Raw genomic sequence first — 56826 nt, forward strand, 5'->3', positions numbered from 1 at the left:
CAAGCAAGTTGGCCATGGCATGGCAAGAGGCAACCGAAGGGAGGAACCAGAAGGAGTGGTTCAGGTAAGGCAGGAGGCGCACGTCGGAGTACGGGAATGGCGGCTTCTTGGCGCCGAGCTTGAGGTTGTCGACCTGGGTGGCGGAGTATGCCCCGCGGATGATGTCGAGCCACTTCTGCACCTCGTCCTTGTGCTTGAACTGCGCAGTCGCGCCGACGCCACCGCCAGCGAAGAACTCGTTGAGGTCGAACTCGTCGAACTCACCCTGCGCAGCGATGGCCAGCAGCTCGTCCGGCATCTGGTAGGTGAGGAGTCGCATCTCTGGCAGCGCCCCGTAGGGGTTCCACGAACCGGGATGCTCCTTCACCCATTGCCGTTTCGCGCGTTGTTCGTCGGTGTAGGTCCAGTTGAATATCTGTTCCTCGATGAATTCTCCGGTCGCCAGTGCCCGGAACGGCGTTCCGGAAAGGTAGAGATAAGCCGTCGTGGTGATCGGCAGGAACTCCGTCTCGCTCTCGCCGAGCTCGTCCAGTTCTTCGTTGAATGCATCAAGCTCGGGGTTGTATTCGGTGGCAGCTTCTTTCGCGGCCTCTGATGCGTCCTCACCTTCGAACAGCTCCTGGGCGCTCTCCCGCCAGGCGCCGAAGTGATATTCGTCGAAAACGGCAAGATCCCACTTGGTTTCGTGCAGCCAGGTGTTCTTGGGCTTGATGTTGCCCGATTTGTCTTTGCCCAGCAGGTCCTGGAACGAGCCGAAGTAGACGAGCGGCCGTGACTTGTCCGCAGTAGTGGGGTCGGTGCCGGTTGCTTTGGAAAGGTACTGCCAGCCATCAAAGTCGACGTGCGATTCAAGGTCACTTTGCCAGGCGTCTTCCACTGCTGGCTTGAAGGTCACCACTAGGACCTTGCGGGCTCCGATCTTCTTAGCGAGCTGGTAGGTGGCGAAGGTCTTGCCGAAGCGCATTTTCGCGTTCCACAAGAACCGGGGAACGACCTCGCGGTCCTCATCCCAGATGGATCGAAAGTAGCCATCTGCTTTGTCGACGGCCGCCGCCTGTTCGGGACGCATTGCGAACGTCTCATGGTGGGTGCCGGTGTGCGCCTGTCCGGTTCGCAGCTCGGTGATTGCGGTTGCAACGTCGGGAACCGTGCACTGCACCCATTCGAGCTCGGTGTTGACGAAGCCCTTTACTTTGAGCCGGGCCCGTACCTGATGGTCGGTGAACACCGAGCCGTCGTCGCGTTCCGCTGATTCGTCCAGGTGGATGGTGTAGTTCTTGATCGCCGCGGTCTTAAGTTGCTGCCCAACACGGGTCTTGACGTCTTGGGTTGTCTGGCCGATCTTGAGTAGACCGGTATGGGCGTCGTCCTCTATCGAGTACGCATAGATTCGCAGGCGCGCCTCAGGTTTCTCGGGCAGGAGATCGTCGACGGACTTACTCATCCGACAACTCCATCGGCCGGATCATCGACTCGATGAACGAAATCTCATCGTCCGTCAGCCCGTATTTGGCGTAAAGCTCACTGTCGGTCCAATTACGGTCCCACGACTGCAGGGGAACCCATGAATATGTCGAGTGGGTGGCGTCCTGGGTGATCTTGCGTAGTGACACCAGGAAGCGGAAGAACCTCGTGGCATAGTACGACTTGACGCTCTGCACCTGGTCCTCAGAAGCCAGGTAGAAGAACAGGAAAGACTGGGTGCAAACGGACGGGGACGGAGCGATGAGCGGTGGACCGAGCACGAGGTCGACACCAGACCTTTCCCGCTCTCGACCAGAACCGACCTTCGGGACGAGTAACTTCCACGTGTCGATGAGGTGTTTGCTCTTGGTAACGGCATCCCGGTGAACAAATCCTTGGCCTCGCTTCATCGACCTGATGTAGTAAAGCGCCACGTCACCGGGCTGCCGTACCTCGTGAAAGCCATCGAAGTTGGAGGTCCACCCGAATTCCTTGTCACGAGCCAGGATCGTATTGACCGAGGGCTCGCCCCTCTCGAGGACCTTACGCACGATGGTTAGCGCCCGCGCGTCTCGAACGAGTACATCGAACTCGTTTAGCGACCGCGCCATCGGGCCTACAACTTCCCCTCCCCGAATTGTCGTGATATTGCAGTCGCCATCGTGCGAGGCGTCCCAAAGGAAATAGCATGCGCCGCCGTTGATCCCAACGGACGGAAATACTTCCGCTGCATTGGGGTAATCGACAAGCTCGCGGATGCGGGTGTCTGCAAGCATCGTTTTCCGAAACTCGCCTAGGCCGAGACCGCCGGCCATCCATCTAGAGGGAATGACCATGGTCAGGTACCGAGGCTCAAGCCGTTTCGCTTGCTCTACGAAGTGCTGGTAGATGGGAATGTCCCGAGTGCCGCCGTCCGACTGAAGCTGGTAGGGCGGGTTGCCGATGATGACGTCGAACTGCATGTCTGCTCCAAAGAGCTCGGCGATCCGAGCTTTGATGTCGTCGGTGTGGATGAAGGCGTAGGCGTGGGTCTCTAGGCCCTCACCGCGGTCGAGCGTCTTTTGGCTGGCGCCACAGTAAAAGCACTTCCCGTTGGTCCCCTTTTTTGTTGGATTTCCGTCTTTATCTGCGGTCTCGATAAACTCGGTGGCGCCGATCCAGGTGTGTTCCAACGGTTCAAACCAGATGTTGCCGGTTTCTGTCGTAAACGACTTTGCGATTGAGTATTTCCCATTCGCAGATTTCGAGCAGTAGACACTGCGACGCGCAATCAGGCTGGTTAACTGCGTAATCGCCATACCGTAAACTTGCTTCGTCAGGATGTGGTCAACACGCGCGTGGAGGTCTGGTATTGCTTTCTGCAGTCCGTCGGTGAGTCGGGATGTGATCTCTCGAAGAAATACGCCCGACTTGGTGAAAGGGTCAAGGAAGGTTACCGATTTGTCGGCCCAGACGTTCGCGCCGCCGTTCGCTTCTGCCCAGGCCTCCGCAACAAGGTCGAGCATTTGGTTGGCAACTTTTGGCGGGGTAAACACCTCGTCGTTCGAGAGGTTAGCGATGCAGGTCAGGACATCCGGATTGCGGTTCCGCAAACTGAATGCTGCTTGATCAGTCATCGACTTACTCTTGTCCTGCTATCTCGGCGACAGTTAGCGTGCCGTAGTCCCTCGTCGGTGTAAAGATCTCGTGCTTGCCAGGATCGCTGAATAGTGTGTCCTCCTCGCGAAAGGACGACATCCGCGTCATGGTGTCGAATCGGAAATCGCGCCGGTGGAAGCGCCCCCTCCCCAAATATGACCATTCGGCAAATGTGATCGGGCCCGGGTTACCGCCTCGCGTTGTCATGGATCGGGCATCACCGTGGACTATGTTCGCGGTCAGAACTGCGCTCGCCGCGGCGTAGAAGAGCTCCCCCTCGACGACGCCAAGGTCGTCGACGAAGATCTCAAGCAAGTTGTCGCGGCATTCGGCGACGTTGTCGTCAAGTAGTTCGATGCCGTAGATGCACATGAGGGCCAACAGAGCCTGGTGGCGCCATTCGAAGTCGCTCTGGCCGTACCGAGCGTGGACCGTCCTGAGCTTGCGCTTAAGCACCGGGACCAGGAAGTTGCCCGAGCCGCACCCCGGTTCGAGAAATCGAGCGTCGATTCTTTCCGACTCGGCCTTCACTAGATCAAGCATCGCGTCGACCGTTCGGGGGGGAGTGAACACCTCACCGTGGTCTGCCACGCGCTCCTTCGACCTCACCAAGTTCACAGCGTGAGCCTAATCAGTCGAGACACTGGGCGGGGGCGCCACGACGAAAGTCGGCGCACGTCAGTGGGAGTGGCACCTTTCGTCTGAGGCGGGTCTCCGCGTCTCAGATGCGCTCAGCGCGAGCTCGGGCGGCCTTGTGAATTGCGGCCAGGAACGGCGCGTCCTCTTTTTGGACCGAAGGAGCCAGCTGTTCGTAGGGACGGATCGACTCATGGTCGGGTTCGTTGCGGGACATCCATGCCGACCAGGCGTCGTGCACGTCAGCGGCCTGCGTGCCTTCACCCTTGGCGCGCATAAGGACGGCGTAGAGGACGAACAGGTCGCCAGAGTCCTCGGGTACGCCGGTGCTCGCGGGTAGGCAGCTCCGGATCAGCTCAGCGTCAGCATCGAGGTAACTCATGCCACCAGTCTGCCGACCAAGAGCGCGATGTACAGCAAACCGAAGACGACCGGCACAATGCGCTCGACACCGCCCAGTTCACGCAAGGCCTTGCCAAGCCGTGCGCGGCGGCTGGTGGCGACGTCAGCAGGCATCAGCTCCTTCCACTCATCGATGTATGGCTTTACCGGAAGGTGCTCGTCCTCGATCTTGTTAATCACCGCGAATTTGGCGGAGTTGAGCCTCCGGTAGGCGCGGAGAAGGAGCCACCAGCACACGGACACGGCGACACCAGCCACGCACACCGCGATAAACCGCAGGGTGGAATCCGGCTGCGTGGTAGACAACCCGACCACCGCGACCAGGGTGGTATTGACGGTGAGAAAGAAGGCATTGGCCAACGCCCGCCGGGCCGAGACACGGTCCGCCATCTCAACGGCCAGCTTGTAGATGTCCAGGACCCGCGGGTCGGGCAGTGCGTCAGCTGGTTCACTCATCGCGCGCCGTTCACAAGTTTCTTGAGGTTCTCCCAGGTCCAGTCGTACATCTTGTCCGTCGTCCTCGCCGTCGTCGGACGGGTTGAGCCTTGCTGGTATCCGGCGAGGAGGAAGTAGTCCACTGCCTCCCCCTGGGCGATGCCGAGCTCAACGCCAACACCCGTCGCAAGGTGGGTGTTCTTGCCGCACAGGACAATCACCAGCCCGCTCGCACGGATGCGGCGCCGTGCCTCTTCGCGCCACGTCGGAGAGGCCGTCTTGATGGACCAGTCATGCACCTCGAAAGGCGAGTCGGGATTCTTCGACTGGCCAATTAGCAGGTCCTTCAACCGTGCGTCGTTGTCGTAGTCGAAGCTGATGAAGGCTCGTTGCACCACGCTGTGCTCCCTTGGCTGGAAGTCCTCCCGGCATCGCGGCCGGCTCACGCAAAACATTGCCAGAGGCCACCGACATTGCCGCATACGCCCGCGGCCCGCTTAGAGCCGGCGGCGGGCCCTTGGACTCATCGGTCGGCCGGAGGTGTGAGAATCGGTGACGCTTTCAGTACGCGTTTAGGTACAGTTTTAGTTATCAGGAAAGTAGGTTTCCGATCGTGTATCCCAACCGCGAGATCTTCCCCAACCCGCCGCTAGCGCTCGTCGCAGCTGAGGTGCGTTTCACCGACGCGGCCCGTCTGCGACAACAACAGACAAAAGACGAAGTGACGATCGCACTTGAGCAGCGTTTCCCCTTCGCTGAACAGCTACAACAGGCCGAGGTGGATTTGGTGCAGGTTCCAGGCGGAGGGCAACCACAGATCCGTGAACGACGTGGCGTTGTTCTTAAGAATGTTGACAGCACAGAGACGATGACCATCCTGTCGGAGTCGCTGACCTACGAAACGACCAGCTACACCAACTTTGAGGATCTGCTGGACGCAGTAGTCGCTGCGTGTGTGGCACTCGACGCCGCAAAGGTGCATCCCGCGGTGCGGCGGATCGGTCTGCGTTACATCGATGAGGTGCGAGTCCCTGAGACTGTCACTGATGTGCGGCAATGGGGTGCTTGGATCGATGAGCGACTCATCGGCCACCTAGCCGTCGGCCCAGATGATGTACCCGTGGCGGGCACGCAGGCCATCAGCACCTATGACCTGGGAGAGGGGAAAGGCTTGAACTTCCGATTCGCCGCCCTGGACCAAGGTTCGGTCGTCGTTCCGCAGTATCTCCAACGGCGCGCGGTCCCGTCGGGGCCGTTGTTTGTGCTCGACTTCGATGGCTTCCGTGATTTCCCCAACGACGAGTTCACCGCCTTGAGCGCGGACGTCATCCGCGACACGCTGACCGCCGTCCATACACCCTGCGGTGCCGCGTTCCAGCGATCCATTACCAATAGAGCCCGTGAACTCTTCCGAAGGGGATTGGCGTGAGTGTGACCAAAGGTAGCGAAGCTACTGGGACCTCCGTTGGCGCGGTTTCTGAGTACCCCCTGCTGGCTTCGAGTGAGACACGCGCACTGTCGCTGCGCGCCGATTACCTGCGAACCGAGGTCGACATGCTCGGGGGCGAAATGCAGGAAGTACACGGAGAGATCCGTGAGCGTGACCTCGCTGACCGTGCTCTAGAGAAGAGCAAGAAGTCCGTTGCGGGACTGCTGGACGAACTCGCCGTCGGCCGCGGCATGGGGTGGTCAGACATCGCCGAGATTGTCGGTGTGAGCGTTTCAGCTGTTCGAAAGTGGCGAAAGGGTGGCGTGGCGAGCCCGCAGAGCCGGTCGAAGCTCGCTCGGATCGCCGCACTTCTCGATGTGCTTGAGCAAAAAGGACTTGTTCAGGATCCGGCGGCGTGGATGGAGATGGACTTCTCGTTGGAGCCGGGATACTTCATTCGGCCCTTGGATCTGTTCCTGGAGGGACACGTGACGGAGCTGATCGAACTCGCTGAGCAGCGGCAGACGATCACGCAAGTCCTCGACTGTGTGAGACCGAACTGGCGGCAGAGTCGCAGTGAATTTGAGGTCTATGTTGACGCCGATGGTGAGCGGGCCATTCGGCGTCGAAGCGACTAGGACCTGCCAGAGACATGGACCAGATCGATCCGGATGGGCTCTACGACGAACGTGCAGATGTCAGTAGGGCGCGCCCGCTGCTGCAAGGCGACGTTTTTGATGGCGTCGTTCTCCCTGGCTTCGGTGATGATCCGAGGAAGGTGCAGATCGTCGCCCATCCCTGCGCGATGAGGACGGGTGCTTCCTTGACAACTCGGATCACCGTCGCCCCAGTCGAGTCATACCAGTTGGTAAGGGGAAAGGCGTGGGATCGCCACCCGCGGGTGATGCCGCTTGCCGAACTCCTTCCGGGCAAGCACTTCGCTGCGATGTTTGTGGACATCACGGCCTGTCCGGCCGAACTCCTGACCAAGGAGCGACGGATCGCTACGTTGTCGGATCGAGGGATATTCGTACTCCAGCAGCGGCTGATCAAGCACTACACACGAGCTGAGACGGAACTAGAAGTCTTAAGAAGCCAGTCCGCACCCGTCCTCACAGAGGCTCAGCTTCTTTGGGACTGGCTTGAGACGGTGCTCTCCGACTCAGAGATCGACGAAGACGCCGTTCTCGACACTGAAGCCGAGGTATTCGAAGAGTGGATGCGCAGTGGGACCCCCTCACGCCAAGAACGCCTGCGTGCCGAGACCAACCATGCCGATGTACGTAGAGATGCCCAGCGCGCCTCGGTTGAGCGGGCGCGGGTGCGCCAGGCCGAAAAATAGGCAAGCAAATGGAGCATCTGCGCTACGACCTGGGAAGACTCGAGAAGGGTGCCACCGTCGTGGTGTCTCTCAAGAACCAGGCCAATGTGCAGTTGATGACCAGCAGCGAGTACAGCAGCTATAAGGCTGGTCGCAGGTACCGCTACTACGGTGGTCGGGTTACCCGGTCGCCGTTTCGCATCGTTGTTCCGTCTAGTGACCATTGGGTAGTGGCTGTTGACCTCGGAGGATACGCAGGCCGCATCGCGGCGGGCGTCGCGGTCGAGCCGCCGCCCCGAGGATTTCTGCCGACGGCCAAGTCTGCGGGAGAGCATGTGTTGTCACAGGTCCAGGTTCGCGATGCTCCGCAGGAGCCCGAAGGCGATGTGCTCGGCGGTCAGACATGGGATGTGTTCATCAGCCATGCCAGTGAAGACAAAGACGCAGTCGCCCGGCCGCTGCGCGAAGCGCTGACGCGGAGGGGCGTGACTGTCTGGCTCGATGAAGCCCAGATGAGAATCGGGCACAGTCTGCGTCGCAAGATCGACGAGGGGATCCGATCGAGCCGCTTCGGAGTTGTGGTTCTTTCCGAGGCATTCTTCCAGAAGGGCTGGACGAATCACGAACTCGACGGTCTTGTGACCCGTACGGTCGCCGGGGAGCAGTCGCTGCTGCCGATCTGGCACGATCTCACCGCTGAGCGAGTGCGTACTTACAGTCCCTCACTAGCCGACAAGTTTGCGCTGACCACTGATCGGAACAGCATCGACGACATTGCCCAGCAAATCGCTGACGTCGTCCACGAGCCGGATTGACGCAGCCTCGGTGCGTAGCGGACGGCGCGGGCGGCCTGTTCGCGGGCCCAACCCCAGCCGTGCCCTCGCGGTCGATGCCGGTCAGTGATCTGGCGCCAGCACGGCAAACGCCGAGTGCCCGATGAGCGCGCCGATCTCCTCGGCTGGTTGCCGCGGTGTTATTGGCGGGATGGTGGACACATCCCAAATCAATATTCAGTAACGCGCTCTGCGCCAGCGGCTTTCAGCAGCTCATCCCGTGCTTCCTGGAGCCTATCCAGAGCGCTCTTTAAGTCCAGAGCGGCGTCAGCCAATTGGGAGTGGGCTGCACGATCACCGTGTGAGGCAATGCACGCTGTCGCCGATGTGAGCGTCCTAACGTGGCGCAACACATCAACGGTGTATCGAGCGGTCTGCATCGCGGTCGCGCCCCCTCGACGCTGGAGGTGGTCGCTCATGAGATCTCGCCAATCATCGATGAGGTATCGATCGAAGTTGTACATCGCGGTGAGCACCCAGCGTTGCCAGGCCGGCGGACGTCCCGACGACGTCCGGAGAAGGGCCGGAGGAGTAACCATGGGCGCAACTTTAAGACGGGGAACCCGCGTTATGCGACGCCCAAGCGAAGGAATCTGTCGGGCGAAGAAACTGAGGTGGACGTCGTGGGAAGTGTTGAGATTGCCAGGCTTTCACTCACGGGCGGGCCGACAATGCCGCGGCAAGATTAGAAGCAAAGACCGGACCGTCATTCACGAGCGCGTAGCCGCCGGCCAGGCCACCTCGGTTGCAGAGCTTTCGTCTTCGCCGCACCCGGCGATGCGCCACGACGCCGGTTTCACGGTCGACGCGCGGAACCAGGCGCGTGGCCGTGCGCGGCACCACGGCAGTAGGGAAGCGGCTGGCCGAATCGCCGTACACTGCCTGACTTCGTGACCAGCGCCGCACAATCCTGCGAGCCGCCAGGTACGCATCCTGAGCGACTTCGACGACAGCAATGGCCTTCTTGAGTCCGTACACACCCCAGAACCGGCCGGGGCCGCGGCCGGGCCGCCGCCACAATTCGGGCACTATATGCTGGTACTCCTTGTCGCCGTTCAGGTTTGGTGATGAGTGCTTGGTGAAGTAGATGGCCAACCGCTTAGGATCGCAGGCCTTCAGCCCGTTCCGCACGTCGATAGCGGTGCCGGCGAGCCGATGCTTCGCCTTTTGTACAGGATCAGGGTGGTCGACGACCTGAGCCCACGTTTCCGACAGCCATTGAGCAAAGCTGCGCCCCGAGCGACCCGGCGAGGTCGGTGGCGCCATCCAGAGATGGATGTGCGGCGCGCCGCGACGCTGAAACTCCAGCTTCCAGATGTATCGGGCTGGCTCGCCATATTCGCGCTGAAAGCGTTTGCGCCACAACACCATGTGTCGCTTCACGCTCGCTCCATCGGGTGCGACCACTTCCCAGTCGCCGGGGTAGGTGAGGGTCACCATGGCGGGGACGCGGCCAGACTCCACCAGTGGGCTGTAGTCGAGTTCGGCGAAGGTGCGACACATCGACGATCGTGACTTTCGGGACCACTCTGTGATGGCAGCGCCAGTGCCAGGCTGCTCGCTTGCCGTAAGACTCCGTCGGATCGAAGACCCGACGGCCCGATCACCGTGCCCAGCATCGCCGTTGAGGTCTCTTCTGACATGGAACGCTGCGTCGTCAACGTCCCGTTGGTGATGAGCAACGCCCCGTTCGGCCGTCTTCTCGATGCGAACGGGATTGGTCCAACTCAGTCGCACCACGCCAGGACCAACCGTGATGCGAAAGCGTCCCGATTCAGGCTCGGCCCCGCGACGTGCAGGACCTGACGCCCATGGCGCCGCCGGCTCGAACAACGCAGCGGCCGCGGCGACCATCTCGGGACTCGGGAACCGAAGCCCCAACGCGTCGATCGCCCGCAGCTCCCCGGCTGCGCTCGCGTCGTCCACCGACTCGCGGACATTTTCGGCACATATAACAAGCCCGCCGGCCGCGGCCGGGTTGAGGCCGGGCGCCTCGGTGGACGTACGGTCGACCGCTGTCGCTCTCCCGCCCTGCGGCCTGGCGGCCTCGGGCGCTCGCGCCCTCCCGTCCACCGAGGCACCCGGAGAACCGGGCCTTGGTACCGGGCCATCAGGCGCAAAATTCGATCCCGCCGACGGGGTCGAGTCGGTGACCGATGATGCGATGCTGGGCATCGGGGTGCCTGCTCCCCGGAGCCGCTGAGACCGCCCACAACGCACAGGGCAGCGCGGAAGCTCCTGGTCAGGAGTGCAAGCACCGTGTCCGGTTTATGTCCGTTCGCCGGACAGACTGAATACGTCAGCGCAGCTCAACGCGGCGCATAAGACGCACAGAATCAAATAAACCGCAGGTCAGCGGCTATCCCGTCCGCCTGAAAAGCGGAAGGTCGGCGGTTCGATCCCGCCCCTGGCCACTGTGAGAACTCGCAGTTCTGCGGCGTTGTCGGCTGATCGAACACCCATCCGATCCGCCGCTAGACAGTCATCACATTCGGGTCGTGCGGTTCGACATAGGCGAGGTCGTGTTGGAGCGTGTCTGTTGCTCTCTGCAAGTCAGCGGTTCCCTGATTGATATAAGCCACGGCCTGCATGATGTCGTTGCCGTCGTATCTTTGCACTCCTGAGATGCAGTAGCGCAGCCCGACGTGGTAGCTGTTTGTGGCCTGTTGCAAAACGGTGCTGAGTGCCGGGTCGGGGCTCGGCAGATATCGCTGCAAGCTTGTGACTGCGCCGTCGGCGCTCCGGCAGGTCGCTTCCGTCCCGGCCAGATCGTCATTGGCGGCAGCAGTGGCGATTTCGTGCCGCGCGGCGACAAGCGCGTCAATCGAGGGCTGAGCTTGGGTGAGCCAAGCGCGCAGCTGTGCGCTCATGCGCTGGGGTGTGAGGGGCGGCTGCGAGGCGCTCGCCGGTGCGGCAGCGGTGTTCGGTAAGGCCAGGTGCGCCGTCGACAAGCTGTAATGGGCCCACCCGGACAGCACTCCGATGACCACTAATAAAACGGCGCCGGCCGCAACGGTGATGAGTTCGCAGCGTTGGAATCTCGCGGCCTTGTCCGGTGCGCCGGCGCCTTGCTTCGGGTACGTGTTCATCCGTACCGGACGACAGCTGGCGACGGCCATGAAGCGACTCCTTTGATTAACCGGGCGGGTAGTTCACCAGGTCATTGAGATGTTTTCATTTCGGCACGATCACCGACGAGGGTCGTAAGGCTCAGGCGCACAGACAATTCGGACCGTGACGAGGAGTCCAAAGACCCTTGAAACCGCGGCTGGGTTCAGTGACGAGATGGATTGCCTGCCTTGGCGCGGGCTTAACCATCGTCCCTGGTCGGCGAGGCCGGTCGGGCGAAACCCAGCTCAAGACCCCGTCGCAGCTCTTACCGCGGATCCCTGTCCCGGGGTGATCAGAGTGAAGGGTCCCGTAGTTTGCGGCTTTCACCAAGCTGGCTGGGTTGCTCAGGCGACTAGCGTTCGCGGCGATAGGAAACCACCCCTGAGGGAGGGGTATGCCGAGATGCCCCAGGCCATCGGCGATACGCGGCGGGCACCGAGCCGGAACATCGTGGCGCGGTTGCAGAGCTGGGCGACGATGTGCACGAATCGGCCAAAACGCACAGGATGCGGCAAGTGAGGCCTTGCGCAAGTTCCGTGGAACCGTCGATGAGGCCCTTCCGGAACCTGTCCAACCACTTCGCAAGTAACTCGGATACTCAATTCTTGATGGTCTCGCGCCGACGGCTACCCGAGTACCGGCAGCAATAGCCGCGACGACGAGCGCACCGTGTTCAGGCTCGAGGTGCCGACGCTGGCATGCCGGAAGTTCATGATCGCCGGCGTCGACGGGTCCTGGTCGTCACTGGTGACTGTCAGGCGAATGCGGTGGCCCGCCCGGAACCGGCGAGCATTGGGAACCAGCGGGATTCGGTATTCGACGTCCTCTCCCAGCGGTACCGCTTGCGGGTGGCGGCAGGGCAGCATCGGCGCGCCGGGGCGGCTGGCCGCTTCGTCGACCTCGCGCAGGCTGGCGCGCAACCAGCCAGCCGTCACGTCGGTCGTCTCCCCGTCGGGTGCCACGTCGTGCAGCGTCGCCATCCAGGCGGTGTCGATCGCCGTCGCCGAGGCCACCAGCCGCAGCTCGATATCGCCGACCACATCGACGTCCTGGTCCAGCGGCGCGCTGGTCCACACCAACAGCGACGGCGGGTCGATCTCGCTGGCTTTGATGCGGCCCAAGCCGGAGCCCAGCACCATGAATTCGCGACCGCCGGGCTCGCCCTCGTCGGCGCCCAACGTGCCGTCGGCGCGCAGGGCCAGCTCGCAATGCGGGGTCGTTGACGGCGGCCAGGAGTCGGCGGTTCGCCACTCGTCAGCGCCTGGCAGGAAGTAGCGGATCGGCGGCCCTTCGGTGATTCCAGTGTCGCGGCCCTTGAGCCAATGGTCGTACCAGGCCAGTGCCTCGGTGTGCATGCTCTCCCATGGCCAGGTCAGCCCGAACTCGCCAAGCATGCCGATCCGCACATGTGCGTTGTGCGACAGCCCGTTCCAGGTGGTGAACGTCGAGGGCAGGTGCAAAGGCACGTTCTGCCAATCACACCCCAGGTAGACCGGGATGTCGATTTTGTCGAGTAGCGGCAACAGGTTTCGCTCCTCCCACCACTCGTCGCGCGTCGGGTGCTTGACCGCCGCCTGATGCCACAGCTCGTCCCACGGGTGGGGATCGTGCGGCAGTCTGAGCAGCTGGCGCAGCATGGTGACTGCCGCCTCGCCGTTCATGGTCTCGAATTTCTTGTGCACGCCCGGACTGTTCAGTACGCGTCGCGCCAAACCGATCGGCTTGCTGCGCCACAGTTTGTCGCTGCGCTCGGAGGTCAGGCCCATCATCGCGAGAAACGGGGTGATGAATGACGAACTCAGTAGTCCGTGGTGGTTGGCGCCCTCGTACAGGTCGCTGGTCACGGCAAGGGGAAAGATCGCTTTGAGGTGAGGCGGCCGCTCGACGGCCGCCTCGAGCTGGGTCATCGCGAAGTAGCTGATGCCGATCATGCCGACGTTTCCGTCGCACCACGGCTGGGTCGCGACCCACTCGACGAGGTCGTGTACATCGCGGCGCTCCTGCGCGTCGAAGAAGTCGAAACAGCCCTCGGAGCCGCAGGTGCCGCGTAGGTTCGCGATCACGTGCACGTAGCCGCGCGGCACCCAGAAGTCCGTCCTGCCGGCCTCGATGAACCCCGCGGGTGCGCCCAGGTCCTGCATCTGCCGCGGATACGGCGAGGCGGCCAGCAACGCGGGGAAGCGGCCCTCGGCGTCGGGCCGGTGAACATCGGCCAAAAGCGTTGCGCCGTCGCGCATCCTGATTGCAGTGTTGATGTCGGTGCGTGACGCGTACTGCGCCTCGCTGAGGTTGCGGTATTGCCGGCCCGTCGTCTGGGGGCCATTGAGCGTGGTCACAGTTTCACGCTACGTTGAGATTAGTCTCAACGCAACATGAGACTTCCGGTATGGTGAGACGGTGGCGAAGCCACCGATCACCCCGGGTCCGCGCGACGAGCGCGGCGTGCTGGCGGCGCGCATCCTGGCCGCCGCCCGCGACGAATTCGCCGAGTGCGGCTGGGACGGCACGGCCATGCGCGCGGTCGCCCGGACCGCGGACGTCGACCCGGCCCTCATCTATCACTACTTCGGCTCCAAGGAGGGCCTGCTCGACGCGGCCACCACGCCGCCACAGAAGTGGCTCGACGCGGTGGCGGCGACCTGGGCGACACCCAAGGCCGACTTGGGCCGGCAATTGATCCGGACCGTGCTGGACTCCTGGGCCGATGAGGAGGTGGGTCCGGTCCTGCGGGCGATCGTGCTGACCGCCGCCCATGAAGACAAGACCCGAGCGAAACTGAGGCTGATTGTGGAGCGTGGCCTCATCGGCGGTTCCAGCCTAGGGGCCAACGAGGAGGAACGACTGCGGCGCAGCGGTCTGATCGCCACCCAGCTGATCGGCTTCGCGTTGTTGCGCTACGTCTGGAAGATCGAGCCGATCGCTTCGATGCCCGACGACGAGGTGGTGGCGGCGATGGCCCCGAACCTGCAGCGCTATGTCGAGGGCGACATTGGCTAGCAGATAACGCAAGTCGGCGCGGCCAACCGCGACAATGGCCGGATGCGTGTTTTGCGCCGGGTCCTTACGCCTGTGGCCGTCGCGGGTCTGGTCGCGGCCTGCGGGGCCGGGAGCGCCCAGGCCGGTCCCGATGTCCCGCCGGTGAGCGATGCGGCGCGTGCGGCCGGGTTCGTCGACGTCCGCAGCGTCGTCCCCGACGCCGTCATCGATCTGCGCTACGCGACGACCAACAACTTCACGCGCACGCAGCTGTACCCGTCCGACGCCCGCTGCCTCGTGCATCAATCGATGGCTTCGGGGCTGGCCGCGGCGGCGACCGCGCTGCGTCCGCAGGGGCACCTCCTGGTGTTCTGGGACTGCTACCGGCCGCACGATGTGCAGGTCAAGATGTTCAACGTCGTCCCGAACCCGGCGTGGGTCGCGCGCCCCGGCCGGTATGCGCGCAGCCACGAGTCGGGGCGCTCGGTGGACGTGACGTTCACAACGACGCAGCAGCCGTGCGCGTCCGGCCAGCATGCTGACGGCCTCTGCCTGGCCGACATGGGGACCGACTTCGACGACTTCTCCCCGCGCGCAACCGCTTTCGCAACCCAGGGCGTCAGCGCCGACGCGCAGGCCAATCGTGCGGCGCTACGGAACGCGATGAAGTACGGCGGCCTGGCCCCGTACTCCGGGGAGTGGTGGCATTTCGACGGCTCCGGCGCCGCGGTCGACCGGCCGATCCTCGACGTGCCGGTCGATTAATCTCATATAACGAGACAATAGTTTCAAGATATGAGCGAGTCGGTAGGCTTCGGGCATGACCGACGAACGCGGGCCCACCTACACCCACGGACACCACGAGTCGGTGCTCCGGAGTCACCGGCGACGCACCGCGGAGGATTCCGCGGCATACCTGTTGCCCCACCTGAAGTCCGGCACATCGCTCCTTGACATCGGTTGCGGACCCGGGACGATCACCGCCGACCTCGCCGCCCGCGTCGCACCGGGACCGGTAACCGCCGTCGACCGGTCGGCCGACGTGCTCGGCGTGGCCCGCGCGGAGGCCGAGCAGCGTGGCCTTGCGAACGTCTCGTTCGCCACCGCCGACGTGCATCGGCTCGACTTTCCCGACGGCGCATTCGATGTCGTGCACGCGCACCAGGTGCTCCAGCACGTCGCCGACCCGGTGGGCGCGCTGCGCGAGATGAGGCGGGTGTGCGCACCGGGCGGCGTGGTGGCGGCCCGGGACGCCGACTATGCCGGCTTCATCTGGTTCCCGCAGTTGCCGGCGCTGGATCTATGGCGCGACCTCTACCGGCGGGCCGCTCGCGCCAACCGCGGCGAACCCGATGCGGGACGGCGGTTGCTGTCCTGGGCCCAGCAGGCGGGTTTCACCGACGTCACCCCCACGGGCAGCGTGTGGTGCTACGCGACGCCGGAGGCCCGCCAATGGTGGGGCGGCATGTGGTCCGACCGAATCCTGCACTCGCGGATCGCGCGCGACCTGCTGGATTCGGGGCTGGCGACGGCCGCCCAACTCGAGGAGATCTCCGCGGCGTGGCGCGCCTGGGCGGCCGAGCCGGACGGCTGGATCGCCATCCCACACGGCGAAATCGTCTGCCGGGCCTAGGCGATCGGGGCCGATCGGGGCCGGCGCACTCGTGTTTTGCCTGGTCAGCCATATGGTATTGGCATTCTCTTTTTTTGCAAGTACGTTATTCAACGATGGATAACGAGGCCCAGACACCATCCGGCATTCCGCTTGCGCCGGTCTATGGCCCCGGGGATATCGCGGCGCCGCCGCCACCACCCGGGGAGTTCCCCTTCACCCGAGGTAACTTCGCGTCCGGCTACCGCGGCAAGCTGTGGACGTTTCGCCAGTATTCGGGCTTCGGCACCGCCGAGGAGTCCAACCGTCGTTACCGCTACCTGCTCGAGCAGGGCGGGACCGGGCTGTCGGTGGCGCTCGACCTACCGACTCAGTGCGGCTACGACTCCGATGACCCCGAGTTCGGCGAAGAGGTCGGCCGGGTCGGCGTCGCGGTCGACACCCTGGCCGACTTCGAGATCCTGTTCGACGGCATCCCGTTGGACAAGCTCAGCACGAGCATGACGATCAACGGGACGGCGGCGATCCTGCTGGCGTTCTACGTTGCCGCCGCCGAGAAGAAGGGGATACCGCGGGCGAAGCTGACCGGCACCATCCAGAACGACATCCTCAAGGAGTACGCGTCGCGCGGCACGTGGATCTGGCCGCCGGAGCCCTCGCTGCGGTTGATCGCCGACACCATCGAGTTCTGCGCGGCCGAGGTTCCGCGGTTCAACGCGATCTCGGTGGCGGGTGCCCATTTTCGCGACGCCGGGGCCAACGCGGTGCAGGAGATGGCATTCACCCTGGCCGACGGGGTGACCTACTGCGACACCGTGGTGGAACGCGGCCGAATGACCATCGACCAGTTCGCGCCGCAGATCTCGTTCTTCTTCTACACCCACGGCGATTTCTTCGAGGAGATCGCCAAGTACCGTGCGGGGCGGCGCCGTTGGGCGACGATCGTGCGCGAGCGCTATGGGGCGACGACGGACAAGGCATCGATGTTCCGCTTTGGTTGTGTCTGCGGGGGTGCGTCGCTGTACGCGCCGCAGGCGCACAACAACGTCGTTCGGGTGGCCTACGAGGCGATGGCGGCGGTGTTGGGCGGTGTGCAGTCGATGTTCACCGCGGCCTGGGACGAGCCGTTCGCCCTGCCGACCGAGGAATCGACCACGCTGGCGCTGCGCACCCAACAGATCCTGGCCTACGAGACCGGCGTCGCCCGTGTCGCCGACCCGCTGGGCGGCTCCTACTTCGTCGAGGCCCTCACCGACGCCACCGAGGCCCGCATCATCGAGATCATGGATGACCTGGACCGGCACGGCGGCATGGTGCACGCGATCGAGGACGGCTACCTGCAGGGCCTGATCGCCGACGAGGCGTACCGGGTGCACCAGGACATCGAGGGCGGCGCCCGGCCCGTCGTCGGGGTCAACCGGTTCGTGACCGACGAACCGGAGGCGGATGTCGTGACCTACGAACTGGACGCCGAAGGACGCGATCTCCAGCTCAAGCGACTCTCCAAGGTGAAGTCCGAAAGGGATTCGGCGGCAGTCGAATCCAGTCTTGCGGCGCTCTCGCGTGCTGCCGAAGGAGACGACAATCTGATGCACAAGCTGATCGACTGCGCCAACGCGTACTGCACGGTCGGCGAAATGGTCGCCGCGCTCAAGGCGGTGTGGGGCGAGTTTCAGCAACCGGTGGTGTTCTAGTGGCCGCCCGGATTCTCGTCGCCAAGCCCGGCCTGGACGGGCACGACCGAGGCGCCAAGATCGTCGCCCGCACGCTGCGCGATGCCGGATTCGAGGTGATCTACACCGGCATCCGGCAGCGCATCGAGGACATCGCGTCGATCGCGGTCCAGGAGGACGTGGCGGTCGTCGGCCTGAGCATCCTGTCCGGTGCCCATCTGGCGCTGACCGCTCGCACCATCGAAGCGTTGCGGGCCGCCGACGCCGCGGACATCGCCGTCGTGGTGGGCGGAACCATCCCGCACGCCGACGTGCCCAAGCTGCTGTCCGCCGGCGCCGCCGCGGTATTCCCCACCGGAACACCGCTGGACGACTTGGTGCGCGAAATCCGTGCGCTCACCGGCGCCCCCGAACCCGTTGCAGAAAAAGAGGAACAGTGCGCGTCGGAGTGATGATCGGCGCCGAGCGCGGCGATATGGCCCGCAAGGTGAACAAGCTGGCCGCCGATATCGAATGGGCCGAATCCGCGGGCCTGGATACCGCATGGATGCCGCAGGTGCCCGACGACTTCGACTGCCTGACGATGGTGTCGATGATGGCCGCGCACAGCTCACGCATCGAGCTGGGCACCGCGGTGGTGCCGCTGCAGGCCCAGCATCCCATCGCCCTTGCCCGCCAGGCCCTTTCGGCGCACGCGGTGTCCGCAGGCCGGCTGGCGCTGGGGGTAGGGCCGTCGCACCACTGGATCATCCGGGACATGCTCGGCCTCCCGTATGACAAGCCGGCCGCGTACACCCGCGACTACCTGCAGGTGCTCAACGCGGCCATCGCCGGCCCGGGACCGGTTGACGTCGAGAACGATTCGTTCACGGTGCACAACCCGTTGGCGATCGGGGCCGACACCCCGATGCCGGTGCTGGTCGCCGCGCTGGGGCCGGTGATGTTGCAGATCGCCGGCGAATTCGCCGACGGCACCGTGTTGTGGATGGCCGACGAGCGCGCGATCGGTGACCACATCGCGCCGAAGATCACCAAGGCCGCCGCAGATGCCGGACGGCCCGCACCGCGGATCGTCGCGGGTATCCCGGTATGCCTGTGCGCACCGGCGCAAGTCGTCGAGGCCAAGGAGCGGGCCAACCGCATCCTGGGCGAGGCTGAGGTGTCACCCAACTACCAGCGCCTGCTCGAACGCGGCGATGCCCGCGACGTCGGCGATCTCTGTGCGGCCGGCGACTCGGAGGCCATCCTGGCCCGGATGCGCCGGTTCGCCGATGCCGGCGTGACGGATCTGTCGGTGCGGCTGCTGCCGATCGGTGATAATCGCGACGAGCTGGTCGCCTCCAAACGTCGCACCCGCGAGATGATCGCCTCGCTCGCAACGGAGTTGCGGTGACGTCTGCAGGGCCGCTCGCCGGGATCCGCATCCTCGAGGTCGGCACCATGCTGGCAGGCCCGTACGCGACCATGCTGCTCGCCGACCTCGGCGCCGAGGTCACCAAGATCGAGCCGCGGGGCGGCGAGATCTCGCGCGGGGTCGGGGCCACCTACTTCGCCAGCCTCAACCGCAACAAGTCGAGCGTCTGTCTGGACCTGAACTCCGACGCGGGGCGGCGGCGCCTGGGCGAGCTGGTCGCGGAATCCCATGCGCTGCTGGTGAACCTCAAGCCGTCGGCCATCCGCCGGCTGGGGCTGACCTACGAGCAGCTGCGAGGGCACAACGAGCGGATCGTCTGCGTGGCGATCACCGGGTTCGGTCTGCACGGCGGCGACGATCCGGCCTTCGACTACGTCGTCCAGGCGGGTTTCGGGATCGCCGCGTTGACCGGTGACCCGGACGGACCGCCGACCCTGCCGGGTTACTCCTCGGCCGACAACTCGACTGGGATGTGCGCGGCCCTAGGGCTTTTGGCCAAGATCATTTCCGGCACCGGTGGGCAAGTGGACGTGTCGCTGCGCGACGTCATGCTGTCGCAATTGAATTATCACGCGTCGGCATACCTCAACGGCGGCGTCGAGCCGCAGCGGCACCCCTATGGTGCGCATTCGTATTACGTTCCGGCCCAGCTCTTCCCGACGGCCGACGGGTATCTGGCGCTGTTCATCACGCACGACGGCTTCTGGAAATCGTTCGCCAGCGAGGCGGGTATCGGCGGCTTCGAGACGATGGCCGAACGAGTGGCCCGTCGCGAAGAAGTGCTGGCGGTGGTCTCGGCGATGCTGGCGACCGACACCGCCGCCGGGTGGGAAGGCCGACTGCGGCCACTCGGGGTGCCGGCGGCAGCGGTCAGGACGCTGCCCGAGGCGCTCGAAGCGACCCCCGAGGCCGTCATCACCGCGGGCGATTTCCGCCTGGTCGGCAGTCCCATCCGCATCGCGGGCTACGAGCCCGATTACCGGCCGCCGCCCGAGCTTCCCGAGGGCTAGCTGCGGTCGCCGCCGAACGTGAAAGTAGTTTCACGCTCGGGCGCGACCGTGAAGTTGGCTTCACGCTCGGGGTCAGTCGCGCGGTCCTGTGAGGTGTGCCTCGGCGAGCTTGCGGAACGCCGCCACCAATCGGCTGCGGTCCCCGGCGCGCGTCGCCAGAACCACATGGCAAGGGTCGACGCCCTTCAGCGGGACCGTGGTGATGTCCGGCCGCAGGCTGTTGCCGTGAAACCCCGCCGTGATCGCCACGGCCTGTCCCGAGGCGATGAGTTCGAACTTGTCCTCGAGCGCGTCGATGACCGGACCGTCGGGCGCCCGGCGGCCATCGGGTCGGGGGTCGATGCGCCAATAGGCGCTCCACGCCGGGTCCGAGTTGCGCACGCGGGGCATCGGCTCGTCGGCGATGTCGTCGAGTGTCACGAAATCCCGGCCCGCCAGGCGGTGGTCAACGGGGATCGCCAGCACCCGCGGCTCGTCGTACAGGACCGTCACGTGTAGCCCGTCGGTCGGGAACGGTAGCCGGGTCACCACCGCGTCCACCCGATGCCCGAGCAACGCGTCCAGGGCGTGACCCCAATCCAGGTGCGAGACTTGCACTTCGGCGTCGGGGTGTTCGCGGCGCATCTCGCGTACCGCGGGGGTGACGATCATCCCGGTCGTGTACCCGATCGCAATTCGGCTCGGCTGGGCGGCGGCCCGGGCCTGGGCGGCGGCTTGCGTGGCCGAACGCAGCAGGGCCTTGGCCCGCGGCAGGAACACCTCCCCGGCCTCGGTCAGCCTGGTGCCTTGCGGCGTGCGATCCAGCAGTCGAGCGCCCAGCTGTTGCTCGAGCCGGCGGATCTGCCGGCTCAGCGACGGCTGCGCTACCCGCAGCGCGGACGCGGCCCGGCCGAAGTGTCGATGTTCGGCCACCACGACGAAGTATCCGACCAGCCGCAGATCGAGGTCGATCACGGGCAATACCGATTCGGCCATGCGAGCAGTGTAACCGCGGCGGCACCGGTGCTGCGCGCTCTAAGGCCGGGTTGACATGCGGTGATGTCGATTCGGCATCACGTCATATGAAACGGGTCTTGGACAGCCGGCCCGCCGGGTCAGTTCACTGGAATTCGCGAACATGAAACAGCGAAAGGGACTTTCATGCATGTCTTTGTGACGGGCGCGAGCGGGCACATCGGTTCGGCCGTCGTCGACGAACTCCTGCAAGCCGGGCATCAGGTCACCGGCCTGGCCCGCTCCGACGAGTCGGCCGCCGCGCTGGACACGAAGGGCGTCAGGGTGCACCGCGGCGACCTCGACGACCTCGACGGTTTGCGGTCCGCCGCCGCGGCGTCCGACGGCGTCATCCACCTGGCCTTCAAACACGACTTCGACGACTTCCTGGGTGCCGCCGAGGCGGACCTGCGCGCCGTGCAGGCCATCGGGGAGGTGCTCGTCGGCTCGGACCGCCCATTCGTCAGCACCTCGGGCACCTTGCTTCTTTCGCTGCTGGGGCAGGGCGGGCCCGCAACGGAACAGGACACGCTGCCCGGCGGGCCGCGGGTCGACTCGGAGAACGCGGTGATCGCGCTGGCCGAACGCGGGGTGCGGTCCTCGGTGATCCGGCTGTCCCCGATCGTGCACAGCGACCTCGACCACCACGGCTTCACGAATCACCTCATCAGCACCGCCCGCGGCACCGGAAAATCCGCGTACATCGGCGACGGGGCCAACCGCTGGCCCGGGGTCCACACGCTCGACGCCGCCCACCTGTACCGACTGGCGCTCGAAAAGGCGCCCCCGGGAACGCGTTTGCACGGCGTAGCCGACGAAGGCGTGCCGTTCCGCGACATCGCCGCTGTCATCGGCCGCCACCTGGATGTGCCGACGGTCAGCATTCCCGCGGAAGAAGCCGGTCATTTCGGCTTCCTTGCCCTCTTCGCGGCGCTGGACAACCCGACGTCGAGTGCGCTGACGCAGAAAGTGGTGGACTGGCAGCCCGAGGGGCCGGGACTGCTCGAGGATCTCGACGCCGGCCACTACTTCGGCGAGTGAGCGACGCCGTGGCTGATTCGGTCGTCGAAGCGGCACGAAAGGTGTTGGGACCTGTGGGCGTGTGCCTGCCGGTCTCGTTCACGAGCTCACCACCCATCCATCTGCAACGTGAGGCGGTGGGCCGGCTGGAACGGGCCGGATACCGCACCGTATGGACCAACGAGGTCATCGGGAAGGACGCCCTGGTACAACTCGCCCTGCTGCTGAGCGGCAGCGAGCGAACGATGTTCGGCACTTGCATCGCCAACATCTGGGCGCGGCCGGCTCAGACCATGCATGCCGCGGCCGCCCAACTGGCGCAGGCCTATCCGGGCCGAATCGTGCTCGGACTCGGGGTGGGTTACCCGGAGCAGGCCGTCAGCGTCGGTCAGGAGTTCGGCAGTCCGCTGGCCACGATGCGCGACTACCTCGACCGGATGAATAGCGCCACCTGGCCCCCGGCGCCCGATGCGGCGTACGCCCGGATCATCGCCGCGAACGGACCCAAGATGCTCGCGCTGGCGGGCGAGCTCGCCGATGGGGCCTTTCCCGCCGGTCTGCCGACGGAGTTCACGGCCCGGGCCCGGCGCACACTCGGATCAGACAAGCTCTTGGTCGTCGGGCTGTCAGTCGTCCGCGACATCCAGGGCGCGCGGGACGCGGTGTCGGGCCGGCTCGCCGTGCCGTCCTATGCGGCCAGGCTCGCAGAGTTGGGCTACTCGGCCCGTGACATCGACGAGGTGAGCGATCGGCTGGTCAACGCGCTTGTGACCCACGGTGATCCGGCCCGCATCGCTGCCAAAGCCCAGGAGCACTTGGCCGCCGGCGCGGACCACGTCACGCTGCTGCCGCCCATTGGCGGTGACTTCGCCGAGGGCATGGCGCAACTCGAAGAGGTTGGCCCGGCGCTGGCCCAATGAACCGCGCTAGCCTAGCCCGGCCGGTTGCCTCTCCTGGTAGAGCCGCGCCCATTCGGCGCGGGACCGGATCGACACGTCCACGTCAACGGCGTTCGCGCGCAACGCTTTCACGGTCGCCGTTTCGCGCGGCGTCCGCGCGAACGGATCCCAGCCGAAGAACCGGCAGGCGTTGCCCCAGGTGATCTTGTCGATGTCGGAGTCGTCGGCACCGGCGGCGTTCAGCTCGGCCAGCACCCGCTCGGGCGCGTCCGGCCAGAAGCAGTCCGAGTGCGGATAGTCGCATTCCCAGGCGATGATGTCGATGCCGATCTCGTGCCGCAGCTTCAACGACGTCTTGTCGGTGACGTAGCAGGCCAGGGAGTGTTCGCGGAAGACCTCGCTGGGCAGCTTGTCGCCGAAGTCGCGGCGCAGCCACTTCTGGTTGGTGTAGTGGCGGTCGCTGCGGTCCAAATAGAACGGGATCCAGCCGATGCCGCCTTCGGAGAACGCGAACTTCAGGTCGGGGTAGCCGCGCATGGCGGGACCCCACAGCAGATCCTGCGCGCACATCGCCGAGACCTGGGTGGCCAGGATGATCAGGTTGTCGATCGGCGCGTCCGGTGCCATGCTGATCGCCCCGAACCCGGTGCCGATGTGCAGGCACATCACCACGTTCTGCTCGGAGAGCGTGCGGAAGACCGCGCCCCAGTAGTCCTCGTCGTGGTAGCTCGGAAGCCCTTCCAGGTGAGGCAATTCCGGCATCGTGACCGCCCGGCAGCCCTTGGCCGCCACCCGGCGGATCTCGGCGCACATGGCCTCTGGATTCCAGGTCGGCAGGATCGCGATCGGAATGAAGCGATCCGGGTAGGAGCCGGCCCACTCGTCGATGTGCCAGTCGTTGTAGGCCGACACCATGACCAACGTCGCTTCCTCGCGGTGCATGTTGAGGTGACGCGCGGAGAAGCCGGTGAAGGTGGGGAAGCACATCGACGCCAGGATGCCGTTGCGGTTCATGTCGCGAACGCGTTCATGGACGTCGTAGACGCCGGGACGCATCTCCGCGAAACCCGCTGGGTCGCGGCCCCATTCCTCGGCCGGCCACGACACCACGGCGTTGAGCCCGCTCACGCCCTGCGGCCTGCCCTGGTACATCCACTGGTCGACGCCCTTCTCGTCGACCACGACGATCGGGGCCTCGTCCCGGTATTTGGCCGGCACGTGGCGCAGGAACATGTCCGGCGGCTCGACCACGTGGTCGTCGATGCTCACCAGGATCAGGTCGTCGACATCCATGATTCAGCGGCTCCGGTCGCTAGTCGTCTCGAGCACTCGGGGGACGGGCGCAGGATCCAACAGCAACGCATCGGACATGGTGAGCTGGCCGGCATTGGCGATCATGTTGTCCAAGATGGCCTGCAGGTCGTCGCCCTCCAGCTCGTAGATGGCGACATAGGGGCCGTTCCCGTCGACCGGACGAAACCGGCGTGCCGCGACGATTCCGTCGAGCGTCAGAAGCTCGGGTATGTGTATCTGGTCGTACCAGGTGTTGTACTCGTCCTCGCGGTCCGGGGAACTGGGCCGACTCTCGACGTACATGATGCCCTTGGCCATCGCCGCCACCTCTCTTCGGGCCGCTACTCGTAGCGCACCGTGACCGACTCGGTGTCCGGCACGCCCTGGCACGTCAGAATGTAGCCCTCGGCGACCTCGTCGTCGTCGAGAGCGTCGTTGACCCGCATGGTCGCGCGGCCCTCTTCGAGCTTGGCCATGCACGTGCCGCAGTTACCCGCCTCGCAACTGAACGGCGGCTCCAGGCCGGCGCGCCGCGCGCTCTGCAGCAGCGTCTCGCCGGGGACCAGCGGCACCGAGACCTTCTTACGGTCCAGGTGGATGGTCACCGTCCCCGCCCCGGAGCCGTTTGACGGATCAGTCACCCGTGGGGTCTCCTCGATGCTTCGGGTGACCGTCATTCGTCACCACCCTCCCGTACTTGCATTCTTCACTATAGAGAATACTATTCTCACAGATCGATAGGATCTTCTCAAGCGTGCGCGGATGTCAGGTCGGCCCGGCCTGTCAGGGAAGGACGGGACGTGACCGAGCCGGCTGCGGTCGTGTTCGAGGACCGGCGATTCGGCCCGGCTCAGCTCGACGCGTTGGCCGACGGCTGGGCCGCCACCCTGGCGAAAAGCGGTGTCGCCCCGGGCCAGCGGGTCGCGGTGATGGCGTCGAACCGGCCGGAATTCGTCGCCGCCGTGCTGGGCATCTGGAGGCTGGCGGCAACGGCGGTACTCCTCAGCCCGGCATGGAAGCGCGACGAGGTCGACCACGCGCTCGCGCTGACCGACCCCGCCCACGCCGTGGGGGACCACCCGGTGCTGGCCGCCGCGATGCCGATGCGGCACCTCGACGAGCCGGTGGCATCCGGGGAGCCGTTGTCCGGGACGCCGCCGCCTCGGTCCGACGCGGTGCTGGTGTTCAGTTCCGGCACCACCGGGCTGCCGAAGGCCGTCCGGCACACCCACGCGGCGCTCGACGAGGCCGTGCGGCACTGGCGCGAGGCGCTGCGACTGACGCCGCGCGATCGGATTCAAGTCGCCACTCCGCCGTCGCACATCCTCGGGCTGCTCAACATCCTCACCGCGCTGCGCACCGGCGCGTGGCTCCGGCTGCATCCCCGATTCGACATCGACCGGATGCTGCATCACATCCAAACCGACCGCATCACAGTGGAAATGGCGGTCGCGCCCATCGCGCTGGCGATCGCCTCGCATCCCGCGCTCGAGTCGTACGACCTGTCCTCCCTGCGCTACATCATGTGGGGGGCCACTCCGGTCAGCACCGAGGTTGCGCAGACGGTGACCCGGCGCACCGGCGTCGGCTGGGTCCCGGCCTACGGAACCACGGAACTGCCTGTCATCGCCTGCAATCCGATCGAGGGCGCGCGGCTGGACGCCGTCGGGCGTCCCGTGCCGGGCGTGGACGTGCGGGTGGTCTCACTGGAGACGGGCGAGCCGGCCTGCCCGGGGGAGGTCGGCGAGATCCAGGCCCGGTCTTCGTCGCTGATGGCCGGTTACCTGCCGGCCGAGGCGACCGCCGAGGTGATCCACGACGGGTGGTACCGGACCGGCGACGTCGGCTGGCTCGACGCCGGCGGCTGGCTGCGGATCACCGACCGACTCAAAGAAATGATCAAAGTGCGCGGCTTCCAGGTCGCGCCCGCCGAAATCGAGACGGTGCTGCACGGTCATCCGGCCGTCAAGGACTGCGCGGTGTTCGGCGTGCCCGACGGCGTCAACGGCGAAGCGGTGGTCGCCGCGGTGGCGACCTGCGCACCCGTCGACGCCGGCGAGCTCACCGCCCGGGTCGATCAGCGACTGGCCTCCTACAAACACCTGAGCCGCGTCGTGTTCGTGCCCGATATTCCCCGCCTGCCCTCGGGCAAGGTGCTGCGCCGAGTTCTGAAGGAGCGCTATGGATGTACGTCTGACAGCTGAACAGCAGCAACTGCGCGACGCCGCCGCCAAGCTCGCCGACGATCTCGGGCCCTCGGCGGTCCAGGACCTCGACGACCGGGGCCGAATTGCCCGTCTGGACAAGCAGGTGGCGGCGACGGGCTGGCGGTCGCTGCGCTCCGACGGGGCGTCGGGGGTCGAAGTGGCCATCGTCGCAGAGGAATTCGGACGCCGACTGGTGGACGCCCCGTTTCTGGGTCCGGCGCTCGCCGACGACCTGACCCGCCGCGTCGGCGCCTCAGGCGCGGGCGCGACGGTCGCGGTCGACGGCCGCGCCGTCGACGCGCGGGGCGCCCAGCGGGCGCTGAGTCTCTCCGATGGCAAGGCGCTGGCCGCCGACGTGCTGGACTCAAGGGTCGGCGTGGATTTGACCCGCACGGATGCGGACATCGCGGGAACGCCGGTGGTGCTGGGTGACGTGTCCGCCGACGTCGCGGCGCGGTGGCTGGCGCTCGCACTGGTCACCACGACGGCGGACCTGGTGGGGATCGCCAGGGGAGCGCACGCCGTCGCCTGCGACTACGCCAAGATCCGCGAGCAGTACGGCAAGCCGATCGGGTCCTACCAAGCCATCGCCCACCTGCTCGCCGAAAGCCTTGCGCTGATTGAAGGTTCGATCAGCGTATCGCGGCATGCCGCCTGGGCGGTCGACGAACTGCCCGCCGCCGAGGCCATCCGCGCCGCGCAGGTCGCGAAGGTCTACTGCGCGCGCGCCACCCGCACCGTCTGCGAGACGGCCATTCAGGTGCACGGCGGCATCGGCAACACCTGGGACTGCTTGGCGCACGTCTACCTGCGGCGCGCCCTGATATCGACCGAGCTGTGGCCAGTTGCGCTGAAGGAGATCGACCTTGGACTTTCGTGACTCACCGGAGGAAGCCGCCTTCCGGAAGCGGCTGTCGTCCTGGCTTTCCGTGCACGCCGCAGAGTTCGCCGGATCCGGCGACGAATACTGGGGCCGCCAGGCGGAATGGCACCAGGCACTGTACCGGGAGGGATTCTTCGGGCTGTCGTTTCCCCGCGAATACGGCGGACAGGAGCTGCCGCCGGTGTATGACGTCATCGTCGACGAGGAACTCGCCCGAGCCGGCGCCCCGCCGCGCCCCAGCGTGGGCTACCTGATCTATGGGATCGGGCGGCACGCCAACGACGAAGTGCGGCAACGGTTCCTGCCCGGGATCATCAACGGCACCGAACGATGGTGTCAGGGCTTCAGTGAGCCCGGCGCCGGCTCCGATCTGGCCTCGCTGACCACCGCCGCCCGCCTCGAGGGCGACACCTATGTGGTCAACGGGCACAAGATCTGGACCAGTTACTCCGATGTCGCGGACTGGTGCCTGTTGCTGGCGCGCACCGACCCCGAAGCCAAACGCCACCGCGGCCTGTCGGCGTTCGTGCTGGAGATGAAACAGCCCGGCGTGCAACAGCGCCCGCTTCGGATGATCAACGGGGTGACCAACGAGTTCGGTCAGGTGTTCTTCGACGACGCGAAGATACCGGCCGACCGGATGGTCGGCGCGCCCGGTGACGGCTGGGCGGTCGCCATGACCGTCGTCGGACATGAGCGCGAACCGTCCACGCTCGGTTACGCGGCCCGATACGGCAAGCTGGTACGAAGCCTCTACGCCCGCAACCGGAATTCTCGTGGTCCGGTTCCCGAGGAGCTCGCGTGGGCCGCGGTCCAGTCGGAGATGCTGACCCATCATGTCCGGCGGCGGCTGTCCGAACAGCTCGACGGGGTCTCGCACGGGCCCGAAGGGTCACTCGACAAGCTGCTGATGACCTGGGTCGAGCAATCCGTCGGACACGCCGCACTGGCGGTCAGCGGAACCGGCGATCCGGACCTGCTCAGCGCCTACCTGTACAGCCGCGCGCAGAGCGTGATGGGTGGGACATCGCAGATACAAAAGAACATCATCGCTTCGCGCATCTTGGGATTGTCGGAGTGATCGCGAAGGCGGGCGGAGCCCGGGTGAAGCGGGTCACGACCGTAGAAGGAGTGATCGCGAACGCGGGCGGAGCCCGGGTGAAGCGGGTCACGACCATAGAAGGAGTCTGACGTGTACGACATGCCTGCCGAAATCGACGTCCAAGCCGACGGACCGCTGCGGATCATCACCTTGAACCGGCCGGAGTCGCTCAACTCGGTCAACGACGACCTGCACGTCGGGCTCGCGCGGCTGTGGCAGCGGTTGACCGACGACCCGACGGCCCGCGCCGCGGTGATCACGGGCGCAGGCAGGGCGTTTTCGGCCGGCGGCGATTTCTCATACCTCAAGGAACTGTCGGCCAACGCCGATCTGCGCGCCAAGACCATCCGGGACGGGCGCGAGATCGTCCTCGGCATGGCGCGCTGCCGAATCCCCGTGGTGGCCGCGGTGAACGGGCCGGCCGTCGGGCTGGGCTGCAGCCTGGTGGCGCTGAGCGACATCGTCTACATCGCCGAGGAGGCCTACCTCGCCGACCCGCACGTGCAGGTGGGGTTGGTGGCCGCCGACGGCGGCCCGTTGACCTGGCCGCTGCACATCAGCCTGCTGCTGGCCAAGGAGTTCGCGTTGACCGGCACCCGTATCAGCGCGCAGCGCGCCGTCGAGCTGGGGCTGGCCAACCATGTGGCCTCCGACCCGCTGGCGGACGCAATCGCTTGTGCCAAAAAGATTTTGGAGCTGCCCCAGCAAGCGGTCGAAAGCACCAAGCGGGTGCTCAACATTCACCTGGAGCGGGCGGTGCTGGCCAGCCTCGACTATGCCCTCTCGGCCGAGCAGCAGTCGTTCACGACCGAAGACTTCCGGTCGATCGTCACCAAGCTGGCGGCCGGCAAGAACTGACTGACCCGGGCGCTTCCCAGCTCCGAGGTCGCGTACCGCTCGCGAGCGTAACGCCACTGCGACTTTGCAGCCGATTATTCGCAGTCCCGTTACGCTCGCGGGCCAGCCGGCGTTTCGACGCGGGCGCTTCCCAGCCCGCACTCAGTCGTGCAACCGCAGGAACTCACGCATCACCCGGTCGAACTTTCCCGGCTCCTCGATGAAGGGCATGTGGGCGGTCGACTCGAACAGCTCGAACCGCGAGCCGGCTATGCGCTGGTGCATGTCCCACATGTGTTCGGGCACGCATTCGTCGAACCGGCCGGCCAGGATGAGGGTGGGCAGCCGGATTTCTGCTAACCGCTCGAACACGTCCCAGTCGCGGATGGTCCCAACGATGCGAAAGTCACTCGGTCCGAACATCGTCTCGAAGATCTCGGTGCCCATCTCGGCGAAGGCCGCCAACAGCTCTGGCGGCCAGGGACGCAGCCGGCAGAGGTAGGTCTCGTTCCAGGTGCGGATCGCGTCCTGGTACTCGGCCGTGTACGTCGTGCCCGCGGCCTCATGTCGTTCGATGGCCGATTGGGTGGCTGGGTCCAACTCGGACTTGAGCCGGGCCACCATCTGCGCGAACTGCGGGATGGACGCGATGCTGTTCGAGATGGTGAGGCTGCTGGCGGTGGACGGCAGGTCGAGCGCGTACTGCTGAGCGAGCATCCCGCCCCACGAATTGCCGAAGATGTGAAAGCGGTTGAGTCCCAGTCCCGTCACCACGGCGTGCATTTCGGCCACCGATCGTTGCATGGTCCACAACTCGCGGTTGGACGGGCGGTCGGATTTGCCGCAGCCGAGCTGATCCCAGTAGATGACTTCTCGCTCGTCGGCCAGCCGTTCCAGCGAACGCAAGTAGCTATGGGGCAGACCGGGCCCCCCGTGAACCACCAGCAGGGGAAGACCCGCGCCGCCGCCGGCCCGTTCGAACCACACGTTGCCGCCCGGAGCCGCGATCATTCCCTCCACTCCGACGACGCCTCCTCGGTTGGTGAGCAGACGCGAGTCGCAGCCTGCGATGCCGGTATATGCGATTGTGCCGCTGTCGCGAGGGCACCGCTCCTTGCAACGCTGACTCTCAGAATGAGAGAATAGTGTTCTCATGCGTCCCGGGGCCGTCGAGCGCCCGCGACGCGCTCGCCGAACTGGAGAAGACCGTGCCTGAAGCCGTCATCGTGTCCGCCCTGCGCACCCCCATTGGCACCGCACGGAAGGGCACGTTGCGCGACACCAGTGCCTTCGACCTCGCGCACCACGTGGTCTCCGAGACGGCGAAGGACCTGGACCCCACGCAAGTCGACGACGTGATCCTCGGCGAAGGGCTCTACGGCGGCGGCGTGATCGCACGCCACGCCGCCGTCACGACCGGCATGACCCAGGTACCCGGCCTGGCCAACAACCGCCACTGCGCGGCCGGCCAGGCGGCGGTGCAGAGTGCGGCGGCGAGCGTTCGCGCCGGGATGGACCGGCTTGTCATCGCCGGCGGCGTGAACTCCGCCTCCACGTCCCCGCGGTCGCGGATGCAGGTGGACGGCGACTGGGTCGACTGGTTCCCCCCGACCCACCCGGACAGTCCGGAGGCGCCGAACCTTGACATGTCGATCACCGTGGGCTGGAACGCCGCGGTGAGGGCCGGCGTGAGTCGCGAAGAGATGGACGCGTGGGCGCTGCGTTCGCACCGCAACGCCATCGCCGCGATCGACGAGGGCCGCTTCAAAGAGGAGATCGTCCCGATCGAGACGCCGCACGGGCTGTTCGCGGTCGACGAGCACCCCCGCCGCGACACCACCATGGAGAAGCTGGCCGCACTCAAGCCGTTGCATCCGGAGATCGAGGGGTTCTCCATCACGGCAGGAAACGCGTGCGGCGCCAACGACGGTGCGGCGGCGCTGACGATCGCGAGCGACGAACTCGGCCTGCCGGCGTTGGCGACCCTGCGCTCCTGGGCCTCGGTCGGCGTCGACCCCGCCATCACCGGGCTCGCACCGGTGGAAGCGATCCCGAAAGCGCTTGCCCGTGCCGGGCTTTCGCTCTCGGACGTGGATCTGTTCGAGATCAACGAGGCCTTCGCCGCGATGTGCGTGGCCACCGTCAAGCTGCTCGACCTCGATCCCGACAAGGTCAATGTCAGCGGCAGCGGCTGCTCGCTCGGGCACCCGGTGGCGGCGACGGGCGCCAGGATGCTGGTCACGCTGGTGCACGAATTGCGTCGTCGTGGTGGTGGATTCGGGGTCGCGGCCATGTGCGCGGGCGGCGGGATGGGATCCGCGACCGTCATCGAGGTCCCCGCCCCCTAGATGGAGATCGCCGACTTGATTGCCGGCGCGCGCAACGGATCTCCGCGCGCGACGGGTCGGCTCCTTTCCCTGGTCGAGGGCGAGCGCCGCGACGAGGTGCTGGCGAGCATCGAGCCCACGCCGGTCAGCGTCATCGGCATCACCGGGCCGCCGGGGGCCGGCAAGTCGACGACGATCGCCGGCCTGGTCGGCGCCTACCGGGGACGCGGGTGCCGGGTGGCGGTGCTGGCGGTGGACCCGTCGTCACCGTTCAGCGGCGGTGCGCTGTTGGGCGATCGGATACGAATGGCCGCGCACATCAACGACTCCGACGTGTTGATCAGGTCGGTGGCGACCCGCGGTCATCTGGGGGGACTGGCCGCGGCGGTCCCGGCCGCCATCCGCCTGCTGGGGGCGATCGGTTACCACGTGGTCCTGCTGGAGACGGTGGGGGTCGGGCAGTCCGAGATCGAGATCGCCGCCGTCGCGGACCCCACCGTCGTCATCCTCAATCCCGGTGCGGGCGATGCGGTCCAGGCCGCCAAGGCGGGGGTGCTCGAAGTCGCCGACATCGTCGTCGTCAACAAGGCCGATCGCGACGGTGCCGCGCAGACGGTGCGGGACCTGCGGGCCGAGACCGACGCCCCGATCCTCAGCCTCATCGCCGACCGCGGGCAGGGCGTCGCGGAACTGGTGGCCGCGATCGAGGACCACCACCGCGCCGACAGTCGCGCGCGGCGACTGTCCCGCGCCAAAGCGCAGATCCTGTCACTGGCGCAGACGCGGTTGCGCAGCCGGCCGGACCTCGACCGGCTCGCCGAGGCGGTCGTCGACGGCGACCAGGACCCGTACTCGGCGGCCGAACGGCTGCTGTCGCCGGCCCCGCAAGAGCCGGACTGACGCCCCGCCTTGTCCCCCGATCGGGGGAATGGGGATTCATCCCGTTTGCGGACCGATCGGCGGAGGCCAGGCCGCACCGATCTCCCTACGTTGATCTTGTGCTCAACGGCACGATCCGCGATGAGTTAGGAGACCCGGCAATGGCTCGCACACCCGAACTGTCGGCCGCACACCTCGGTGAACAGCTGGAGCTGTACCGCCAGATGTGGGTTCTGCGACTGCTCGACATGGCACTGGAAGAGTCGCGAATCGACGGTCTGCTCAACGGCCCCATGGTGGCCGCGTTCGGCCAAGAGGCGGTGGCCGTCGGCACGATCGCGGCGCTTCGGCCGGGTGACATCATGAGCACCGCGATCCGCCATTTCGAACACGCCCAGCGAGTCGGTCGCGTCCTGCCATTGGGACCGGCCATCGCCGAGATGATCGCGCCGAGTCCGGTCGCGGCCGGCGGTGTGCAGGAAAGCCCGTTCGCGGCCGAATGGAAGCAGATATTCGCCACGTCGAACCCGCTGCGGCGATCGATCCTGTTCGCGCTCGGCGACGCTTACGCGCAGCAGGTGGCCGGCGGAGGCAAGGTCACGCTGTGCGTCGTCGGCGACGACGCGGTGAACTCCGCCGAGTTCAAATCGGCCGCGACGATCGCGCTGTCGTGGCGCCTTCCCGTGGTGTTCGTCGTCGAAAACATTCGCGACGGGTCCGGTGTGCGCCGGGGTCCGCGCGAGCGCCACGGACTGCCCGTGCTGTCGGTCGATGGCAAGAACGTTGTGGCGGTGCATGACTCGGTCGCCCAGGCCGTGCAGCGAGCCGGCGCCGGCGGTGGCCCCGCCCTGGTCGAGGCGGTCACCTACCGGACCAGCCACCCCGCCGGAGTCGATCCGCTGGTTTACGCCCGGCGCCAGCTGACCCGTGCGGGCGTCAGCGCCGCCCACCTCTACGAGGTGGAACGCCGGGCTCGGCGCCTTGTCGGCGAGGCGGCCGCGTTCGCGAACGCACAACTGCGCACGGAGCGTCCGGCCCCGGTGAGCGAACCGGGCCACTGGTCGCCCGCTAGCTGAGCAGGCCTTGCCGCATCGCTTCGGCAACGGCGGCTCCGCGATCGCTGACGCCGAGCTTCTCATACAGGCGTTGGACGTGGGTCTTGACCGTGGACGGGGCCACATACAGCTCGGCCGCGATCACGGGGATGCTTTGACCGCGCGCAATCCTGTTGAGTACCTCGCGTTCTCGCGCGCTGAGCACGGGACCTGTCGGTTCCGCCCGGTGACGGATCTCCGCGGTGAGGCCTCCCACCAGCGCGGGCGCCACCACGTCGCGGCCCTGCGCGCAGTCGAGCACGGCCTTGACGATCTCGCTGCGCGTCGAGTCCTTCAACACGAACCCGGCGGCCCCCTGCTGCAGTGCCTGGTAGACGATGGCGGGCTCGTCGTGCGCCGAGATCAACAGGACGCGGGTCGGCAACTGCTGACTCCGCACCGCCGCCGCCACCTGTCCGCCATCCATGCCGGGCATCCGGTAATCGAGCAGGGCGATGTCGGGAGAGTGCTGCTTGATCAATTCCAGTGCCGTCGAGCCATCCTCGGCCTCCGCGACGACATTCACCGAACCGCTCGACGAGAGCGCGCGCACAACGCCTTCCCGAAACAGCGGGTGATCGTCCCCGACAACCACCCGCACCTTTTCGGACGATGCTGGGCCGGCCATGGCGATGAGTCTAGCCCGCAAAGAGTCGACGGCAATCGGCCGAAACGCTGATGCGCGTCGGCGCGGTTTGCCCCGACGGAGCCGCCGCGGCTGAGTACTGTGTTCGCGTGGCGGTCGCCAGTGACGTGGAACTGGGTCGGGTGCGCCGGCTTCACCAGCTGCGCTCGTACCGGCTTGCGGCGGTCCTGCGGATCGGTGTGGTGGGCCTGATGATCGCTGCGATGATCAGCGGCACCCGCCGGTCCGAGTGGGCCCAGCAAACTGTGCTGATCATCGCGTACTCGGGGGTCGCGCTCTGCGCGCTGGCGCTGGCGTTTTCACGCAGCCGGCGATGGCTCGGCCGGGGCCGGCTGGCCCGGGTCGGCCGCCTGGAGCCGTTCGCGTTCACCGTCGTCGATGTTGTCGTGCTGACGGTCTTCCAAGTGCTGTCCACCAACGGCCTGCACCCGTTGCTGATCATGACCGCCCTGCCGATCTTGATAGGACTCGACGTCTCGTCCCGGCGCGCGGCGATGGTGCTGATCTTCTCCATGGTGGGATTCGCGATCGCGGTGCTCGAGGACCCGGAGATGGTCGGCTCGATCGGCGTCACCGAGGCCACATTCCGGTTCCTGCTCTACGGGTTCTTGTGTGTCACAGCGTTTGTGGCCGTGCGCGTTGAGGAGCGGCATACCCGGTCGATAGCCGGGCTCAGCACCTTGCGCGAAGAACTGCTGGCCCAGACGATGACCGCGTCCGACGTCGAGCAGCGCAGGATCTCGGAATCCATTCACGACGGGCCGCTGCAGGACATCCTGGCCGTGCGCCAAGAGCTCGTCGAATTGGATGCGGCGCTGCCCGGTGACGACCGGGTGGGGCGCGCGCTGGCCGGGCTGCAGATGGCGTCGGAGCGATTGCGGCAGGCGACTTTCGAGCTGCATCCGGCCGTTCTCGAGCAGGTCGGCCTGGCGGCCGCGGTCCAGCAACTGGCCACCTTCGCCGCCCAGCGATCGGGCATCGAGATTGCGACCGACATCGACTACCCGATTCGGAGCGCCATCGACCCGGTGGTGTTCGGGGTGGTGCGCGAGCTGTTGTCCAACGTGGTGCAACATTCGCGGGCCCGCAGCGCGTCGGTCACGCTCGGCATCACCGACGAGATGTGCGTCTTGCACGTGGTCGACGACGGTGTGGGATTCAACGACGAGACGGTGGCGCGCCGCGTCGGCGAGGGCCACATCGGACTGGCGTCACACCGGGCCCGCGTGGAGGCCGCCGGGGGAGTGTTCGTCTATCTCGATGTTCCGGTGGGCACGCACATCTGCGTCGAGCTGCCGATCGCCAGAAGTGATCGCTGCCCGTCGCCCGCTAGCTGAGGTCGACGGGCTTCCCGGTGGCGGCGGCGTGGCCTGCGCGGTATCCGAAAACCAGTGCCGGGCCCAGTGTCCCGCCAGCGCCACCGTAGGCGCGTCCGGTGACGCCGGCCATCGCGTTGCCGGCGGCGAACAGGCCCGGTATCGGTTCACCACCGACGTGCAGCACGCGCCCGTCGCGGTCGGTGCGCGGTCCACCCTTGGTGCCCATCGCGCCGATGCACACCGGCACCGCGTAGAAGGGCGCGGTGTCGATCGGGCCGAGGGTCTTCCCGGCGAGTGCGGTCGCGCTGTCGTCGCCCCAATAGCCGTCGTAGGCGCTGGACCCGCGCCCGAAATCGGGATCGGCGCCTTCGGCGACGTGGCGGTTCCACCCCTCGACGGTGCGGACCAAGCCGCCCGCGTCGATGCCGGTCTTGGCGGCCAACTCGGCGAGGGTCGTCGACTCGCAGAACCAGTCCGGAACGGGCTGCCCCGGCTCGGTGCCGAGGAACCCGTAGCGCTGCAAGTGAATTGAATCGAACACCATCCACCCGCGGTCGTTGACGTAGCCGCCCCGGGGATCGAGGTAGTGAAAGGCGCCTGCCATCGAGTTGTAATCGCACGCCTCGTTGACGAAGCGGCGCCCCGCCGAGTTGACGATGATGCTCCGCGGCCGGGTGCGCTCCAGACGCACGCTGCGGCTGCGTGGCTTGCCCTCGATGGTGTCGCCGGGAATTTGCACGATCGGCACCCACCAGGCCTCGCCCATGTTGGCCAGTTCCGCGCCGTGCGCCATCGCCATGCGCAGGCCGTCTCCGGTGTTGTTGGGCGGAGACACCGCGCCGTGCATCGGGCCACGCAGGAATGCCTGGACCAGACCCGCATCCCATTCGAAGCCACCGACACCCAGGACGACTCCGCGGCGCGCGCGCACCCGGATGCTTCGCTCGGCCAAGGCGATGCGCACCCCGACGATCTCGCCATTCTCGGCGATGAGCTCTTCGGCCCGGGCGTCAGTCCGGGGTGTGACCCCGGCATCCAGCAATCCGTTGAGCAGACCCGCGATCAACGCCGTCCCGGCGACGCAGAGGTCGCTGCCTTGGTCGATCGTCACGTGCAGGCGCGCCCTCGTTTCCGCATCGATACCGACGTTGGACCAATCGGCCGGGAACGCGGTGATCCGGCGACCCCACTCGCCGAGCCGGTTCAGATCGAACGGCCCCGCGGTGAGGGACCGGCCGCCGCCGGGCTGCCCTCCCGGCAGTTCGGGCCGGTAGTCCGGAAAGCCGGTGGCGATCTCGAAGCGCAGCCCGCTGTGTGCCTCGACGAAGTCGAGCATTGCGGGACCGGTGTGCACGAAGGTCTCGACCAGTTCGTCGTCCATCGAGCCCAGGGATTGCGCGCGCAGGTATCGCAGCGCGTCCGCGGGCGTCAATTCGCCCTCGGGAGAACGGTTGTGGGCGGGGATCCACACCACGCCGCCCGACACCGCGGTGGTGCCGCCGACGGTCGGCGCCTTCTCGAAAACCTCCACCGACGCGCCGGCCGCAGCGGCGGTGAGCGCGGCGGTGAGCCCGGCGCCTCCGCTGCCGAGGACGACGACATCGGCCTGCATGTCCCACGGCATGAATTGCTACCCCTTCAGCTCAGCAGGTCGGACAACTGTTTCGCGGCTTTGACGACCGCATCCTTCCCGCGCATCACGACGTCTTCCCGGTGCGAGATCAGGTTGATGCAGGTTGGCGGCGACGGCGGCGGGCGGTGCACCGCCACGGCGAGGCCGTAGGTGTTCGGCTCGATCTCCCCGTACGTGGTCACCCAGCCCCGCTCGCGCGCGCGGGTCACCAGATCTCGCTCTCCCGGGCGCGGCGGCATGCTGGCGAGCAAGGCGATCCCGGCGGCGCCGCGGTCCAGCGGATATCGGCTGCCTTCGTGGAAGGACAGTTGGTAGGCCACATGGCTTGGCACGATCACCGCGATGGCCACCTGCTGGTCGCCCTCGGCGATGAGCAACGAGACCGTGGTGCCGAGCTCGTCGGCCAGGGCACGCAGCGTCGGAAGGCTGACTTGGCGCACGTTGCGGTCGAATGCGGCGCCCAGAACGGCGAGGCCGGACGCGGGGCGGTAGCGGCCGTCCTCTCCCTTGGCCAACAGCCGAAACTCGGTCAGCGTTGTCAGCAATCGGTAGGCGATCGTGCGATGCACCCCGACCTGGTCCGCCAGCTGTTGCACGGTGAGGCCGCCGGGCGAATCCGCCACCATTTGCAGCGCCGTCAGTCCCCTGGCCAGCGTCTGCGAACCCGTGCCCGAACCCGTCACAGCCTTGACAGACCTACACGCGAGAGCGAAGCTCTATATATAACGCACATTAGTGTGCGATATTAGCACACAAGGTACGTCGAAAACGAGAACGAGATTTCCCTACTCATCGGCCAGAGAGGAACCGTGGCGGAGTTCGAGAGCATCTGGAGCGATCTGCAGGGCGTCGCATTCGAGCTGGGCTACCTCGACGCCGGGGGAGTGCGGACCCGGTATCTACGGGCCGGCGACCCCGGCAAGCCGGTGCTGGTGCTGTTGCACGGATCAGGCGGCCACGCCGAGGCGTACGTCCGCAACCTGGGGGCGCACGCCGAGCATTTCTGGACCTGGTCCATCGACATGCTGGGCCACGGCTATACCGATAAGCCGGGCCACCCGCTGGAGGTCCGGCACTACGTCGAGCATCTGATGGCGGTCCTGCGCACCATCGGTGTCGATCGCGCCTGCATCAGCGGTGAATCGCTGGGCGGCTGGGTGGCCACCCGCGCCGCCATCGACCATCCGGACGTGGTGGACCGGCTCGTCCTGAACACCGCCGGCGGCTCGCAGGCCGACCCGGTCGTGATGAAGCGGATCATCACGCTGTCCATGGCCGCCGCCGAGGACCCGACCTGGGAGACGGTGCAGGCGCGGATCAAGTGGCTGATGGCCGACAAGTCCAAGGACTACGACGACCTGGTGGCCAGCCGCCAACGCGTCTATCGCCAACCGGGGTTCGTCGACGCCATGCGGGACATCATGGCGCTGCAGGACCCGGAGATTCGGGCGCGCAACATCATCGGCCCCGACGAGTACGGTGCGATCATCGCGCCCACGCTGGTGCTGTGGACCAGTGACGACCCGACCGCCGACGTGACCGAGGGCCGCCGGATCGCGTCGATGATTCCCAACGCGCGCTTCGAGGTGATGCCCGGCTGCGGTCACTGGCCTCAGTACGAGGACCCCAAGACGTTCAATCGTCTGCATCTTGACTTCCTGCTGGGGCGGTGATGGTCGACCCGGGGCGTGAGCCGGCAGGAATCGAGACCGACGTTGTCGTGGTCGGGGCGGGACCGGTCGGCCTCACGCTGGCGAACATCCTTGGTCTGCAAAGCATTAGCACCATCCTGGTCGAGGAACGGGACACGCTGATCGACTATCCGCGCGGGGTGGGGCTCGACGACGAGGCGTTGCGGACCTTCCAGTCGATCGGGCTGGCCGACCGGGTCGTGCCGCACACGGTGCCGAACCAGATCCTGCGGTTCGTCGACGCCAAGCGGCGCGTCCTCGCCGAAATGGCCCCGCCCGACGCCCGGTTCGGGTGGCCGAAGCGCAATGGCTTCGTGCAGCCCCTCGTCGACGCCGAATTGCTGGCTGGCCTGGACCGGTTCGAGCATGTCCAGGTGTGGTGGGGACGACCGATGACCGCCTGCCGGCAGGACGACGACGGGGTGACCGTCGAACTCGGCGGCGGGCGCGACCACCAAAAGTCCAGCCTGCGTGCGCGTTACGTGGTCGGCTGCGACGGGGGCCGCAGCATGACCCGCCGCATGATGGACGTGTCGTTCGATGGAACCACATCGTCCACGCGCTGGCTGGTGGTCGACATCGCCAACGACCCGCTCGGCCACCCCAACAGCGAGGTGGGCGCCGACCCCGAACGCCCGTACGCCTCGATCTCGATCGCGCACGGAATTCGCCGGTTCGAGTTCATGATTCACGCCGACGAGACCGACGAGCAGGCGGAGGATCCGGCATTCCTGACCCAGATGCTGGCCCGGATGGTGCCGCATCCCGACCGCGTCGACGTGATCCGTCGGCGGGTCTACACGCATCACTCGCGAATCGCCGGCGCGTTCCGCAAGGGCCGCATGTTACTGGCCGGGGACGCCGCGCATCTGATGCCGGTATGGCAGGGCCAGGGTTACAACAGCGGAATCCGGGACGCGGCCAACCTGGGTTGGAAGCTCGCGGCGGTGGTCAGCGGCCGCGCCGACGACAAGCTCCTGGACACCTATGACGTGGAGCGCCGCAAACACGCGCGGGCGATGATCGACCTGTCCACAATGGTGGGTCGAGTGATCTCGCCGACCAACCGGCGGATTACCGGTGTGCGAGACCTGCTGGTGCGGTCGGCGTCAATTGTGCCGTCGCTCAAGCGGTATGTGCTGGAAATGCGGTTCAAGCCGATGCCGCGCTACGAGCAGGGCGCCGTTGTGCACAGTGCTCCCGGCCGCGCGGATTCGCCGGTGGGGACCCTGTTCATCCAGCCCAGGGTCGACACCCGCGATCGCCGGAACGTGCTGCTGGACGATGTGCTCGGGGACTGGTTCGCCGTGCTGTGCTGGAACAACCACCCCCGCAGGATCCTCGGCGACGTTGCCTTTGCGAACTGGAAAGCGCTGGGCGCCCGGTTCTTTGCGCTGCGGCCACTGACCCAGCTGAACTGGACCGGGCACGACGATCCCGACGTCGTGCTCGTCGGCGATCGCGACGGGGCCGTCAAATCGTGGTTCGACACCCACCAGGAATCGGTGTTGTTCCTGCGTCCCGACCGGTGCATCGCCGGCGCCTGCATCGCTCAGCGCGCGCCCGACCTCAGCGCCGCCCTCCTGGACGCCCTCACGCTTACGCCGCGAGGGGGTGATCCGCAAAGTGGCACTGGCTCTGTGCTGTATGTCGCACAGCCCGCTCCTGAATCTTCCGGGGCCGTCGCGGGACCTGCTTGACGACATCGAATCCGCGATCGCCGACGCCCGGCATTTCGTCGACGACTACGACCCCGACCTGGTGATCGTCTTTTCCCCGGACCACTACAACGGCTTCTTCTACAAGATGATGCCGCCCTTTTGTATCGGCACGAGCGCCAACGGGGTCGGGGATTACGGCACCCATGCCGGTCCGCTGAACGTCCCGGAGAAGCTGGCGACCGGATGCGCGAAGGCCGTGCTGGACGCGGGCGTCGACGTCGCCGTCTCGGCCTGCATGGACGTCGACCACGGCACCGTGCAGCCGCTCGAGAAGCTGTTCGGGGAAGCCACCTCTCGCCCGGTCATACCCATCTTCATCAACGCGATCGGCGTGCCATTGGGGCCGTTGCATCGCTGCCGGGCGCTCGGTACCGCCGTCGGCGCCTATCTGGCCACACTGGACAAGCGGGTGCTGTTGCTGGGATCCGGTGGCTTGTCCCACAGCCCGCCGGTGCCGACCCTGGCGACCGCGCCGCCGCCGGTGCTCGAGCGCATCGTGCACGGCCGGCCGATGACACCCGAGCAGCGGCAAGCGCGGCAGGCGGCCGTGATCGACGCGGCCAAGAGCTTCGCCGCCGGCGACAGCGACCTGCAGGAACTGAACCCGGTGTGGGATCAGCGGTTCCTCGAGATCGTCGACGACGGCCGGCTGGACGAACTCGACCGGTGGTCGAATTCGTTCGTGGCCCACGAGGGCGGCAGCTCCGCCCAGGAGATCCGGACCTGGGTCGCCGCGTTCGCGGCGCTGGCGAGTGCGGGTCCCTACCAAATCGTCGGGCGCTATTACAAACCGGCCGCCGAGCTGATCGCCGGCTTCGCCATCAGGACGGCGGTGCCGGAATGACCGCGGCACCAGACGGTTTCGACCACGTCGTCGACGTGGTCGTCGTCGGCTCGGGCGGCGGCGGCATGACGGCGGCGCTGACCGCCCAGGCCGCCGGGTTGGACGCGTTGGTCGTGGAGAAGTCGTCCTTCTTCGGCGGCTCCACCGCCCTGTCCGGCGGCGGCATCTGGGTTCCAGGGGCGCCCGCCCAGCGCAGGGAGGGCTACTGCCCCGAACCCGAACGCGTCGTTGAATACCTGTGCCGGATCACCGACGGACTGGTCAGTGAGGCGCGCATCCGGCAGTACGTCGAGTCCGCCCCGAAAATGCTCGGATTCCTCGAACGGCTCTCCGGATGGTGTGAGTTCGTCTGGAAACCCGGCTACGCCGACTATTACCCGGAACTGCCCGGCGGATCCGAACTCGGCAGCACGATCAACGTGCCGCCCATCGATCTGCGCAAGCTCGGCCCCGACGAGCAGCGGCTGCTGCAGCCCCTGGCACTAGCACCCAAGGGAATCTGGCTGGGCCCCAAGGAGCTTCGCACCTTCTACCGGATCCGGCAATCATGGTCCGGCAAGGCCGTGCTGCTCAAGCTGATCTCGCGGATGGTACGGGCGCGGGTCTTCGGCGAGCGCATGGCGGCGATCGGCCAGTCACTGGCGGCCCGGCTCAGGTTGACCATGCGCGAACGCGGCATCCCGCTATGGCTGGACTCCCCGATGACCGAGTTGCTCACCGACGCCGCGGGGGCGGTGAGCGGTGTGACGGTCGAACGAAACGGGAAGATGCAGCGGATCGGCGCGCGCCTGGGGGTCATCCTGGCGTCCGGAGGCTTCGACCACGACCTGGCCTGGCGAAAGGAACTCCTGCCCGTTGTCGACCAGGACTGGAGCTTCGGCAACCCCGCCGCCATGGGCGACGGCATCCGTGCGGCCCAAAAGCTAGGCGCGGCAACGGAGCTGCTCGACCAGGCGTGGTGGTTCCCGGCCATCCATTGGCCGGACGGCCGAATGCAGTTCATGCTCAACGAACGCATGATGCCGGCGCAGTTCATCGTCAACGGCAACGGCAAGCGTTTCATCAACGAGGCCGCACCGTACATGGACTTCGGCCACGCGATGATCGACGGGCAGAAATCTGGGGTCACCCACATCCCCTGCTGGTTGATCACCGACCACAGGTCGTGGAATCGCTACGTCATCGGCGGCCACCTGCCGATACCCAAAATCCCGGGAGCGCCGGTGCCCACCGGCCGTAAGGTCCCCGCGGCGTGGCTGGAATCGGGCGTGGTCAAGGCGGCGACGACGTGGCGGGACATGGCGGCCGAGATCGGTGTGCCTGCCGACAACCTGGCCGAAACCGCCCGCCGCTTCAACGAACTCGCCGACACGGGCCACGACGACGACTTCAACCGCGGGGACAGCGTCTACGACAACTACTACGGGGACCCGACGCTACCCAACCCGAACCTGTACCCGTTGGGCAAACCGCCGTACTACGCATTCCGGATCGTCCTCGGCGACCTCGGGACCTCGGGTGGCCTGCGGACCGACGAGTACGCACGCGTGCTCCGCGACGATGACACGGTGGTACCGGGCCTGTACGCGGTGGGCAACACCTCCGCCCCGGTGATGGGACGCAGTTACGCCGGTGCGGGGGCGACCATCGGCCCCGCGATGACCTTCGGCTTCGTCGCGGCGAATCACATTGCCGCACACGCAGCCAAAAGGACCCTTAGTTCTCATAGGAGGTAACGATGAAAATCTCGCTGTTCTACGAGTTCGCCCTACCGCGGCCCTGGGCGCCCGACGACGAACACGTCATGATGCAAGAATGTCTCGACGAGGTCGAGGCCGCCGACAAGGCGGGGTTCTCCACCGTGTGGTTGACCGAGCACCACTTCCTCGAGGAGTACTGCCACTCGACGGCACCGGAGATCTTCCTGGCCGCGGCCAGCCAGCGGACCAAGAACATCCGCCTGGGGTTCGGCATCATGCACCTGCCGCCGGTGGTCAACCACCCCGCGCGGGTAGCCGAACGGATCGCCACGTTGGACCTGCTCTCCAACGGCCGCGTCGAGTTCGGCACCGGCGAATCGTCCTCGGTCGGTGAACTCGGCGGATTCAACATCGACCCCGCCGACAAGCGGGCGCAATGGGAAGAGGCGCTCGAAGTTTCGATCCGCTGCATGATCGAGGAGCCGTTCGCCGGGTTCAACGGCGAGCACGTCCAGATGCCGGCGCGCAACGTCGTTCCCAAGCCGCTGCAAAAGCCGCATCCGCCCGTCTGGGTCGCCTGCACCCGGCCGGCGAGCGTGCAGATGGCCGCCCAGAAGGCAATCGGTGCACTGAGTTTCGCCTACACCGGTCCCGGGCCGCTGACCGAGCGAGTGAACGGCTACTACAAGGAGTTCGAAGAGAGCGGCGTTCCCGTCACACCGCGGATCAATCCCAACATCCTGGCCATCGGGGGCGACCTGTCGATGATGGTCGCCAAGACCGACGAGCAGGCGCTGCAACGGCTGGGGCAGGGCGGCGGATTCTTCTCGTTCGGGATCATGCACTACTACATGACGGGCGTGCACACCCCCGGGCGGACCGGCGTGTGGAAGCGGTATCTCGAAGAGGTGGAGAAGGATCCGACGCTGGCCTATGGACCGGGACGCGGCGCGATCGGGTCGCCGTCGACCGTCCGGGAATTCCTGCGCGGGTATGAGGAAAGCGGTGTCGACGAGATCATCCTGCTGCTCAACCCGCGCAGCCACGAGGGCACCATGGAATCCATCGAGCTGATGGGCTCTGACGTCCTGCCCGAATTCATCGAGCGCGACGCCAAGGCGGTCGCCGAGAAGGCGAAGCGGCTGGAACCCGTCATCGAGAAGGTGGAATCGCGACGACCGGCCTCCACCGCGCCGATGTTCGACGAGAAATACTCGTTCGGGGGCCTGCCCACCGGCCGGGGCGGTAAGTTCACCGCCAGTGAGATCCCCGAAGCCATGGCGGAGATCAACGAGGGCCGTGTCCAGGCGGCGCAGCGCCTGAAGGAGCAGCAGCAGAAGAAGTGACCGTGCAAGGTCGCTGAAAGAGGAGCCGGGCTTGGGATCGATCGACGAGCTCTGGCGTTACGACGGCCGCCGCGCGGTGGTGACCGGATGCGCCTCGGGCATCGGCAGACACGTGGTGCGCCAGCTCAGCGAACTCGGTGCGGACGTCATCGGGCTGGATAAGCACCGGCCCGAATTCCGGCTCAACGACTTTCGTGAGACGGACCTGGCCGACCCGCGTTCGATCGACGACGCCGTGGCGTCGATCGGCGGGCCGGTTGACGCGCTCTTCAACGTCGCCGGAATCTCGTCCGGAGTAGGTGATCCGCCGCTGGTCGCCACAGTCAACTTCCTGGGCCTGCGTCATTTGACCGAGGCGCTGGTCCCGAACATGGCCGCGGGATCCTCGATCGTGAGCGTCTCCTCCCTCGCGGCGGCTGCCTACCGCGAGCATGCGGCTGCGGTGGCACCGCTGCTGAACACCGCGACGATGCAGGAGGGCATCGAGTGGTGTCACACCAATCGCGAAGGCTTGGGCAATGGCTACCAACTGTCCAAGGAAGCGATCATTTTTTACACCATGCGAAGCGCTACGCCATTGGGCGCCAGTGGAATCCGCATCAACTGCACGGGTCCCGGGGTCACGGAGACTCCGATCCTCGACCAGCTGCGCACGGCCTACGGGCAGGGCTTCCTCGACGGCATCCCCAAGCCGTTGGGTCGGGTTTCCGGCCCAGCGGAGCAGGCCGCGGTATTGCTCTTCTTGAATAGTTATGCGGCCAGCTACATCACCGGGCAGATCATTTGGGTCGACGGCGGAAACGTGGGCGCCGCGATGGCTCGTGAGCTCTTGACTGGACGGGAAGGAGCCCCGTGACCGACTTGACTGCTTTCCGGCGGGTCGCGCGTGACGTCTCGAATTGGGGACGCTGGGGGGACGACGACGAGCTTGGCACTTTGAACTTCATCACCGCGGAGAAGGTCGCCCAGGCGGCGAGTTTGGTCAGGCACGGCAAGGTGTTCCCGCTCGGCGTCGACTTCGGCGCCTCGGGGCCGCAGGGCGCATTCGAGTTCCGGCACAACCCGGTCCACATCATGACCGTCGACGGCGGGGACGTGAACACGCTGGCCAAGTACGGGCCCAGCTGGCCGCGTAACCCGTTGGCCCAGCAGCTGAGTGGTTACATGACGGCCGACAACCCGTTTCGGTTCAACGACGACATCATCATCATGCCGCTACAGGCCGCCAGCCAGTGGGATGCGCTGTCCCACGTCTACTACGACGATCACCTCTACAACGGCTTCGCGGCGGATTCGGTGACCAGCTTGGGCGCCTACCACTGCGGCATCGACAAGGTCGACGTCAAGGGCATCACGTCCCGCGGTGTGCTGCTGGATGTGGTTCGCCATCGGGGGGCGGAGGTCTTCCTCGAAGCCGGGAACCCGATCTCGCCGGAAGAACTCGACGACGTGGTTCGCGCCCAGGGTGTGACGATTGGCCGAGGTGACGTCCTGCTCATCCGGACCGGCTGGTGGACAAGGTTTCTCATGACCGGGAACAAGACGGAAGGCTATTCCGGCCTGGACTGGCGATGCGCCCAGTGGCTGCACGATCACGAGATCGCGGCCGTCGCCGCCGACAACCTTCAGGTCGAAGACCTGGTGTCCGGGATCGACGGCATCACCTTCCCCCTGCATCTGCTCTGCTTGCGCGATATGGGGATGATCTTCGGCGAATACTGGGATCTCACCGCGCTGGCCGAGGACTGCGCCGCCGACGGTGTCTACGAGTTCCAGCTGGTCGCCCCGCCCCTGCGGGTGGTCGGCGCCGTGGGCTCTCCGGTCAACCCGATCGCGATCAAGTGATGGACTTCCAGCGCAAGACCATGCTGGTGGACGGCCTGACGACCGGCTACCTGGAAGCGGGCGAGGGCGACCCGGTGGTGCTGCTGCACGGCGGAGAGTTCGGCGCCAGCGCCGAATTGGGCTGGGAACACAACATCGCCGCGCTCGCGTCACGGTACCGGGTGCTGGCGCCGGACCAGCTGGGCTTCGGCCGGTCGGCGAAGGTCATCGACTTCGTCGACGGGCGCGGGATGCGGATTCGCCACGTGGCGCGGTTCTGCGAGCTGCTCGGGGTCGGTTCGGCGCACTTCGTGGGCAACTCGATGGGCGCGATCAACCTGCTCACCGATGCCACCTCGGACGCGCCGCGGCTGCCGGTCCGCAGCCTGGTGATCATCTGCGGAGGCGGGGAGATTCAACAGAATCGGCACTTCGAGGCGCTACAACAGTACGACGCAACGCTTCCCGGCATGCGGCGCATCGTCGAGGCGCTGTTCGCCGACCCGGGCTTCCCCGCCGACGACCGCTACGTGCGGCGCCGCTACGAGTCCAGCACCGCGCCCGGCGCGTGGGAGGCGGTCGCCGCGGCCAGGTTTCGCCGCCCGGGCGCCACGCCGTCCACGACGCCATCGAGTACCCGCCAGTACGAACGCGTCACGGCGCCGACGCTGGTCGTGGAGGGGGAAGACGACAAGCTGCTCCCGGCCGGCTGGGCCGCCCAGATCGCCAAGGCGATCGAGGGCGCCCGCTCGGTCGTGGTCGACAATGCCGGCCACTGCCCGCAGATCGAGCAGCCGACCACGGTGAACCGGCTGCTCTTGGACTTTCTCGCCGCGAGCGGCTAGAACACGTAGTCCAGCCGGGTCTCCATGCCGGCTTCTTGGTGATAGGTGTTGTGGCAGTGCAACTGCCACAGGCCGGGATTGTCGGCCACCAGCACGGCGAGCAGTTTCTGCTTGGGCAGCACCATGAGGGTGTCCTTGCGCGCACCGGGACTACCGTCGGCCTTGATCAGTTGGAACGTGTGGCCGTGCAGGTGCATCGGGTGATACATCATCGTGGCGTTGTCGAATGTGATGGTGGGCCGATCGCCCTGGCGGACGTGCAGCGGCTCGGTGTCGCTGTAGGGCTTTCCGTTGATCGTCCAGCTGTATTGGGTCATGTTGCCGCCCAGGACGACCGGCAGGTTCAGGCCGGGCTGCGGCCGGCCCAGGTTGACGGGCGTTGTCGCCGTGAACATGTCGACGGTGCCCACCCGCCGGTCGAGTTCCGCCGGGCGGAGCCCCGGGTCGGGTGCGCTGCCCGCCCCGGTGGACAGGAGCGTTCGCGCCAGCGCGTTCTTCCCTTCGGCGAGTGCGACCAGCGGGAAAACGCCGTCGGCCGCGGTCACGATGACGTCGTAGCGCTCGGCCATGCCGATCAGCAGGGCGTCGACCTGGACCGGCACTACGGGATAACCGTCGGTATGGGTGACCGTCATCGAATGACCGGCCAGCGCGACGCGGAACGTGGTGTCCGAGCCGGCATTGATGAACCGGATCCGGATGCGCTGTCCCGGCTTGGCGTTGAAGGTCATGGGGGCGGCGGGGATTCGGCCGTTGATCAGGTAGTAGGGGTAGGCGATGTCCCCGGCGTCGCCGCCGAGCAGATCGCTCTTGCCGACGCCTCCCCCAGGCGCCCCGGCGGCCGAGGCCGCCGGGCTGCTCGAGGTGGTGGCGCTGGTCGACGATGTCGAGGTCTCACCGGTCGACGACGTTGTCGTCGGCGTCTCACTGGCCGTAGTGGTGGTAGAGGTAGTGGTGGTCGCACTCGTCGTGGTCTCGGGGGCGCTTGGCGGAACGGGTTTGTTCGGGCTGGTCAGTTCGGTGTAGAGCTGCTGCGGCGACTTCCCGACACCATCGGTCCAATCGTCAAGGACCACAATCCATTCGGCGTCGTAATTGCCTTCGGTCGGGTCTTCGACGATGACCGGCAGGTACAAGCCCATGTCAGCGTCCAGGCCGGTGTGCGGATGGGCCCAGTAGGTGCCGGCATTCGGGACGGAGAAGCGGTAGGTGAAGTCCTGCCCGGCGGCGATGTTCGGGGTGGCGGGCGCGGCGCCGTCCATGTCGTTGCGCAGCGCAATGCCGTGCCAATGCACCGACGTCGGGCGGTCCAGCCGGTTCGACACCGTCACCACCAGCTCGTCGCCGATCCTCGCCCGGATCGGCGAGCCCGGAATGGTGTTGCCATAGGACAGCGTGCGAACGACGGGTCCGCCCAGGTCGACCTGGGCCTGCTGGGCGGTCAGGCCGGCGGTGACGGTGCGGCCACTGTGCGGTCGGGCGGCCTCGGCCGCTGCGATGGCGGCGGCCAGCTGAGCGTTGCCGGACGGCGGCGGCTTTGACTGACTGCACGCTGCCAGCGCGAATCCGCCGGCGATGCCGGCGGCCATGAATCCGCGCCTGGTGAGCCGAACGCCGGGGGCGGTGGCCTCGCCCGTGGGAAGCACAGACATCACCGCTCCTCGTCGTCGTCGATCTCTGGCGTCCTATACGCTGCTCGGCCGCGGGGCTGCGCGCAACTACCTACGCGATTCATGTCGAGATTGCCGCCAGGGTCGTGCCGTCGATGGAGACCGCAACCCTCACGGCAATCTCGGGTTGTCGGGTTCGGACTATCCGCCGTTGGGCGCGTGGGAAGCCATCCACGCGCTGAACGTGGTGGGGTAGACGACGACGTCTTCGCCATCGACGGGAACGATGCTGCGCTCGTCGAGCACCGCGCCGTAATAGCGGGCGTCATTGTCGGTGACCACCTGGCGCTCATCGCCGGTCGCGGCGAACCGGGTCCGGATGAAATCGTCCATACCGCGCTTCTCCGGGCCGGCAATGTTGATCAGCCCGTTGACCGGGTCACCGGTCGTCGCGCGGGTCACGGCCGTGGCGACATCCGCGGCGGCGATCGGCTGGAACGCCCCGTGCGGCGCGCGGACGGTGCCACCGTCGGTCATCGAATCGGCAATGCCGTCAACGAATTCGAAGAACTGGGTCGCCCGCACGATCGAATACGTGGCTCCCGATTCCACGATTTCTTCTTCCTGGGCGACTTTGGCTCGCATGTAACCACTTTCAGCCGTCCGGTCCGCCCCCACGATCGAGAGCGCGACGTGGTGCTGCACGCCGGCCGCCCGCTCCGCCTCGAGCAGATTGCGGGTAGAGGTGGTGAAGAAGTTCAAAACGTCCTCGTCGGCCCAGGACGGCGAGTTGGAGACATCGACAACCGTGTGGACGCCGGCCAGCGCCTCGGCGACGCCTTCGCCCGTGACCGCGTTGACCCCCGACCTCGGCGAGGCCGGGACGGCCTCGTGCCCCAGCTCGGTGAGCTGGGCGACGACCTGCGATCCGATGAGTCCGCTGCCTCCGACGACCAAAACCTTCATGACCACACCTCCCTAATTTCCCGATGAATCGACCCGTTCAGCATTGCGTGCGCGCGGGCCAGGCGGAACCCCGGGAGTAGAAACGGCATGGGTTGCCGCGGCCACCGGCCGCGCCCTTAAATCAACTGCTTGACTTAATGCTTGCGGCCCCGATTAACTCGTCGGGTGGTCAACGAATTGGACGGCAAGGTTGCCATCGTCACCGGCGGCGCCTCCGGAATCGGTCGCGGCATCGCGGAACGGTTTGTGGCCGAGGGGGCCCGGGTCGTCATCGCCGACGTCGAGACGGCCAGGGGGGAGGAACTGGCCGCCACGCTCGGCGCCGCCGCGCTGTTCCGGCGGACGGACGTCTCCGATCCCGAACAGGTCGCGGCGTTGGTCGCCGCCACCGTCGAGCAGTTCGGTGGCCTGCACGTCATGGTGAACAACGCCGGAATTTCGAGCCCGCTGCGCCGATTGCTCGACGACGACCTCGCCGACTTCCAACGCGTGATGGGGGTCAACGTGCTCGGAGTGATGGCCGGTACCCGCGACGCCGCCCGGCACATGGCCGACCGCGGCGGCGGGTCGATCATCAACCTGACGTCGATCGGCGGTATCCAGGCGGGCGGCGGTGTGATGATCTACCGCGCCTCGAAAGCCGCGGTGATCCAGTTCACCAAGTCGGCGGCAATCGAGCTGGCGCGCCACGAGATTCGGGTCAACGCCGTCGCGCCGGGAAACATCCCCACGCCGATCCTGGCGTCGTCCGCCGCCGGCATGGATCCAACCGAGCTCGAACGATTCGAGGCGCGGGTGCGCGAGACGATGCGCGAGGACCGGCCGCTGAAGCGTGAGGGCACGCCCGACGATATCGCCGAGGCGGCGTTGTACTTTGCCACCGACCGGTCCCGCTATGTCACGGGAACCGTGCTGCCGGTGGATGGGGGGACGTGCGCCGGGAAGGCGATTCGCTCCCGCAACGATTCACGCAAGAGCGAGTGAGATTCGGGTCAGGGCCCTTCCGCGGGATGTCCGGCGTGGGTTTCCAGCCGTAGCTTGGCCAGGGCCTGCGCGCGCGTGAGGTCTTCGGTGCCGGCGCTTTCCGCGATCACGCTGTGGGAATGCGTCAGCACGCTCAGCACCGCCTCGCTGGGAAGGTCGGGGAACTGGCGCGCCAGCCCTTCGGCCGCGCTCCTCAACTCGAACAGTTTGGGATACGCGCGGTCCGCGGGGGTGGGCGGCACCACGCGGGTGACGTCCTGGGCGTGTTGCAGCACGCCGACCGTCTTCTTGCCTTCTTTGATCGGCGAATTCATCGGTGTCCACACCTTGTAGATGAATTCGCCCGGATTCTGCGGGTCGGGAAGGTCGTAGCGCTGTACGCCCAGCCAATGCCGGACCCCGCGGCGAAGGACGAACTCCAACGACGCCGAGACGTTGGCCACGCCGTCGGCTTCCGGATCGGCCGGGTTGTCCGGGAAGGCGTCGAACAGCGGGCGGCCGAGCAAGCTTTCCCGCGGGTGCCCCGACGCCCGTTCGCAGGCCACGTTCACCGCACGGATCCGCCAGTCGGCGTCGGTCACCAGGTACGGCGCCCACTTCGACTGGAACCACGCGGAGTCCTCGATGGCCGAGACCCGGTTGGCTGACAACATGGCTACCCCTACCGGTCCTTCACTGTCCTGGCACCACCACGCTCCCGACGCGCGAGAAACCATCGTGACCCCGCAGGGCCGGCCCCGGCGAGGGACCTTTGTCACCCGCCGTCCGCCAAGTGGCATCCAAGCGGCCGCCCAACGGCAAAGTCCGGAATTAAATCAATCGCTTGACTTAATCGACACGCCGCGGTTGACTGACCGGGTGACCACGATCGGTCGGACCGTTCGCACCGAGCGGGCCAGCTCCACTCAGGAAGCGATCTTGGTCGCGGCCGAGCGGCTGTACGCCGAGCACGGCATGTTCGCCGTGTCGAACCGGCAGGTGAGCGAGGCCGCCGGGCAAGGCAATAACGCCGCGGTGGGCTACCACTTCGGCACGAAGGCCGACCTGGTGCGGGCGATCGAACACAAGCACCGCGGGCCGGTAGAGCAGCTACGCGAGCAGATGGTGGCCGAGCTGCTCGAGTCGGGCGGTTCCACCGAGCTGAGGGATTGGGTCGCCTGTCTGGTGCGTCCCCTCACCGACCACCTGGAGGAGCTCGGCAACCCCACCTGGTATGCGCGATTCGCGGCGCAGGCGATGACCGATCCCGCCTACTACAACATCATCGTCAAGGGCGCCCTGAGCTCGCCCTCCCTGGTTCAGGTGGTCGAGGGCATCAATGGCTGCCTGCCGGAGCTGCCGGCCGAGGTGCACTTCGAACGAAACATCATGGCCCGCAACCTGTTGATGCACACCTGCGCCGACCGGGAACGCGCGCTCGCCGCGGGCGCCTCGCCACCGGGGCGGTCCTGGCGGGCCGCCGCATCGGGCCTCATCGATGCCATCGTGGGCCTGTGGCTGTCACCCGTGACGCCGTACGAGTGAAAGGTCTGCAGATGAAAGTGACTGTCGACCAGAACGTCTGCGCCTCGTCGGGAAACTGCGTGATGAACGCCCCCGAGGTGTTCGACCAGCGCGACGACGACGGCGTCGTCGTTCTGCTCAACCCCCATCCGTCGGCCGAGCAGGCCGAGGGCGCGCGGCGAGCCGCCGCGGCCTGCCCCGCGCTGGCTATTCACATCGAGGAATGACATGCCCGAGACGGTGACGAACACTTCCGCGACCGCCGCGGCCGCGGAGATCCCGGAGTATCCGATGCCGAGGCAGGCCGGCTGTCCCTTCGCCCCGCCGCCCGGTGTCATGGCGCTGGCCGAGGCGCGACCGCTGTCCCGGGTGCGGATCTGGGACGGCAGCACACCGTGGCTGGTCACCGGCTATGAGCAAGTGCGGGAACTGTTCTCGGATTCACGGGTCAGCGTCGACGACCGGCTGCCCGGGTTTCCGCACTGGAATGCGGGCATGCTGTCCACCGTGCACAAGCGCCCACGGTCGGTCTTCACCGCCGACGGCGAAGAGCACACCCGGTTCCGGCGCATGTTGTCGAAACCGTTCACGTTCAAGCGGGTCGAGGGTCTGCGACCGACCATCCAGCGGATCACCGACGACCACGTCGACGCGATGCTGGCCGGACCCCAGCCCGCCGACGTGGTCACCGCGTTGGCGCTGCCGGTCCCGTCGCTGGTGATCAGCCAGCTGCTCGGCGTTCCGTACGAGGACGCGGACATGTTCCAGCATCACGCCAACGTCGGGCTGGCGCGCTACGCGACGGGCGAAGACACCGTCAAAGGCGCCATGAGCCTGAACAAGTACCTCGCGGAGCTGGTCGAGGCGAAAATGGAGGACCCCGCGGAGGACGCGGTCTCCGACCTCGCCGAGCGGGTCAGGGCCGGCGAGCTCAGCGTGAAGGAGGCGGCCCAGCTGGGCACCGGCCTGCTGATCGCCGGGCACGAGACGACCTCGAACATGATCGGCCTCGGGGTGCTTGCCCTGCTGATGAACCCGGACCAGTTGGCCGTCATCCGCGACGCCGAGGATCCCAAGGTCATCGCCAGCGCGGTCGAGGAACTGTTGCGCTACCTGAGCATCATTCAGAATGGGCAGCGCCGCGTCGCGCTCGAAGACATCCACATCGCCGGGGAGACCATCCGCGCCGGCGAGGGCATCATCATCGACCTGGCCCCGGCCAACTGGGACCCGCACGCCTTCCCCGAACCCGAACGGCTGTACCTGCACCGCTCCGGTGCCGATCGCAACGTGGCCTTCGGGTACGGCCGGCACCAATGCGTGGGGCAGCAGCTCGCCCGCGCCGAGCTGCAGATCGTCTACCGCACCCTGTTCCGCCGCGTCCCCACGCTCGAATTGGCCATCCCGGTCACAGACGTGCCCTTCAAGGACGACCGACTCGCCTACGGCGTCTACGAACTCATGGTGACCTGGTAGCCCAGGCCGCACCTGTCCCAATGCCGATCCGAATGGAGGGTCAATGATGACGACTCACACCAGCACCGTTTCGCTTTACCCGCCTGGTGGCTTCGGCGCCCCGAAGGATCGGCGCGGTCACGCCTCGGGCGCGGACGTCGGCCTGCCGCCGGGGACCGTGGTGTTCTCCGCGGACAACCACATCTCGCTGGCCGACGACATTTTCTACCAACGCTTTCCGGACGACCTCAAGGACAAGGCACCGCGGATCTGGTACGAGGACGGCGCCTACCAGGTCGGCCGCAAGGGCCAGTCGTTCTTGCCGGGTGACTTCAGCGCGGTGCTGATGCAGTACGACGATCTGCCGGGTGCGGCGAGCACCAACATCGATGCCCGCATTCAAGAACTGCACGACGACGGCGTCGACAAGGAATTGGCCTTCCCCAACGCGATACTGGCGCTGTTCCACTACCCGGACAAGAACCTGCGCGAGCTGGCCTTCCGCATCTACAACGAATACATCGCGGAGCTCCAGGAGCGCTCGGGCGGCCACTTCTACGGAGCCGGGCTGATCAACTGGTGGGACCCCCAAGGGACCAGGCGCACGCTCGACGAGCTGAAGTCGTTGGGGCTCAAGACGTTCCTATTGCCGCTGAATCCGGGCAAGGGCGACGACGGCAACCCGATCGACTACTCCAGCACTTCCATGAGGCCGGTTTGGGACGAGATTGAGGCCGCCGGCCTGCCGATCACGCACCACATCGGGGAGACGCCGCCAAAGAGTCCGACCGAATTCAACAGCGTCGTCGTCGGAATGATGATCAACATCGACGGGTTCCGGGAAACGTTCTCCAAGTACATCTTCGGCGGGATCCTCGACGACCACCCGGCTCTGCGGATCGGCTGGTTCGAGGGCGGTATCTCCTGGGTTCCGTGGGCGCTGCAGGACGCCGAGCACCTGGTGGCGTCCTACCAGCACATGTTCAACCGGCCGTTGCAGCACGACGTGCGGTACTACTGGGACAACCACATGAGCGCGTCGTTCATGGTCGATCCGCTCGGGCTGCAGCTGATCGACAAGATCGGGGTGGACAAGGTCATGTGGTCCAGCGATTACCCGCACAACGAAAGCACTTACGGCTACTCCGAGAAGTCACTTGCCGCCGTTGTCGACGCCGTCGGTCCCGCGGACGCCGCGAAGATCGTCAGCGGCAACGTCACGAAGTTCCTGGGCCTGTAGGGCGGCCCGAATGACAACGTTCGCGCAAGCGGGCGCGGGCACCAGCAGCCTGGTGATCCCCGAGACGCCCGACCTGGGTCGCATGCGCCGGGAGACCGGGACGCGGCTGCGCACGGCGATGGCCGAACGCGGTGTCGACGCCATGATCCTGCTGGGCAACAGCGCGGTGGTCTACGCCACCGGCACCAGTTGGCCGCTGGGCGATGCAGGCCTGGCCTACGTGGAGCGGCCGGTGGCCGTGGTGCTCGCCGCGGACGAATGGCCGCACCTGTTCCTGCCGTTCCGCGAGGGCGCCGCGCAAGAGTCGGGTCTGCCCGCCGATCATGTGCACGGCCCGGTGTATCTCGAATTCGACGAGGCCGTCGAAGATTTCGCTCGCCTGCTGGCCGACCTGATTCCCGCCAAGGCGGTGATCGCCGTCGACGAATGCACCGGCGCGATGACGCGCGCCGCAAAGTCGTTGTTCCCCGGCGGTGCGCCCGTCGACGCCGCGGCCATCGTCGGCTCCGCCAAGTCGGTCAAGACACCGGACGAACTGTCGTGCATGCGCACCGCCATCCGGATCACCGACGAGGCGATGGTCGAGGTCCACAAGCGGCTGGCCCCGGGAATCCGCCAAATCGACCTGTCGGCAAGCTTTTTGCGGCGGGCCTTCGAGTTGGGTGCCACGGCCAGCATGCTCGAGCCGATCTGGCAGGTGATGCCGCCCAGCAAGGCCGAGGGCGTGTGGACCACGCACGGTGACCTGGCGTTGCCCCTGCTGAGCACCGAGCGCGAACTGGCCGAGGGCGACGTGCTGTGGACCGACGTCAGCATCACCTACCACGGCTATTGCTCGGACTTCGGACGCACCTGGATCGTCGGCCGGGATCCGTCGCCACGCCAGCAGGCGCAGTTCGACCGGTGGTTCGAAATCATGTCCGCCGTCCTGAGCGTCGCCAAGGCCGGCGTCACGGCAGCCGATCTGGGGCGGGCTGCCACCACCGCCAACGGCGGCAGCAAGCCGTGGCTGCCGCACTTCTACCTGGGCCACGGCATCGGCGTGAATGCGGCCGAAATGCCGATGATCGGAACGGACCTCGGTCAGGAATTCGACGAGAACTTCGTCCTTCAAGCCGGCATGGTGCTGGTGTTGGAACCCGTGGTGTGGGAGGACGGCACCGGCGGATACCGCAGCGAAGAGGTCCTGGTGATCACCGAGGAAGGCTGGATCCGATTGACCGACTATCCCTATGACCCCTATGGCTCCCATGTCAGTTGACGTCTGCCCCGACGACCGCGCGCTGCGCTCGGGCCGCCGTCAGCGCGTGCTGGAACAGATGGCGGCGTACGACCTCGACGTCCTGGTCCTCGGCCGCCAAGCGAACGTCCGTTACGTCACCGGCGCACCGCAGTTGTGGGTCGCGGGCACCCGGCCATTCGGTCCGACATGCGTGCTGATGCGCGCGAGCGGCGCCATCCATCTGCTCAGCACGTGGGACGAAGGCGTCCCCGAGGACATCCCACACGAGAACCTGTACGGCATCTCGTGGAACCCGATGAACACCATGTCGGCGCTGCGCCGCATCGATGGCGCCGCCACCGCCCGGCGTGTCGGAACCGATGCGATATCACCGGTGTTCGCGCAGCTGCTGCCCACGGCATTTCCGCGGGCGGAGCTCGTCGACGGCGAGCTGGCGATGCGCGCCGCCCGGCGCGTCAAGACGGCCGAAGAAGTGGTGTCGTTGCGGGAGGCGATCGCGGTGGCCGAAAAGGGCTTGGCCGCCGCGGTTTCCGAACTACGACCGGGCATCAGCGAGCAGGCGCTGGCCGGTGCCCTGCTGGAGGCCGTCGCGGCCGGCGGCGTGAGCACCCCGTCCAACCAGGATGTGGCGTGGGTGACCTCACCCGATCACCCCTGGCGGCGGGCCGCCGACGGTGATCGTGTTCCGGGCCGCGTCAAAGACGGTGACCTGGTGGCATTCTCCGCCGGCGTGCTCGCCGGTGGCTACATCGGTGAGGTCGGGCGAAC

Annotated in this window: 56 protein-coding genes and 1 tRNA gene (2 of these 57 only partly in view); 37 read left to right on the top strand and 20 right to left on the bottom strand. The window is 66.5% G+C overall.

Annotated features, from left to right (window positions below):
- The 6 genes from A9X04_RS13765 to A9X04_RS13790 all read right to left on the bottom strand — a co-directional run.
- Positions 1-1444, bottom strand: partial view of a GIY-YIG nuclease family protein gene (locus A9X04_RS13765; protein ID WP_067921174.1) — the 5' portion only. Its footprint begins 1097 nt before the window's first position; 1444 of the gene's 2541 nt are visible here — the first part of the coding sequence; the start codon lies at positions 1442-1444; the stop codon falls past the left edge of the window.
- Positions 1437-3080: an Eco57I restriction-modification methylase domain-containing protein gene (locus A9X04_RS13770; protein WP_067921176.1), complete on the bottom strand. Its 1644-nt coding sequence runs from the start codon at positions 3078-3080 to the stop codon at positions 1437-1439. Before A9X04_RS13770 ends, A9X04_RS13765 begins: the two co-directional genes overlap by 8 nt.
- A gap of 4 nt (positions 3081-3084) precedes the next feature.
- A complete protein-coding gene (locus A9X04_RS13775) occupies positions 3085-3720 on the bottom strand; it encodes a restriction endonuclease subunit M (protein ID WP_067921179.1) in 636 nt (211 codons plus the stop codon).
- Positions 3721-3823: 103 nt separating this feature from the next.
- Positions 3824-4120 carry a hypothetical protein gene (locus tag A9X04_RS13780; RefSeq protein ID WP_067921180.1) on the bottom strand — a complete coding sequence of 99 codons (297 nt, stop codon included), beginning with the start codon at positions 4118-4120 and terminating at the stop codon, positions 3824-3826.
- Positions 4117-4596: a hypothetical protein gene (locus tag A9X04_RS13785; RefSeq protein ID WP_067921183.1), complete on the bottom strand. Its 480-nt coding sequence runs from the start codon at positions 4594-4596 to the stop codon at positions 4117-4119. The genes A9X04_RS13780 and A9X04_RS13785 overlap by 4 nt, the downstream gene beginning before the upstream one ends.
- Positions 4593-4973, bottom strand: coding sequence for a TIR domain-containing protein (locus A9X04_RS13790; protein WP_067921297.1), 381 nt, complete (start codon positions 4971-4973; stop codon positions 4593-4595). The genes A9X04_RS13785 and A9X04_RS13790 overlap by 4 nt, the downstream gene beginning before the upstream one ends.
- 215 nt (positions 4974-5188) lie before the next feature.
- Here A9X04_RS13790 and A9X04_RS13795 point away from each other — a divergent pair, with 215 nt between their 5' ends.
- From A9X04_RS13795 to A9X04_RS13810, 4 genes are read left to right on the top strand one after another with little or no spacing between them, the layout of a single operon-like run.
- On the top strand, positions 5189-6004 hold the full coding sequence (locus A9X04_RS13795; RefSeq protein ID WP_067921185.1) for a TIGR04255 family protein: 816 nt from the start codon (positions 5189-5191) through the stop codon (positions 6002-6004).
- Entirely contained in the window at positions 6001-6642 is a 642-nt protein-coding gene (locus A9X04_RS13800; protein WP_156764349.1) for a helix-turn-helix transcriptional regulator, read from the top strand. Before A9X04_RS13795 ends, A9X04_RS13800 begins: the two co-directional genes overlap by 4 nt.
- 14 nt (positions 6643-6656) lie before the next feature.
- Positions 6657-7346 carry a hypothetical protein gene (locus A9X04_RS13805; RefSeq protein ID WP_156764350.1) on the top strand — a complete coding sequence of 230 codons (690 nt, stop codon included), beginning with the start codon at positions 6657-6659 and terminating at the stop codon, positions 7344-7346.
- Between the two features lie 8 nt (positions 7347-7354).
- Positions 7355-8140, top strand: a complete 786-nt coding sequence (locus A9X04_RS13810) for a DUF1883 domain-containing protein (RefSeq protein WP_082974997.1) — start codon at positions 7355-7357, stop codon at positions 8138-8140.
- 672 nt (positions 8141-8812) lie between these two features.
- Here A9X04_RS13810 and A9X04_RS31475 read toward each other — a convergent pair.
- Positions 8813-9661, bottom strand: coding sequence for a hypothetical protein (locus A9X04_RS31475; RefSeq protein WP_231985724.1), 849 nt, complete (start codon positions 9659-9661; stop codon positions 8813-8815).
- A gap of 846 nt (positions 9662-10507) precedes the next feature.
- On the opposite strand from A9X04_RS31475, the gene A9X04_RS30410 reads away from it, so the two are divergent.
- Positions 10508-10572, top strand: a tRNA-Phe gene (locus tag A9X04_RS30410).
- Positions 10573-10632: 60 nt separating this feature from the next.
- Here A9X04_RS30410 and A9X04_RS13825 read toward each other — a convergent pair.
- On the bottom strand, positions 10633-11277 hold the full coding sequence (locus tag A9X04_RS13825) for a hypothetical protein (protein WP_156764351.1): 645 nt from the start codon (positions 11275-11277) through the stop codon (positions 10633-10635).
- Positions 11278-11895: 618 nt separating this feature from the next.
- Positions 11896-13605 carry a CocE/NonD family hydrolase gene (locus tag A9X04_RS13830; protein ID WP_067921198.1) on the bottom strand — a complete coding sequence of 570 codons (1710 nt, stop codon included), beginning with the start codon at positions 13603-13605 and terminating at the stop codon, positions 11896-11898.
- 61 nt (positions 13606-13666) lie between these two features.
- Between A9X04_RS13830 and A9X04_RS13835 the strand changes: the two genes are divergently transcribed.
- The 7 genes from A9X04_RS13835 to A9X04_RS13865 all read left to right on the top strand — a co-directional run bounded on the left by A9X04_RS13835 (position 13667) and on the right by A9X04_RS13865 (position 19954).
- Positions 13667-14266, top strand: coding sequence for a TetR family transcriptional regulator (locus A9X04_RS13835; protein ID WP_102419542.1), 600 nt, complete (start codon positions 13667-13669; stop codon positions 14264-14266).
- A gap of 42 nt (positions 14267-14308) precedes the next feature.
- Positions 14309-15010, top strand: coding sequence for a M15 family metallopeptidase (locus tag A9X04_RS13840; RefSeq protein WP_067921200.1), 702 nt, complete (start codon positions 14309-14311; stop codon positions 15008-15010).
- 55 nt (positions 15011-15065) lie between these two features.
- A complete protein-coding gene (locus tag A9X04_RS13845; protein ID WP_067921202.1) occupies positions 15066-15878 on the top strand; it encodes a methyltransferase domain-containing protein in 813 nt (270 codons plus the stop codon).
- A gap of 95 nt (positions 15879-15973) precedes the next feature.
- Positions 15974-17551: a methylmalonyl-CoA mutase family protein gene (locus A9X04_RS13850; RefSeq protein WP_067921204.1), complete on the top strand. Its 1578-nt coding sequence runs from the start codon at positions 15974-15976 to the stop codon at positions 17549-17551.
- Entirely contained in the window at positions 17551-17982 is a 432-nt protein-coding gene (locus tag A9X04_RS13855) for a cobalamin-dependent protein (RefSeq protein WP_067921206.1), read from the top strand. The genes A9X04_RS13850 and A9X04_RS13855 overlap by 1 nt, the downstream gene beginning before the upstream one ends.
- Complete coding sequence (locus A9X04_RS13860; protein WP_067921207.1) at positions 17967-18923, top strand: LLM class F420-dependent oxidoreductase; 957 nt, start codon at positions 17967-17969, stop codon at positions 18921-18923. Before A9X04_RS13855 ends, A9X04_RS13860 begins: the two co-directional genes overlap by 16 nt.
- Before the next feature lie 47 nt (positions 18924-18970).
- Positions 18971-19954, top strand: coding sequence for a CaiB/BaiF CoA-transferase family protein (locus A9X04_RS13865; protein ID WP_067921301.1), 984 nt, complete (start codon positions 18971-18973; stop codon positions 19952-19954).
- 72 nt (positions 19955-20026) lie between these two features.
- Here the strand turns inward: A9X04_RS13865 and A9X04_RS13870 are convergent, their stop codons facing one another.
- Positions 20027-20929 (bottom strand): LysR family transcriptional regulator, encoded by a 903-nt coding sequence (locus A9X04_RS13870; RefSeq protein WP_067921209.1) that lies wholly within the window; start codon positions 20927-20929, stop codon positions 20027-20029.
- A gap of 165 nt (positions 20930-21094) precedes the next feature.
- Here A9X04_RS13870 and A9X04_RS13875 point away from each other — a divergent pair, with 165 nt between their 5' ends.
- Together A9X04_RS13875 and A9X04_RS13880 are read left to right on the top strand one after the other, a co-directional pair.
- Positions 21095-21988 (top strand): SDR family oxidoreductase, encoded by an 894-nt coding sequence (locus A9X04_RS13875; protein WP_067921211.1) that lies wholly within the window; start codon positions 21095-21097, stop codon positions 21986-21988.
- Between the two features lie 8 nt (positions 21989-21996).
- Positions 21997-22887: an LLM class flavin-dependent oxidoreductase gene (locus A9X04_RS13880; RefSeq protein WP_231985725.1), complete on the top strand. Its 891-nt coding sequence runs from the start codon at positions 21997-21999 to the stop codon at positions 22885-22887.
- Positions 22888-22893: 6 nt separating this feature from the next.
- On the opposite strand, the gene A9X04_RS13885 is transcribed toward A9X04_RS13880, so the two are convergent.
- From A9X04_RS13885 to A9X04_RS13895, 3 genes are read right to left on the bottom strand one after another with little or no spacing between them, the layout of a single operon-like run.
- Positions 22894-24159 carry an amidohydrolase family protein gene (locus A9X04_RS13885; protein ID WP_067921212.1) on the bottom strand — a complete coding sequence of 422 codons (1266 nt, stop codon included), beginning with the start codon at positions 24157-24159 and terminating at the stop codon, positions 22894-22896.
- Positions 24160-24162: 3 nt separating this feature from the next.
- Positions 24163-24477, bottom strand: a complete 315-nt coding sequence (locus A9X04_RS13890; RefSeq protein ID WP_067921305.1) for a DUF4286 family protein — start codon at positions 24475-24477, stop codon at positions 24163-24165.
- A 23-nt stretch (positions 24478-24500) separates the two neighbouring features.
- Positions 24501-24836, bottom strand: coding sequence for a 2Fe-2S iron-sulfur cluster-binding protein (locus tag A9X04_RS13895; protein ID WP_067921214.1), 336 nt, complete (start codon positions 24834-24836; stop codon positions 24501-24503).
- 123 nt (positions 24837-24959) lie between these two features.
- Between A9X04_RS13895 and A9X04_RS13900 the strand changes: the two genes are divergently transcribed.
- From A9X04_RS13900 to A9X04_RS13915, 4 genes are all read left to right on the top strand, one after another.
- On the top strand, positions 24960-26363 hold the full coding sequence (locus A9X04_RS13900) for a class I adenylate-forming enzyme family protein (RefSeq protein ID WP_067921216.1): 1404 nt from the start codon (positions 24960-24962) through the stop codon (positions 26361-26363).
- On the top strand, positions 26341-27246 hold the full coding sequence (locus tag A9X04_RS13905) for an acyl-CoA dehydrogenase family protein (protein ID WP_067921307.1): 906 nt from the start codon (positions 26341-26343) through the stop codon (positions 27244-27246). Before A9X04_RS13900 ends, A9X04_RS13905 begins: the two co-directional genes overlap by 23 nt.
- Positions 27233-28330 (top strand): acyl-CoA dehydrogenase family protein, encoded by a 1098-nt coding sequence (locus A9X04_RS13910; protein WP_067921217.1) that lies wholly within the window; start codon positions 27233-27235, stop codon positions 28328-28330. Before A9X04_RS13905 ends, A9X04_RS13910 begins: the two co-directional genes overlap by 14 nt.
- 111 nt (positions 28331-28441) lie before the next feature.
- Positions 28442-29209 carry an enoyl-CoA hydratase/isomerase family protein gene (locus tag A9X04_RS13915; protein ID WP_067921218.1) on the top strand — a complete coding sequence of 256 codons (768 nt, stop codon included), beginning with the start codon at positions 28442-28444 and terminating at the stop codon, positions 29207-29209.
- 141 nt (positions 29210-29350) lie between these two features.
- Here A9X04_RS13915 and A9X04_RS13920 read toward each other — a convergent pair whose 3' ends face one another.
- Positions 29351-30199: a proline iminopeptidase-family hydrolase gene (locus tag A9X04_RS13920; RefSeq protein ID WP_067921219.1), complete on the bottom strand. Its 849-nt coding sequence runs from the start codon at positions 30197-30199 to the stop codon at positions 29351-29353.
- A 197-nt stretch (positions 30200-30396) separates the two neighbouring features.
- On the opposite strand from A9X04_RS13920, the gene A9X04_RS13925 reads away from it, so the two are divergent.
- From A9X04_RS13925 to A9X04_RS13935, 3 genes are all read left to right on the top strand, one after another.
- A complete protein-coding gene (locus tag A9X04_RS13925; protein ID WP_067921309.1) occupies positions 30397-31536 on the top strand; it encodes a thiolase family protein in 1140 nt (379 codons plus the stop codon).
- The gene (gene meaB / locus A9X04_RS13930; RefSeq protein ID WP_067921220.1) at positions 31537-32415 is read left to right on the top strand and encodes a methylmalonyl Co-A mutase-associated GTPase MeaB; all 879 of its coding nucleotides are present in this window, start codon (positions 31537-31539) and stop codon (positions 32413-32415) included.
- A 140-nt stretch (positions 32416-32555) separates the two neighbouring features.
- Entirely contained in the window at positions 32556-33470 is a 915-nt protein-coding gene (locus A9X04_RS13935; protein ID WP_067921311.1) for a thiamine pyrophosphate-dependent enzyme, read from the top strand.
- Here A9X04_RS13935 and A9X04_RS13940 read toward each other — a convergent pair.
- Positions 33463-34116, bottom strand: coding sequence for a response regulator transcription factor (locus A9X04_RS13940; protein WP_067921222.1), 654 nt, complete (start codon positions 34114-34116; stop codon positions 33463-33465). The two genes, A9X04_RS13935 and A9X04_RS13940, sit on opposite strands and share 8 nt — an antisense overlap.
- 107 nt (positions 34117-34223) lie before the next feature.
- On the opposite strand from A9X04_RS13940, the gene A9X04_RS13945 reads away from it, so the two are divergent.
- Positions 34224-35471, top strand: coding sequence for a sensor histidine kinase (locus tag A9X04_RS13945; RefSeq protein ID WP_067921313.1), 1248 nt, complete (start codon positions 34224-34226; stop codon positions 35469-35471).
- On the opposite strand, the gene A9X04_RS13950 is transcribed toward A9X04_RS13945, so the two are convergent.
- Positions 35464-37077 carry an FAD-dependent oxidoreductase gene (locus A9X04_RS13950; RefSeq protein ID WP_067921223.1) on the bottom strand — a complete coding sequence of 538 codons (1614 nt, stop codon included), beginning with the start codon at positions 37075-37077 and terminating at the stop codon, positions 35464-35466. The genes A9X04_RS13945 and A9X04_RS13950 overlap by 8 nt on opposite strands.
- A gap of 14 nt (positions 37078-37091) precedes the next feature.
- Positions 37092-37769, bottom strand: coding sequence for an IclR family transcriptional regulator (locus A9X04_RS13955; protein ID WP_067273918.1), 678 nt, complete (start codon positions 37767-37769; stop codon positions 37092-37094).
- A gap of 126 nt (positions 37770-37895) precedes the next feature.
- On the opposite strand from A9X04_RS13955, the gene A9X04_RS13960 reads away from it, so the two are divergent.
- Genes A9X04_RS13960 through A9X04_RS13995 form a run of 8 tightly spaced genes read left to right on the top strand, consistent with a single transcriptional unit; the run spans position 37896 to position 47057 of the window.
- Positions 37896-38759, top strand: coding sequence for an alpha/beta fold hydrolase (locus A9X04_RS13960; RefSeq protein WP_067921225.1), 864 nt, complete (start codon positions 37896-37898; stop codon positions 38757-38759).
- Entirely contained in the window at positions 38759-40477 is a 1719-nt protein-coding gene (locus A9X04_RS13965; RefSeq protein WP_067921227.1) for a bifunctional 3-(3-hydroxy-phenyl)propionate/3-hydroxycinnamic acid hydroxylase, read from the top strand. Before A9X04_RS13960 ends, A9X04_RS13965 begins: the two co-directional genes overlap by 1 nt.
- Positions 40425-41342 (top strand): 3-carboxyethylcatechol 2,3-dioxygenase, encoded by a 918-nt coding sequence (locus tag A9X04_RS13970; protein WP_067921229.1) that lies wholly within the window; start codon positions 40425-40427, stop codon positions 41340-41342. Before A9X04_RS13965 ends, A9X04_RS13970 begins: the two co-directional genes overlap by 53 nt.
- Positions 41339-43078, top strand: a complete 1740-nt coding sequence (locus A9X04_RS13975) for an FAD-binding protein (RefSeq protein ID WP_067921231.1) — start codon at positions 41339-41341, stop codon at positions 43076-43078. The genes A9X04_RS13970 and A9X04_RS13975 overlap by 4 nt, the downstream gene beginning before the upstream one ends.
- 2 nt (positions 43079-43080) lie before the next feature.
- Positions 43081-44388 carry an LLM class flavin-dependent oxidoreductase gene (locus A9X04_RS13980; RefSeq protein WP_067921234.1) on the top strand — a complete coding sequence of 436 codons (1308 nt, stop codon included), beginning with the start codon at positions 43081-43083 and terminating at the stop codon, positions 44386-44388.
- A gap of 31 nt (positions 44389-44419) precedes the next feature.
- A complete protein-coding gene (locus A9X04_RS13985) occupies positions 44420-45244 on the top strand; it encodes a coniferyl-alcohol dehydrogenase (protein WP_067921236.1) in 825 nt (274 codons plus the stop codon).
- On the top strand, positions 45241-46233 hold the full coding sequence (locus tag A9X04_RS13990) for a cyclase family protein (RefSeq protein WP_067921238.1): 993 nt from the start codon (positions 45241-45243) through the stop codon (positions 46231-46233). Before A9X04_RS13985 ends, A9X04_RS13990 begins: the two co-directional genes overlap by 4 nt.
- A complete protein-coding gene (locus tag A9X04_RS13995) occupies positions 46233-47057 on the top strand; it encodes an alpha/beta fold hydrolase (RefSeq protein ID WP_067921239.1) in 825 nt (274 codons plus the stop codon). Before A9X04_RS13990 ends, A9X04_RS13995 begins: the two co-directional genes overlap by 1 nt.
- Here the strand turns inward: A9X04_RS13995 and A9X04_RS14000 are convergent.
- Both A9X04_RS14000 and A9X04_RS14005 read right to left on the bottom strand, forming a co-directional pair.
- Positions 47054-48709 carry a multicopper oxidase family protein gene (locus A9X04_RS14000; RefSeq protein WP_067921242.1) on the bottom strand — a complete coding sequence of 552 codons (1656 nt, stop codon included), beginning with the start codon at positions 48707-48709 and terminating at the stop codon, positions 47054-47056. The genes A9X04_RS13995 and A9X04_RS14000 overlap by 4 nt on opposite strands.
- Positions 48710-48868: 159 nt before the next feature.
- Entirely contained in the window at positions 48869-49633 is a 765-nt protein-coding gene (locus A9X04_RS14005; RefSeq protein WP_067921243.1) for an SDR family oxidoreductase, read from the bottom strand.
- A 165-nt stretch (positions 49634-49798) separates the two neighbouring features.
- Here A9X04_RS14005 and A9X04_RS14010 point away from each other — a divergent pair, with 165 nt between their 5' ends.
- The gene (locus A9X04_RS14010) at positions 49799-50617 is read left to right on the top strand and encodes an SDR family NAD(P)-dependent oxidoreductase (RefSeq protein WP_067921246.1); all 819 of its coding nucleotides are present in this window, start codon (positions 49799-49801) and stop codon (positions 50615-50617) included.
- A gap of 8 nt (positions 50618-50625) precedes the next feature.
- Here A9X04_RS14010 and A9X04_RS14015 read toward each other — a convergent pair whose 3' ends face one another.
- On the bottom strand, positions 50626-51270 hold the full coding sequence (locus A9X04_RS14015) for a PAS domain-containing protein (protein ID WP_067921248.1): 645 nt from the start codon (positions 51268-51270) through the stop codon (positions 50626-50628).
- A 205-nt stretch (positions 51271-51475) separates the two neighbouring features.
- On the opposite strand from A9X04_RS14015, the gene A9X04_RS14020 reads away from it, so the two are divergent.
- The 6 genes from A9X04_RS14020 to A9X04_RS14045 form a co-directional block, all read left to right on the top strand.
- Complete coding sequence (locus A9X04_RS14020) at positions 51476-52141, top strand: TetR/AcrR family transcriptional regulator (RefSeq protein WP_067921250.1); 666 nt, start codon at positions 51476-51478, stop codon at positions 52139-52141.
- Between the two features lie 11 nt (positions 52142-52152).
- Complete coding sequence (locus A9X04_RS14025) at positions 52153-52347, top strand: ferredoxin (RefSeq protein ID WP_067921315.1); 195 nt, start codon at positions 52153-52155, stop codon at positions 52345-52347.
- Position 52348: 1 nt separating this feature from the next.
- Positions 52349-53596, top strand: coding sequence for a cytochrome P450 (locus tag A9X04_RS14030; protein ID WP_067921252.1), 1248 nt, complete (start codon positions 52349-52351; stop codon positions 53594-53596).
- A 157-nt stretch (positions 53597-53753) separates the two neighbouring features.
- Positions 53754-54815: an amidohydrolase family protein gene (locus A9X04_RS14035; protein ID WP_197509164.1), complete on the top strand. Its 1062-nt coding sequence runs from the start codon at positions 53754-53756 to the stop codon at positions 54813-54815.
- A gap of 10 nt (positions 54816-54825) precedes the next feature.
- A complete protein-coding gene (locus tag A9X04_RS14040) occupies positions 54826-56076 on the top strand; it encodes a Xaa-Pro peptidase family protein (protein WP_067921254.1) in 1251 nt (416 codons plus the stop codon).
- Positions 56066-56826, top strand: partial view of a Xaa-Pro peptidase family protein gene (locus A9X04_RS14045; protein ID WP_067921256.1) — the 5' portion only. The gene runs 370 nt beyond the window's last position; 761 of the gene's 1131 nt are visible here — the first part of the coding sequence; its start codon is at positions 56066-56068; its stop codon lies beyond the right edge, outside the window. Before A9X04_RS14040 ends, A9X04_RS14045 begins: the two co-directional genes overlap by 11 nt.

This window comes from Mycobacterium sp. E3247 (assembly GCF_001667785.1).
In the GTDB taxonomy this organism is placed as follows: Bacteria; Actinomycetota; Actinomycetes; order Mycobacteriales; family Mycobacteriaceae; genus Mycobacterium.

What these genes read in the sequence shown, in the direction of transcription:
- A9X04_RS13770 (WP_067921176.1), bottom strand. Translation starts at nt 3,080, where the DNA reads ATGACTGATCAAGCAGCATTCAGTTTGCGGAACCGCAATCCGGATGTC.
- A9X04_RS13780 (WP_067921180.1), bottom strand. Translation starts at nt 4,120, where the DNA reads ATGAGTTACCTCGATGCTGACGCTGAGCTGATCCGGAGCTGCCTACCC.
- A9X04_RS13785 (WP_067921183.1), bottom strand. Translation starts at nt 4,596, where the DNA reads ATGAGTGAACCAGCTGACGCACTGCCCGACCCGCGGGTCCTGGACATC.
- A9X04_RS13805 (WP_156764350.1), top strand. Translation starts at nt 6,657, where the DNA reads ATGGACCAGATCGATCCGGATGGGCTCTACGACGAACGTGCAGATGTC.
- A9X04_RS13810 (WP_082974997.1), top strand. Translation starts at nt 7,355, where the DNA reads ATGGAGCATCTGCGCTACGACCTGGGAAGACTCGAGAAGGGTGCCACC.
- A9X04_RS31475 (WP_231985724.1), bottom strand. Translation starts at nt 9,661, where the DNA reads ATGTGTCGCACCTTCGCCGAACTCGACTACAGCCCACTGGTGGAGTCT.
- A9X04_RS13825 (WP_156764351.1), bottom strand. Translation starts at nt 11,277, where the DNA reads ATGGCCGTCGCCAGCTGTCGTCCGGTACGGATGAACACGTACCCGAAG.
- A9X04_RS13840 (WP_067921200.1), top strand. Translation starts at nt 14,309, where the DNA reads ATGCGTGTTTTGCGCCGGGTCCTTACGCCTGTGGCCGTCGCGGGTCTG.
- A9X04_RS13845 (WP_067921202.1), top strand. Translation starts at nt 15,066, where the DNA reads ATGACCGACGAACGCGGGCCCACCTACACCCACGGACACCACGAGTCG.
- A9X04_RS13850 (WP_067921204.1), top strand. Translation starts at nt 15,974, where the DNA reads ATGGATAACGAGGCCCAGACACCATCCGGCATTCCGCTTGCGCCGGTC.
- A9X04_RS13865 (WP_067921301.1), top strand. Translation starts at nt 18,971, where the DNA reads ATGCTGGCAGGCCCGTACGCGACCATGCTGCTCGCCGACCTCGGCGCC.
- A9X04_RS13870 (WP_067921209.1), bottom strand. Translation starts at nt 20,929, where the DNA reads ATGGCCGAATCGGTATTGCCCGTGATCGACCTCGATCTGCGGCTGGTC.
- A9X04_RS13875 (WP_067921211.1), top strand. Translation starts at nt 21,095, where the DNA reads ATGCATGTCTTTGTGACGGGCGCGAGCGGGCACATCGGTTCGGCCGTC.
- A9X04_RS13885 (WP_067921212.1), bottom strand. Translation starts at nt 24,159, where the DNA reads ATGGATGTCGACGACCTGATCCTGGTGAGCATCGACGACCACGTGGTC.
- A9X04_RS13890 (WP_067921305.1), bottom strand. Translation starts at nt 24,477, where the DNA reads ATGGCCAAGGGCATCATGTACGTCGAGAGTCGGCCCAGTTCCCCGGAC.
- A9X04_RS13895 (WP_067921214.1), bottom strand. Translation starts at nt 24,836, where the DNA reads ATGACGGTCACCCGAAGCATCGAGGAGACCCCACGGGTGACTGATCCG.
- A9X04_RS13905 (WP_067921307.1), top strand. Translation starts at nt 26,341, where the DNA reads ATGGATGTACGTCTGACAGCTGAACAGCAGCAACTGCGCGACGCCGCC.
- A9X04_RS13920 (WP_067921219.1), bottom strand. Translation starts at nt 30,199, where the DNA reads ATGATCGCGGCTCCGGGCGGCAACGTGTGGTTCGAACGGGCCGGCGGC.
- meaB (WP_067921220.1), top strand. Translation starts at nt 31,537, where the DNA reads ATGGAGATCGCCGACTTGATTGCCGGCGCGCGCAACGGATCTCCGCGC.
- A9X04_RS13935 (WP_067921311.1), top strand. Translation starts at nt 32,556, where the DNA reads ATGGCTCGCACACCCGAACTGTCGGCCGCACACCTCGGTGAACAGCTG.
- A9X04_RS13940 (WP_067921222.1), bottom strand. Translation starts at nt 34,116, where the DNA reads ATGGCCGGCCCAGCATCGTCCGAAAAGGTGCGGGTGGTTGTCGGGGAC.
- A9X04_RS13950 (WP_067921223.1), bottom strand. Translation starts at nt 37,077, where the DNA reads ATGCCGTGGGACATGCAGGCCGATGTCGTCGTCCTCGGCAGCGGAGGC.
- A9X04_RS13965 (WP_067921227.1), top strand. Translation starts at nt 38,759, where the DNA reads ATGGTCGACCCGGGGCGTGAGCCGGCAGGAATCGAGACCGACGTTGTC.
- A9X04_RS13970 (WP_067921229.1), top strand. Translation starts at nt 40,425, where the DNA reads ATGTCGCACAGCCCGCTCCTGAATCTTCCGGGGCCGTCGCGGGACCTG.
- A9X04_RS13975 (WP_067921231.1), top strand. Translation starts at nt 41,339, where the DNA reads ATGACCGCGGCACCAGACGGTTTCGACCACGTCGTCGACGTGGTCGTC.
- A9X04_RS13980 (WP_067921234.1), top strand. Translation starts at nt 43,081, where the DNA reads ATGAAAATCTCGCTGTTCTACGAGTTCGCCCTACCGCGGCCCTGGGCG.
- A9X04_RS13995 (WP_067921239.1), top strand. Translation starts at nt 46,233, where the DNA reads ATGGACTTCCAGCGCAAGACCATGCTGGTGGACGGCCTGACGACCGGC.
- A9X04_RS14000 (WP_067921242.1), bottom strand. Translation starts at nt 48,709, where the DNA reads ATGTCTGTGCTTCCCACGGGCGAGGCCACCGCCCCCGGCGTTCGGCTC.
- A9X04_RS14005 (WP_067921243.1), bottom strand. Translation starts at nt 49,633, where the DNA reads ATGAAGGTTTTGGTCGTCGGAGGCAGCGGACTCATCGGATCGCAGGTC.
- A9X04_RS14015 (WP_067921248.1), bottom strand. Translation starts at nt 51,270, where the DNA reads ATGTTGTCAGCCAACCGGGTCTCGGCCATCGAGGACTCCGCGTGGTTC.
- A9X04_RS14025 (WP_067921315.1), top strand. Translation starts at nt 52,153, where the DNA reads ATGAAAGTGACTGTCGACCAGAACGTCTGCGCCTCGTCGGGAAACTGC.
- A9X04_RS14030 (WP_067921252.1), top strand. Translation starts at nt 52,349, where the DNA reads ATGCCCGAGACGGTGACGAACACTTCCGCGACCGCCGCGGCCGCGGAG.
- A9X04_RS14040 (WP_067921254.1), top strand. Translation starts at nt 54,826, where the DNA reads ATGACAACGTTCGCGCAAGCGGGCGCGGGCACCAGCAGCCTGGTGATC.